Source organism: Nonomuraea sp. NPDC005650, assembly GCF_040605375.1.
Lineage (GTDB): Bacteria > Actinomycetota > Actinomycetes > Streptosporangiales > Streptosporangiaceae > Nonomuraea.
Genome location: NZ_JBEXCR010000035.1, coordinates 57,672 through 114,266, shown reverse-complemented (window position 1 = coordinate 114,266; position 56,595 = coordinate 57,672). Strand labels below are relative to the sequence as shown.

Genomic DNA, 56,595 nt, shown 5'->3' with positions numbered 1-56,595 from the left:
TCACCCAGGAGTGGCCCTCGGCGGTGCGCTTGCGCAGGCTGAAGCCGTCGGCGGAGCCCTGGTCGAGCGTGTAGTCGTTCCAGGTGGGGATGAGGTGCAACCGATTGGCGACCTCGGGGGCGATCTCGCCTACCGGCCGGCCCTCGACCTGCGCCCGCCGTACGGACTCGCCGGGGTCGCGGCGCAGCCCGGTCAGCCCGCGCACCGCCTCGGTGAGGAAGCCGCCGCCGCTCCCGGCCAGCCGTACGTGGCGGTCGTGCGGCTCGTCCCGCATGACCACGTCGGCGCGCAGGCCGAGCCCGGCCAGGAAGTCGCGCTCAGGGTCGCCGTCCCAGACGAACGTGTGCATGATCCGCGCCTGCTCGGCGCCCGCGTGGAAGTACAGGCGCACGGTGAACGGCAGCCAGTCGCCGTGCCTGCCCTCCAGCCGGACGACCGCGCGCACGGGCCCGTCCTGCTCGACCGTGACCTTCTCCACCTGCCCGACGGTCTCCGAACGGGCCACCGGGCCGCCCTCGTCGGGCGTGGGCTCGCTCTGGCGGAGGCTGACCAGGCGCACGTCCCTGGCGATCTCGCGGCTCCCGCGCGAGATCGAGCGGGCCAGCGTGCCGCCGGACTCCTCGATCGTCCAGGTGACCACGCCGGTGCTCACGGTCAGCACGCCGCCCTCGCGGGCGACGGTGACGGGGGCGGCCGCCGCGGCGGGCTCGCGCCCGGGCTCGATCCGGTACGACAGCTCCGCCGGCCGCGCGCCGATCGCGTGGGCCGACCACTTGACCGAGCCGTCGGGCCAGGTGGCGGTCACCCAGCTCTGCACGGGCACCTCCCGGCCCTCCGGGTCGGCCAGCGCGAACGGCGCGCCCCGCTCGACCGCGCCACGCGGCCACGGAACCCCCCAGGTCACCCCCTGCTCCCCCGGTCGATCCAGCCAGCGCAGTGCCGCACTCATCGAATCTCCTTCAGTCGTTCGGCGACGACCGCGGCCACCTCGTCGGCGCCGCGGAAGCTGAAGTGGGTGTCGTCCGCCACCCCGTCGGGGTAGAGCGGGTGCTCCCCCGGCTCGAAGTGCGTGAACAGGGCCTTGGAGCCGTCGGGGCCGAGCCGCTCGTACAGCGCGGTGGTGGCGACGGTCAGGTCGATCAGCGGCACGCCCTCGGCGGCGGCCAGCGCCCGCACCCGGTCGGGGTAGTCCCCATGCGTCGGCACCAGCCGCTCCTCCTCGAACCTGCGCCGCTGCACCGGCGTGCACAGCACCGCCGTCGCGCCCGCCCCGCGCGCCTCCTCGACGAAGGCGCGCAGGTTGTCCTGGTACGGGATCGCGGGATCCTTCTGATCGTTGTGCCCGAACTGGATCACCACCAGGTCACCGGGCACGACCTCCCGCAACAGCGCCGCCCACAGCCCCTCGGCCCGGTGACTGGCCGTGGTGGCGCCGCCCTTGGCGAGGTTGCGCACGGGCTCGCCCGCGTACGCGCCGAGCTGCGCCCCCCACCCGGACATGGGCGCCTCCCAGGCCGGGCACGAGGCGACCGTCGAGTCACCGGCCAGCAGGATGGCACGGGTCACTCCTTGACGCCCCCGATCAGGACGCCCTTGGTGAAGTGCTTCTGCAGGAACGGGTAGAAGAACAGGATCGGCAGCGTCGCGATCACCACGACCGCGAACTTCAGCCCCTGCTCCGGCGGCACCCAGGTCCGGTCCATCTGCGACAGGGCGTTGGCCGCGTCGGTGCTGACGAGCTGGCGCACCAGGATCTGCAGCGTCCACTTGCTCGGGTCGGTGATGTAGAGCAGCGGCGACATGTAGTCGTTCCAGATGCCGACCGCGTAGAAGAGCGAGAACGTCGCGATGATCGGCTTGGACAGCGGCAGGACGATCTTAAAGAAGACGCCCATCTCGTTGCAGCCGTCAATGCGCGCCGCCTCCTCCAGGGCCTGCGGCAGCTCCTGGAAGAAGCTCTTGACGATGATCAGGTAGAACGGGTTGATCGCCAACGGCAGGATCAGCGCCCAGTAGCTGTCCAGCAGCCCCAGGTCGCGCACCACCAGATAGGTGGGGATCATGCCGCCGGAGAAGACCAGCGTGAAGATGATCAGGTTCAGCACCAGCGCGCGGCCCGGCAGGTACCGCTTGGCCAGGGGGTAGGCCATGGTGAAGGTCAGCAGCACCTGCACCACCGTGCCCACCGCCGTCACGATCACGGTCGTCAGCAGGGCGCGGATGAACGCGTCGGTGGCGAAGATGTACTCGTACGACTCCGTGACGAACTTCTCCGGCCACAGGAAGAACGGGCGCGAGGAGATCTCCGCCTCGCCAGCGAACGACCCGGCCAGGACGTACAGCAGCGGCAGAACCGTGATCAGCGCCAGGCCGACGAGGATGGCGACGTTGATCGCGTCGAACACCTTGCTGCCGACAGTGCTGTATTCGGTGTTCAGCTTCTTGTGCTTCATTCCCGGCCCCCTTAGAACAATCCCCGCTGGCCGAGGCGCTTGGCCAGCCAGTTGGAGCCGAAGATCAGGATGACGCCGGCCACGCCCTTGAACAGGCCGACGGCGGTGGAGTAGCTGATCGCGCCCTGGGTGATGCCGGAGTAGTAGACGTAGGTGTCGAACACGTCGGCCACCGAGCGGTTCAGCGAGGTGGTCATCAGCCAGATCTGCTCGAAGCCCGAGTCGAGCAGGTTGCCGGAGGCCAGGATGGCCATGACGACGATCGTGGGGCGGATGGCGGGCAGCGTGACGTGCCAGAGCTGCTTGAAGCGTCCCGCGCCGTCCATGCGCGCGGCCTCGTACAGCTGCGGGTCCACGCCGGCCAGCGCGGCCAGGTAGATGATCGTGCCCCAGCCGGTCAGCTTCCACAGCTGCTGCAGGATGATCAGCGGCCGGAACCACTCCTCCTGCGCCATGTAGTCGATCTTCGCGGTGTCGCCGAGGAAGTCGCGCAGCCATCCGGACAGCACGCCGAAGTCCGCCGCGAACAGCACGTACGTCAGCGCCGCGACGATCGTCCAGGACAGGAAGTGCGGGATGTAGACCAGCGACTGGACCGAGCGCTTGAGGATGTTGATCCGCAGCTCGTTCAGCAGCAGCGCGACGACGATCGGCGCCGGGAAGACGATGAGCATGTGCAGCAGCGCCAGGAACAGCGTGTTGAACATCAGCCGGCCGAAGTCGGGGCCGGAGAACAGCTCCTCGAAGTGCTTCAACCCGACCCAGGGGCTGCCCGAATAGCCGAGGAACGGCAGGAAGTCCTGGAAGGCGATCGTGACGCCGTACATCGGCAGGTACTTGAAGAGCGCGAAGTAGATGACGCCCGGAAGGAGCATCAGGTAGAGCCAGCGGTAGCGCCCGAACACGGCGCGCAGCCCCGCCCCTTGGCGTCGGTGCCCGGATTTGCTGGCCGCCTTCGTGGGAGGCGGCGCCAGGTCGGTGGCCACAGCGGCCTCCTTTCATGTGAGGGACCCGGGGGCGCGTCCCGGGTCCCTCAGGGCGAGGTCAGTTCGTCTTGCCGAGCTTGGCGACCAGGTCGTTGACCTCGGTGGCAACCTGCGTGCCGCCACTGTCGTACCAACGCTTGATCTCGCCCTTGAGCTGCTCCTCGTCGATCTCGCCGGACAGGAACTTGATCCTGGCGTCCGGGATGATCGTGTCGATCTGCGCGCCCCTGGCGACCTTGGTGGGCGAGACCACCGGCAGCGCCGGGTTGAAGACGGCCGTCTTGAGGTCCTCGTCCATCAGCTGCTTCTGGAGCTTGAGCATCTCCTTGTACGGCTCCCCGGACGGCGTACGCACATAGGCGAGACCTCCGAAGTCGTTCGTGCCCTTGGTGCTGAGCTGGATGAACGCGTTGTCCACGTCCTTCTGGACGATCTCGACCTTGGGGTCCGTCTCGTTGATCAGCGACGCGGTCTCACCCTCGGGCTTGAAGTTGCGGCCCTCGATGCCGTTCTGCAGCAGGACCTGGCCCTCCTTGGTGGCCAGCTTGTCCAGGGTCTTCAGCACGTTGTCGAGGTCCTGCTCGGTCCGCACGCTCTGCTTGGAGATGGCCAGGACGTCGGCGTAGCCGGTGAACGGGTAGGAGAACTTCTGGCCGTCGGGGCGCTTGAGGTTGCCGACCATGGCGACCTTGGAGCCGTAGAACGCGGGATCGTCCTTCTCGTCCCTGAACTTGTCGAGCAGCGCCCTCGACCGGATGTTCACGTCGATGATGATGCCGCCCTTGCCGAGGTAGAACGGGTCGTTCCACTTGGCCGAGTCGAGCGTCGCGAAGTCCGGGTTGACCAGGCCCTCGCTGACCATCTTCTTGAGGAACTTGTTGGCCTCGAGGAACTCGGGGGTGTCGAAGCCGGGGACGAGCTTGCCGTTGCGCTCACCCCACTCGTTCGGGGCGCCGAACCAGGTCTCCAGCACGTCGTACGGGCTGGCGCTGGCGTAGTTGCCTGGCCACTTCGGGATGATCAGGCCGTAGGTGTCCTTCTTGCCGTTGCCGTCGGGGTCCTTCTCGGTGAACGCCTTGGCGATGTCGTAGAGGTCGTCGACGGACTCGGGCAGCTTCAGGCCGAGCTTGTCCAGCCAGTCCTTGCGGATCACGACCGCCGAGCGCAGGGACGGCCGCATGCGGTAGAGGCCGTAGATCTTGCCGTTGATGGAGGAGTTCAGCGCGCTGCGCGGGTCCGCCGGCTTGAGGTTCGGGTACTTGTCCAGCTTGTCGGTCAGATCCCAGAAAGCACCGGCCTCCGCCGCCTTGACGAAGCCCGGCAGGTGCGGGTCCACGACCATGACCTGCGGGAGGTTGGACGAGGCGAACGTGACGTTGAGTTTGTCGGTGTACTCGGCGTTGGGAACCCAGTTGACCTTGAGCTTCTTGCCGAGGAACTTCTCGACCGCCTGTTGCATCTCGCCGTTCGGGTCGGGTGCGGTGCCGAACAGCTTGGCCATCACGGTGATCGTGTTGGGGTCGGTCTGAGCCGCGTCACCGCCGCCCGAGCATGCCGAGGCGGTGAGTGCAGCCGTGAGCGTTAACACACCGGCAAGAAGCCGACGACGACGGGATGCGCTCATGAGTTCCCTTTCGAATGCAGGCGCGCCTCGTTCTCCTCGAAGAAGCGCTGGCAGAGCCACGTGTTGAGATAGATCCACGCGCCGAAGCTGATCACCGGCGCGAGGATGGGCGCCGCCGAGGTCGCGTAGGCGATGGCTGAGAGCGCTAGCAGCAACAGCACGGACGAGGCCGGACGCAGGAGCGCTAGCTGCGCCGCCTTGGGCCAGTAGGCCCGTAGCGGCAGGTCATAGTGCGTGTACAACGGCCCCACGTACGCCCCCACACCCGCAAGTGCGATGAGCGCCACGAAGGTCGCGATCCGCAACGCTCCCATGCTGGGCCCGAGAGCGGAGAGGTAGAGATAGTTGCCGACCAGGACGGTGGCCAGCGCCGCCACCGGCAGGACCAGCAGCGAGGCCCGGACGAACTCCCGTCGGTAGACGGTCCAGAATTCGGCCCAGGCATGAAACGATTCATTGCGAACCCGCCGCCGAGCCAGCGTGTACGCGGCGACGGTGGCGGGCCCCAGCCCGCCGATCACGCCTCCAGCGAGCGTGAAGACGATCCACATCAGGTTCAGCTGGACCGCCCAGACCAGCTCTGAGCAGGCAGCTTGAATCCTGATAGACATGGCGGGATGGTTCATCCGGCACCACCTCTCGTGGCATGTGCACGGATACGGGGGTGGGGTTGTTGCACCGCGATTCCTGCCCCGTTACAAGCCAGTGAACGGCGGTTGGTGCGAAATTAGTGTTGAATCGACTCAAAGTCAATGACGAGACACCCGGAGATTTGCGTACTCTCCGATCAGCGGCGCCATCTGCCGAAACCCGATCTTGCCTCCGGCCAGGGCGGGACCGCCGATCGAGCCGTCGTCCGCCCAGCGGAACGAGACCAAATCGTTGACCGAGAACGTGATCGTCCCGGCCTCGATCTCGAGGCGCATCGCGTACGGGCCCTCGGCGTCCAGCACCGCGGGGAGCGGGTCGGGGCCCTGGGCGACCAGGTGGAAGCCGTGGCTCTTGCGCAGGTTGCAGGTGTGCAGGGCGCGCTCCGAGGCCCACATGCGGCGGAAATAGGAGACGTGGTAGGCGTCGATGTCGCCGTGGTGATACTGGTCATAGGGGCCGGTGCGCGTGGCCAGGCCCGGGTCGAACAGGTCCTCGCCGTTCTTGCCGCGGGCATGGAAGAACATGATGGCCAGGCCGGGCTCCCGTACGGGCCAGAAGTCCCATTCGATCCGCACGTCGGCGGGGAACTCCTCGGGACACCACAGGACCACGTTGGCCGCCTGGCCGTCCGAGGGCGGTCTGAGGCTCTCCAGGCGCAGGCGTCCCTGGGGGAACGAGGTGGCGCCGTCCCCCTCCAGACGGAAGCCTGCCAGGTCATCGGGGGTGGCCAGGGGGTTTCTGTAGAGCTCGGTCAAGGGGGCTCCTTCCGGTTGTCACAGCCCGCCGCAGGGCACGCCGGGCACGCGGAGTGTGACGCCCATGCGGCGCGCAGCCCCGATGAATCGGTTCACGGGGCTCCGGCGCGGGGGAATGAAGGTCAGGCGCTGCGGTCCAGCGCGCTCGACTCCCGGACGACCAGGTCCGGCTGGAAGATGACCTGCCGGTGACGATGCTGCTCCGGCTCGGCGACCTCCTCGAGCAGCAGGTCGATCGCCGTACGTCCGAGCAGCTCACGCGGCTGCCGGATCGACGACAGCGGCACCGCGGCCGCCGCGGCGAAGTCGATGTCGTCGTACCCGATGATGGCCAGGTCCTCGGGCACGCGTAGTCCGTGCGTGGCCATCGCCTGTAAGAAGCCCAGCGCCATCATGTCGTTCGCGCAGAACGCCGCCGTCGGCCGCTCGTCGGCGGGCAGCGCCGCGATGCGCTCCCCGACGGCCCGGCCCTCGGCGACGGTCAGCGTGGGAGAGATGGAGGTGAGCAGCTCGGCCGCGCCGTCGGCCGCGGCGACGGCGCTGCTGATGCCCGCGTGCCGGTCGGCCACCTGTCTTATGGACGTCGGTCCCCCGACGAACAGGATCCGCCGATGCCCCCGCTCGATCAGGTGGGCGCCGGCGATCTGCCCGCCGAGCCGGTCGTCGACCGCCACCGAGCACTGCAGGCCGGTCGCGGGGCTGTCGACCAGCACCACGGGCGTGCCCCGGGCGGCAAGGTCCTCCAGCCAGGGGCTCTCCATCTCCACGGGGGTGATCAGTATGCCCATGACCCGCTGCTGTTCGAGCTGGTCGAGGTGGCGGCGCTCGCGGCCGGGGTCGCCGGCGCTGTTGCAGAGCACCACCATCGAATCATGGCCGTCGGCCACCGACTCGGCGCCCTGGGCCACGTCCACGAAGAACGGGTTGGACACGTCGAGCACGACGAGGCCGACCGTACGGCTACGGCCCACCCGCAGGTGGCGGGCCACCTCATTACGGACGAAGCCCAGTTTCTTGATCGCTTCGAAGACGCGTTCGCGTGTGGCGGGGGACACGATCTCCGGGCGGTTGAGCACATTGCTCACCGTGCCCACCGAGACGCGCGCCAGCTGCGCGACCTCCTTGATGTTCCTGGTCGCCATCGATCCTCACGAGGCCATGCTGCTTGAACTGCATAATCCGCTACTTGGCAGTGGTCCGCCGGACGCGGCCCACCGAAGGTGCACAAACCGCAGCCTGCGGCGGCCCGCCGTGACGCGGCCCACCGTAGCTGCGCACTACCGCTGCCTGCGGCGATCCGCTGGACGCGGTACGCCGTGGGCGCGGAGACAGATGAACCGCCGATGGCGGTCACCGTGAACTTCTCGCATCATAGCGGCATTCAAGATTCTTTTGAATCGTCTCAAACTCTCAAACCGGTCACGGGGCCACGTGAGCGGACGGCGTGGCCGCGCCGGTCTTCATCCCGTCGAGCATCAGGTGCAGGTATCGGACCGGCCTGGACGCCACCGGCTCGGGCAGCCGGCCGGGGTGGCAGGCGAAGACGTTCAACAGGTGGATCAGGTCGTCCACGCCGACGTCCGTGCGCATCGAGCCCTCGGCCTGCGCCCGGCGTACGAGGGCGTCGAACCGCTCCACCCACCTCGCCCGCGCCCGCGCGAACTCCTCCCGGCCCATGATCACCTCATCGGGCAGCACGGCCAGCGCGGTGGCCAGCGCGGCACGGCCCGGCTCGGCCGCCCAGGTGACGAAGTCCCAGATCGCGCTCCAGGCGTCGGGGGCGCTCGACGCGGCGCGGTCGAGCGCGTCCGCCATGGCGTGCACGTAGTGGTCGCCGACGGCCGCGATCAGCGCGTTGCGGTCGGGGAAGCGCCGGTAGAGCGTGCCGACCCCGACACCGGCGCGCCTGGCGACGGCCTCCATGGGCGCGCCCACGCCGCGCTCGGCCATGATCTCGGCCGCCGCCTCGACGATCTTGTCCAGGTTCCGCCTGGCGTCTGCGCGCACGTACGACCCCCAAGTGGACGATCCGATTCCGCTTAGTGTAGCGTCCGGGCAACCGGAATCTCATCGTCCGCTTAGGGAGGCCAAACGATGATCGTGGTAACCGGGGCCACCGGCTCCATCGGCCGGGCGCTCGTCGAGCGCCTGCGCGGTCACGACGTCCTCGCCGTCGTCCGCAGGCCCGTCGACGACCTGGGCTGCGCCCACGCCCTCGCCGACTTCGACGAACCCGGGACGATCGGCGCACTGCTGTCGCCCGGCGACCGGCTGTTCCTGAACAGCTCGCTCTGGCCCGGCTTCGCCGACGCCCACCGCGCCGTGATCGACCTGGCCGCCCGCGCGGGCGTGGCCCAGGTGGTGACGGTGTCCGTACGGGGCGCCGCGCCGGGCGCGAAGCTGGGCGGCGGGATGCACGGCGAGGTCGACGCCCACCTCAGGAGGTCGGGCCTGCCCTGGTCGATCCTGCAACCGACCGGCTTCATGCAGAACCTGCCGCGCGAGGTGTGCGACGGGCGCTTCTACGGCTCGTACGGGCCCGAGCCGGTCAACTACATCGACACGAGGGACATCGCGGAAGTGGCCGCCGCCCTCCTCACCCGCCCGGTCGGGCCGGACGCCGACCACGTGCTCACGGGCCCGGAGTCGCTGTCGCACGACCAGATCGCCGAGGAGATCAGCGCGGTCCTCGGCCGCCCGGTCCGCTACGTGGACCTGCCCGTTCCCGAGATGGCCGCCCACCTCGAACGCCGGGGCGTCCCTCAGCCGCTGGCCGGCGACCTGGCCGAGCTGATGGCCTCGACCGGGGACGGCCGCTGGTCCTCGACCACGACGACGGTCGAGGACCTGACGGGCCACCGGCCCCGCCCCCTGTCCACCTTCCTCACCGACCACAAACCCGCCTTCACCCCCTGACCACGCCCACGCCACCATCTCCCGTGATCGCAGCGCCAGCCCGATGGCGCACAGCGGGGCTGAGGGCACCGGGCGGCGGGCTCGGGCGCGATACAGGGCGTGGGTCAGGGGCACGGGTCAGAGTGGGTCGATGATCCTGATGCGGGTCGCGCGGAACGACGCCGGCGTGTCCCGCAGCACCGCCAGCCGAGGGTCCGGCACCACCACGAACGGCTCAGTCTCCAGCGCCAGCAGCGGCGCCAGCCGGCGATCACCCCGCAGAGCGTCCACGGCCCGGCGATCCCCGCCCAGCACCACCCCGTCCAACTCCCCCAGGTACGGCGTCAGCACCCGCACCGCCGTCTCCACCGCGTCGTCGAACGCCTGGGCCGCCTGGTTGCTCCGCCGCCTGGCGAAGCGCTGCTGCGACCACCCGCCCGCCGCCGTACGCCCCTGCACCAGCCGCGACCCCACCTTGGACGCCACCAGCGAAGACCCGGAGAAGACCCCCGCCGCATAGCCCCCGAGCCGCACCAGGAACACCCCCACCTGCCGCGCCGCCTGGGCGTGGGCGACGAGCCGGGTGACGTGCGGCGGCCCCGGCGGCGTCATGGGCGGAAACGGCACGTGCATTTCGGCCAGGGCCCCGTCGTCGGCGAGCAGCCGCACCACCCGCTCGTCACCGGACGCCGTGAAGGGCCCGTGACGCCCCGCGAACCCGTCGATCCACGGATGCAGCCGCTCCGGCGGCACCGACACCCACCGGCCGCCACCCCTCGCCGGACGCGCACTCATGCCGGAAGGCTAGCCGAATGAGATTCCCCGCAGCCAAGCCGCCGCTCCCCGGATAGAAAACGAAATGTCGGTAAATTTTGCTGCCTGGGCCTTCAGCCACGCCCGTGACTCCACCACCATCTGAACGTGTCCTCCCTGCTCACCAGCCCCATAGTGGATCTCGACACCGGGGCAGTAATCGCCCACCCGGCCGTCGTCGACTCCGCGGGCACGCTCAAAGCGGCCCCCTGCCGATGGTGCTGGAGCTGCCTGTCAGGGTCGTCCTGGCGGGCGCGGGCGCCCTGGCGCCCCTGCACGAGGCGCTCCGAAGGTCGGGCAGGCATCCCCGTGAGGCGATCGTGCTGCTCACTGGACCGTGCCAGGAACAGGACCGGCCGGTGCTCAAGGTCGGGCTCGACAGCCTGCGCACGATCGGCTACCTCCTCGGCTTCTCCGACGTCGGGACCAGTGGCGCGGCCCTGGGGCTGATCGCGGACGCGAGCCCGTACCTGCTGGCCCTCGACCCCGAGACGGTCTCCCGCGTCCCGGGCGACCATCGCGCGACCGCGGTGGTGCGGTCGGTGGTGACGCTGGCCCGCGGCATCGGCGCCCACGTGCTGGCCCCGGGCGTCGAGCGCGAGCCGCAGGTCGCGGTGGCCCGCGGCCTCGGCGTGCGGCTGGCCCACGGCCCGCTGCTCGCGCCCGGCCCCGACGGCAAGGTACGGGTGCCGCTCCCCGTCACCGACGAGCCGGTCTCCGTCATGCTCGGCCCGCGCGTCCAGGAGCTGCTGATCCCGGCGGTGACGCTGCCCGCGGAGGCCAAGGCGGAGGACGCGGTGGCGGCGTTCGGGCAGGAGCCGACGATCACCAGCGTGATCCTGGTGGACGAATTCCAGCGGCCCAAGGGCAGTCTCGACCGCAGCCGGTTCCTGCTGTCGTTCGCGGCCCGCTACGGGCACGCGCTGCACGGTTCGAAGCCGGCGCAGCGGCTGGCCGACCCGCCCCGTACGGTGCCGCGGACCACCCCGGCGATCGCGGCCATGCAGGCGGCGGGCCGGGACTCGGCCCGCGTCTACGACGATCTGGTGGTCACAGACGAGATGAACCGCTGCCTCGGCATCGTCCGCGTCTCCGACCTCATCAGGCAGGTCGCCGCGATCAGGTGAGGGAGCGCCGCCACGGAGTGGACAAAGACTCGCGTGGGTTCCTGGGCGCGGGCGCGTGGCCGGGATAGGAAGTAGCCATGCGGATGGACAGGAGAACCCTGCTAGGGGCGGGGATGCTGGCGGGGCTGGCGAGCGCGTGCACGACCGGTACGCCCGCGGTGAAGCCGAAGTTCGACCCCGGTGACTGGGCGTCCGTGCGGGCCCAGTTCGCGCTGGACGCGGCCTTCGGGCAGTTCGCGGCGTTCGTGCTGGCGCCCGCCCCGGCCCAGGTCCGGGCGGAGATCGCGAAGCACCGCGACGCCCTGGACGCCGACCCCGAGTACACGCCGCCCGGCGCCCAGTCGCCCGACCAGACGGTACGCGAGGCGGCGGCCCGCTACCTGGGCGCCAGGGCGGAGGAGATCGCGCTGACCGACAGCACCACCATGGGCCTCGCGCTGCTCTACTCGGGCCTCCGGCTGCGCCCCGGCCAGGACGTGCTGACCACCGAGCACGACTTCCTCGCCACCCATGAGGGGCTGCGGCTGCTGGCCGAGCGCACGGGCGCGAAGGTGCGCAAGGTCAGGCTGTACGACGACCCGGCCCGCGCCGACGCCGGCCGGATGGTGGCGGCGGTCAAGGCCGGCCTCGGCCCGCGTACCAGGGTGGTCGCGATCACCTGGGTGCATTCGAGCACCGGCGTGCGCGTGCCCGTCCGCGCCATCGCCGACATGCTCGCCGAGGCGAACAAGGGCCGCGCCGAGCACGACCGGGCGCTGCTGTGCGTGGACGGCGTGCACGGGTTCGGCGCGATGGCCGACGGCCCCGGCGACCTGGGCTGCGACTTCCTGGCCAGCGGCACGCACAAGTGGCTGTTCGGGCCGCGCGGCACCGGCGTCGTGTGGGGCAGGGCCTGGGACGCGCTCTCCCCGATCATCGCCAGCTTCAGCGGGGCGTCGTTCCAGGCGTGGCAGGGCGGCGGCTCGCCGGGGGCGAGCACGGCGGAGCTGGTCACGCCGGGCGGCTTCAAGGCGTTCGAGCACCGGTGGGCGATGCCGCAGGCGTTCGCCTTCATGACGGCGATCGGCAAGGACCGGGTCCAGCGGCGCACGCAGGAGCTGGCCACCCGCCTCAAGGACGGGCTGGCCGCGGTCCCGCGCGTCACGCTGGCCACGCCGCGGGCGTCCGAGCTGTCGGCGGGCCTCGTGTGCTGCTCGATCGAGGGGATGACGCCGATGGAGGCCGTCGAGCGGCTGCACGCGAGCAAGGTGGTCGCGAGCGTGACGCCGTACGATCCGCCGCTGCTGCGGTTCGGCACCAGCATCGTGACCACCCCCGAGCAGGTGGACCAGGCGGTCAAGGCGGTGGCCGGGCTCGCCTGACTAGAGCCAGCCCTGGGTCTTGGCGCGCTGCACCGCCTCGATGCGGTTGCGGGCGTGCGTCTTCTGGATGGCCGAGGACAGGTAGTTGCGCACGGTCCCCTCCGACAGGTGCAGCTTGCCGGCGATGTCGCCGATCGTGGAGCCGTCCACCGCCGCCTCCAGCACGTCCCGCTCCCGCGCCGAGAGCGGGTTCGGCCCGGCGCTGAGGGCCGCCGCCGCGAGCCCGGGGTCGATCACCCGCTCCCCCGCGTGCACTCGCCGGATGGCCGCCGCCAGCTCCCTGGCCGGGCTGTCCTTGACCAGGAACGCCGAGGCCCCCGCCTCCATCGCGGTGCGCAGGTAACCGGGCCGCCCGAACGTGGTCAGGATCATCACCCGGCACCCGGGCACCTGCCGGGTGATCCTCGCGCAGGCCGCGAGCCCGTCCATGCCGGGCATCTCGATGTCCAGCAGCGCGATGTCGGGCCGGACCTCGACGGCGACCGCGAGCGCCTCCTCCCCGTCGGCGGCCTCGCCTACCACCTCGATGTCGGGCTCCAGGCCCAGCAGGGACGCCAGCGCGCCGCGAACCATGCCCTGGTCCTCCGCCAGCATCACGCGGATCACGCGCACGCCTCCGTCCCGGCCGGCACCAGCACCCGCAGCCGGTGCCCGCCGCCCGCCGCGGGGCCCGCCTCGACCGTGCCGCCCGCGCCGGCCGCCCGCTCGTTGAGCCCGCGCAGCCCGCTGCCCATCTCGTACGGCCCCTCGCCGCCCGTTCCGTTGTCCATGATCTCCAGGGTGGCGTGTCCGCCGTCGAACGTCACCTTGATCTCGCACCGGGTGGCCCGCGCGTGGCGCACGACGTTGGTGGTGCCCTCGCGTACGGACCAGCCGAACAGCCCGTCGAGCATCCCGGGCAGCGGCGTGCCCGAGATCCGCACCTCGGCCGCCACGCCCGCCGCCCGTAACACGGCCCTGGCGTTGTCGAGCTCCTCGGGCAGGCTGCGCTGGCGGTAGCCGGTGACGGCCTCGCGCACCTCCAGCAGGGCCTTCCTGGCGACGGTCTCGATGTCGGCGATCTCCTTGTGCACGTGCGGCGAGTCCTCGGACAGCCGCCCGGCCAGCTCGCTCTTGAGCACGATCAGGGACAGGCTGTGCCCGAGCAGGTCGTGCAGGTCGCGGGCGATGCGCAGCCGCTCCTCCGTGGCCGCCAGCCGGGCCACCTCGTCCTGGGCCAGGCGCAGCTTGACGGTCAGCGCCCTGGTGTTGCGCACGCTGATGAACAGCACGCCGAGCGTCACCACCTGCAGGCCCAGCACGATGATCGTGTCGGCGTCGTCGTGGTTGACCAGGCCGGCGCCGATGACCACGACCAGCTGGGTGAGCACGGCCGCGACGGCCCACGCGGGCGGCAGCGTGAACCCGTACAGCACGACGGTGTAGACCGGTAGGCTCAGCCAGGCGCCGCCGAAGACGGTGGCGCCCACCACGCCGAGCACGCTGGTCACCGCGAGCAGCGGATAGGTCAGGCGGCTGTGGTCGAACATGCCCTTGTTGATCAGCACCGTCGCGAGGAAGGACGCGACGAACGTGAGGAGCAGCACCGCCGCCCACACCGCCCGGAGCCCCGTCAGGGTGCCGCCCACGATGTCGGTGACGGGGAAGACCAGGTAGACCAGGCCCACGGAGATGCCGAGGAGCCGCCGCCTGCGCGACGGCTTGCCATCCGCGTCCCCGAAGGTGATCTTCTCGGCGAAGCTCATGAGAATTCCCTGAAGGTGGAAACGCCGCGCGCCACCCAGCGTTCCGCTACAGTACGTGACGCGGCGATAACCAAGCCGTCACCCATCCGATTCTCGATCCCCTCGCCGCCGGGCTGGCGGAGAGGTGAAACGCCTGTGGAGCTGGTGTAAGACCTCAAGGGGGGGGTCCTTCTCTCCGGCGGGCAGCCGGCTGTGAAGCAGGAAGATCCGACCCGCGAGGGCCGGGATCCCCCGGCTTCGGCTGTGGGAGGATGTCAAGCCCGTACGGTAGCCCGATGGTAAAGGTAGGCGGCCGCGCTCCCCAGCGCGACCGCCCATCCGGCCACCACCAGGACGTCCGTCAGGGGCAGGCCGTGGCCGGCGACGAGGCTCTGGCCCAGCCTGGCGTAGTGGAAGGACGGGGTGATGTCCGCGACCGTGCGCAGGGTGTCGCCGAGCACCTCGGGCGGGAACCACAGCCCGCCGGCGATCGCCAGCGCGAACATGCAGATCATCGCGGCCGGCTGGGCGGCGTCGGCCGAGAGCACGGACCCGATGGCCAGGCCCAGCGCGACGAACGGCAGCACGCCGAGCCAGAGCGCGAGCAGCAGCTCCGCCCACATGCCGAGCGACAGCGACACGTGCTGCTGCACCACCGCAGCCAGGCTCACCAACACCAGCGAGGGGAGCACGAGGAGCATCGTGGCGGCCAGCTTGGTCACGATGATCGCCCAGTTCGGCAGCGGGGTGATCTGGAGCTGGCGCAGCCAGCCGGACTGCCGCTCGGTGGCCCACGGGACGGCCGAGCTCATCATGGACGAGGCCAGCGCCCCGTAGGCGGCCATCGACACCATCAGGATGACGCTGTACTTCACGCCGCCCGCGTCGGTCTGGTTGCCGTAGATGTTGGCGTTGATGAGGTACAGCAAGACGGGGAAGGCGACCACGAAGATCAGGTAGCGCCGGTTGCGCAGCATCCTCATGGCCTCGGTCTTGGCGTAGTAGAGCATCAGGACTCCCGGGTGAGGGCGAGGAAGGCGGCTTCGAGGTCGGCGCTGGAGAGCTTCAGCTCGCGCACGTCGAGGGTGGTGTCCCGGTAGAGCGCGGCGAGGGTGGCGTCGGTGTCGGAGGTGTGCAGGGTGACGACGCCGCGGGCGACCTCGACGGCGGTCACCCCGGGCAGCCGGTCGAGCCCGGCCGCGGGCTGCTCGCGCAGGGCGAAGCTGACGGTGTGGCCGCCGGCCCCGGCCTTGATCTCGGCGGCGGTGCCGTCGGCGGCCAGCCGGCCCCTGGCGATGACGATCACCCGGTCGGAGTGCTCGTCGGCCTCCTCCAGGTAGTGGGTGGCGAACAGCACGGTCCTGCCGCCGGAGGCGTAGTCGTGCATGCTGTCCCAGAACCGCAGCCTCGATTCCACGTCCATGGCCGCGGTCGGCTCGTCGAGCAGCAGGATCTTGGGCGCCCCCGCGACGGCCAGGGCGAACCTGACGCGCTGCGACTGGCCGCCGGACAGCTTGTTCGCCCGCCGGCCCGCGAGCTCGGACAGGTCGGCCAGCTTGAGGATCTCGTCCAGGGCGAGCGGGTTCGGGTAGAGGCGGCGTACGAGGTCGATGAGCTCCTTGACCGACAGTTCGGGGATGAGCGCGCCGTTCTGGAGCATGGCGCCCATCTCGCCGGCCCTGACGGCCTCGTCGGGGGTGCGGCCGTGCACGGTCACGGTGCCCGCGCTGGGCTTGAGCAGGCCGAGCAGCAGGTTGATGGAGGTGGATTTGCCGGCGCCGTTGGGGCCGAGCAGGGCCACGGTCTTGCCGGGCTCGATGTCGAGAGAGAGATCGTCGACGGCAAGCACGTCCCCGTAGCGCTTGCTGACCTGGTCGAACACGATGGCGTTCATGGGAAGAACGCTATGGCCGGGCGCTTCTGGCGGTTAGTGCGTTCCCTCCGGCGTTGGCCGTGACATTTGTCAGGCCAACGCCGGGCCGGACGTCACACGCGGCAGGCGTAGATGTCGGTGACCAGGATCGCCCGCGCGCCGATGTCCCACAGCTGGTCCATCACCAGCTGGTGGCCCTGGCGGCGGACCATGACGCGTACGGCCACCCAGCCCTCGCGGTGCAGCGGCGAGACCGTGGGGCCCTCCATGCCGGGCGTGAGCGCGATGGCCTCCTCGATGCGCTCGGCCCGGATGTCGTAGTCCATCATGACGAAGTCGCGGGCGTGCACGACGCCCTGGACGCGGCGGACGAGCTGCCCGACGGCGGGCGTGTCGGGCGCGCTCTGCTGCTTGATCAGCACCGCCTCCGAGCGCATGATCGGCTCGCCGAACACCTCCAGGCCGACGTTGCGCAGCGTGGTGCCGGTCTCCACGACGTCGGCCACCGCGTCGGCCACGCCGAGCCGGATGGCGGTCTCGACGGCGCCGTCGAGCTTGATCACGCGGGCGTCGACGCCCTGGTCGGAGAGGTATTTGTCGAGCAGGCCGGCGTAGGAGGTGGCGATGCGGCGGCCGTTGAGATCTTCGGCCGAGGTCATCGTGCCGGCCATGGCGGCCAGGCGGAAGGTGGAGGCGCCGAAGCCGAGCGGCATGACCTCCTCGACCGGCGCGCCGGAGTCGACCAGCATGTCGCGGCCGGTGATGCCGACGTCGAGCGTGCCTTCGCCGACGTAGACGGCGATGTCGCGGGGACGCAGGAAGAACAGCTCGCAGCCGTTGGCCTCGTCGACGACGACGAGCTCCTTGCTGTCCCTGCGGGACCGGTAGCCGGCCTCCTTGAGCATGTTCTGGGCCGCCTCGCTGAGCGAGCCCTTGTTGGGTACTGCCAGACGCAGCATGTTCGGATCCTCGATCTGTCTCGCTGTTGCTTCTCCAGGGGCTGGGTGGCGGGCGCCGGGCGCCCTAGAGATGCTTGTAGACCTGGTCGAGGCCGATGCCCTTGGCGATCATGAGCACCTGCACGTGGTAGAGAAGCTGGGAGATCTCTTCGGCGGCCCTGTCGTCTGACTCGTGCTCGGCGGCCATCCAGCTCTCGGCGGCCTCCTCGACGACCTTCTTGCCGATGGCATGGACGCCGGCGTCGAGGGCGGCCACGGTGCCCGAGCCCTCGGGCCGGGTCCTGGCCTTCTCGGACAGCTCGGCGAACAGCTCTTCGAAGGTCTTCATGGTCTCTCTCGTGGGTTGGCTGGCGTGCCTGTCAAGCCTAGTCTGCGCGAGAGGGTGACGCCGCCCCGCGTCCGCCACGCGAGACGGCCGCGCCAAAACGCCGTCCGGGGGCGGCGCCGCGTTCTCAGCCGAGCGCCTTCCCCGCCCTCGCGATCCGCTCCATGGCGTGCGCGGACTCGCCTCCCTCGTGCCCGTTGTACGGGTAGATCTTGATGTCCTTCTCGCCCGCGTAGTGGTTGTAGGCGGCGAACACCGTGGACGGCGGCGTGATCCCGTCCTGCAGCCCGACCGAGAACAGCGCGGGCGTGGCGGCGCGGGCGGCGAAGTTGACGCCGTCGAAGTAGGCCAGGGTCTCGAAGACGGGCTCCACCCTCTCCTTGAACGCCCGGCAGTAGGCGGCGATCTCGGCGTACGGGTGCTCGGCGGTGATCTGCGTGGCGTGCCGGATGTGGCACATGAACGGCACGTCCAGGAAGGCAAAGGCGAGGCCGGGCGCCAGCGCCGAGGCGGCCAGCGCGATGGCCCCGCCCTGGCTGGCGCCGCCGACCGCGACCGCGCCCACCATGGGGTGCGCCCTGGCGGCCTCGACCGCGCGCACCGCGTCGGTGTAGAGGCGCCGGTAGTAGTAGGCGTCCGGGTCGTGGATGCCGCTGGTCATGACGCCGGGCGTGGTGGGGCCGGAGCCGGGATAGGGGTCGGCGGTGTCGCCGCGCCGCCACCCGCCGGCGCCCTGGCCCCGGCTGTCCATGACGAAGACCGCGTAGCCGACGCCGGGCCAGAGCAGCCAGTCGATCGGCAGCCCGCGCCAAGAGCCGCCAATGAGAAGCCTGCCTCGTCAGGCCGCCGCCCTACTGCTGTGCCCGGTCAAGGCCATAGCGGCAGCCTGCTTGCAGGTTTCTCATTGTCCCTGGTACTCGACCACGCACGGCACCGGCCCGGCGGCCTGGCGCGGGAGAAGGAGCCAGCCCTTGATCGGATGGCCGCCGAATCCGGCGAAGGTGACGTCGAAGACGTCGGCGATGGTCAGCGGGGAGGCCACGGGGGTGAACTCGGGGGCGAGGTCGTGGGTGCGGGCCTCGGCGAGCGTGCGGTCCCAGAAGGCGTCGAAGTCGGCGGGCTCGGCGCGTTCGGGGAGGTATTCGCGTAGCTGGGCGAGTGGCATGTCAACGAACATCGGCACTCCTGGAGGACATGTCGGGTGCCCTCACCGTAACGGCGATCGTGTCGGCGCGATCATCCGGTCACGGACGGCGGGCGCATGATGCCAGGAACGCCGTAGTTATCGCTGATACGGTTCAGTGAAAGTTTCAGGGAGAGGAGCACGGGGTGAAGAGGCCAACGATCGCCGACATCGCCAGACGGGCCGGCGTGTCCAAGGGGGCCGTCTCGTATGCGCTGAACGGCCAGCCCGGTGTCTCCGCCGAGACCAGGGCGCGCATCCAGGCGATCGCCCAGGAGATCGGCTGGCGGCCCAACGTGGCCGCGCGCTCGCTCAGCGGCGCCAGGGCCGACGCCATCGGCCTGGTCCTGTGCCGCCCGGCCCGCTTCCTCGGCGTGGAGCCGTTCTTCATGGAGCTGATCAGCGGCATCGAGGGCGAGCTGGCGGCCAGCTCGTGCGCGCTGATGCTGCAGGTGGTGCCCGACCACGAGACCGAGATCGCGGTCTACCGGCGCTGGTGGGGCGAGGGGCGGGTGGACGGCGCGATCCTGGTCGACCTGCACGCCGACGACCCCCGGGTGCCGGTGGTCGAGCGGCTGGGCATGCCGGCGGTGGTGACCGGGCACCCCTCGGGCGCCGGCTCGCTGCCCGCGGTGTGGTCGGACGAGGTGGTCGTGCTGCGCGAGGTGATCGAGTATCTCGTGGCCCTCGGGCACCGGCACATCGCCCGGGTGGCCGGGCTGCCGGCGCTGCTGCACACCAGGATCAGGGACGAGGCGTTCGCGGAGATCTGCGCCGGGTCGGAGGTGACCGAGCACCCGGTCGTCCACACCGACTACACCGGCGAGCAGGGCGCCCGCGCGACCCGGCGGCTGCTCAGCTCCCGGTCCAGGCCCACCGCGATCGTCTACGACAACGACATCATGGCGGTGGCGGGCCTGTCGGTCGCCCAGGAGATGCGCCTGGACGTCCCCACCGAGCTGTCGATCGTGGGCTGGGACGACTCGCCGCTCTCCCAGGTGGTGCGGCCGGCGCTGACGGCGGTGACGCGCGACATCCCCGCCTGCGGCGCGCACGCCGCCCAGACCCTGCTGCGCCTGATCGGAAGCGGGGAGACGGGGAGCCTGGAGGGGCCGCCGGCGCGCCTGCTGCCCCGGGGGAGCACCGCCCCCGCGGGCCGTGACCGAACCGTTTCACGGGCCATGTAGCCACAGGCCAGCGCCGCTATAAGGGGAAACATTTCAGCAACCTCCGAGGCTGGCTATTGTAACTTACCCGTTTAAGTGGTGAGATCCCTACACCATTGATTTTGGGCGCCAGTCGTGGGGATGCCCTCGCACATCCGCACGCCCTGTCGCGGGGAGTCCCGGTGCCCATCCGACCGATAGATCGGACAGCCCCATGCGACGAACGATGGCAGCGTGCAGCGTGGTCCTGTTGACGGTCCTCAGCGCGGCCTGCGCCACGAGTGGCCAGACGGAGACCAAGCAGGCAGACCAGAACGCCCCCGTGACCCTGTCCTTCTGGTCCACGGGCGGAGACGACGAGACCGCGACCTTCCAGAAGGCGGCCGACCTCTACCACCAGAAGCACCCGAACGTGACGGTCAAGGTGCAGACCCTGTCGTGGAGCGACGCGTACGCCAAGTTGCTGGCCGCGGCCACCAGCCGCAACGGCCCCGACGTCATCTCCGGCGGCATGACCTGGACCATCCAGTTCGGCACCAGGGGCGCCATGGTGGACCTGCGCAAGTACGGCGCCGACTCGCTCAAGGCGCAGGCGCTGCCCGCCCAGTGGGAGTCGGCCATCTCCCCCGACGGCTCGGTGTACGGCGTACCGCTGGACATGTCGACCCTCGCCCTGTACTACCGCACCGACCTGCTGGAGAAGGCCAAGGTCGAGCCGCCCAAGACCTGGGAGGAGCTCACCGCCGCCATCGACAAGCTCAAGGCCGCCGGCGTGAAGAAGCCCTACAGCCAGGACTGGGGCAACCTGGACTGGATCGGCTACTTCAACTACCTCTACCAGGCGGGCGGCTCGTTCTACACCGCCGACTGCAAACCCTCGCTCAACACCCCGCAGGCCGAGCAGGCGCTGACGTACTGGGCCGACCTGTACAAGAAGCACGGCGCGCCCACCGCCACCGTCGAGGGCTCCGACGCGCTCGACACCGGCACCGCGATGGTGGTCGCGGGCAACTGGATCGCCAAGGGCATCGACATCAACAAGCCGAAGCTGAAGGGCAAGTGGGCGATGACCACGATCCCGGCGGGGCCCGCCGGGCCGACCGCGTTCATCGGCGGCCGGGCGATCGGCGTGACCTCCTTCAGCAAGTACGTGGAGACGGGCGCGGACTTCGTCAAGTTCATGTACAGCGACGAAGCCATCGCGGCGATCTCGGACGAGGCCAGGAAGCGGAACATCTCCTACATCTCGCCCCGCGCCGACAAGATCGTGAACGGCTCGGTGTTCGCTCCCGAGCAGGCTCAGGTGTTCGAGGCGTCGATCAAGACGGGCAAGGCCGCGCCGGGCTGCCCGGGCTGGGACGAGAGCGCGCCGGACGTGACCAAGCAGCTCCAGTCGGTCATCCTGGGCAAGTCGGACGCCAAGACCGCGCTGGCGGAGGCCGCCAAGGTCATGGAGCGCAACGCCGGCTAGCCGCCCGCCGGGACCGGCGCGGGCTGGTCCCGGCCCCGATCCAGGAGTCCGATCCAGAAGTCTGACCCAGGAGTCTGACATGGCCTCCCCCATCCCCCTGCGCAGCAGGCTGCGCCGCTACGGCACCTCGTACGCGATGCTGCTGCCCTTTCTCGCGCTGTTCGCGGGCTTTCTGATCTGGCCGCTGGCCAACTCGCTCTACCTGAGCTTCACCAAGTTCGACGGGATCAATCCGGCCGCGTTCACCGGCCTGGAGAACTTCCGGCAGCTGGCCTCGGACACCAGGTTCCGCCACGCGCTGGGCAACACGGCCCTGTACGTGGTGGCCTCGGTCGTGTTCGGCACGCTGCTGTCGCTCGGCCTCGCCCTGGCCTTCAACGGGACGAGCTGGCTGCACCGGATCATGCGCACGGTGTTCTTCCTGCCCTCGGTGACCTCCTCCATCGCGCTCATGCTGATGTGGAAGTGGGTCCTGTACCCCAGCGACGTGGGCCTGGCCAACACGATCGTGGGCTGGTTCGGCGGCAAGGCGGTCGCCTGGCTGGCCACGCCGGGGCTGACGATCCCCATCCTGGTCGTGATGTCGGTGTGGGGCGGTATGGGCTACGGCATGGTGCTGTACGTGGCCGGCCTCGGCTCGATCCCCGAGGAGTACTACGAGGCGGCCAAGATCGACGGCGCCTCGACCTGGCACCGGTTCCGCCACATCACGCTGCCGCTGCTGCGCCCCGTCACCACGTACGTGGTCGTGACCGGCCTGATCGGCGCCTTCCAGGTGTTCGAGGCCGTCTACATCGTCTTCTCGTCGGGCGCCAACACCATCGGCGGCGTGCTCGACTCGGGCCTGATGATCGTCCCCTACCTCTACGACCAGGGCTTCACCCACTTCAGGCTGGGCTACGCCTCGGCGATCGCCTGGGTGCTCTTCCTGGTCATCTTCGTGCTGAGCCTCATCAACCTGCGCGTGGGCCGCGCCATGAAGGAGCTGTGATGGCCGTCGCCCCGATGGACACGATCGCCCCCGCGCCGCAGCCGTCCCGGCACGCGGCCCCGGCAGGCGGCAGCCGGCGCGCGAAGATCAACGGGCATCTGCTGCGCCTGCCGTTCTACCTGCTGGCGCTGACGATGATCGCGCCGTTCTACTGGCTGCTCATCACGGTGTTCAAGCCGCCGAGGGAGCTGGCCAGGACACCGCCGTCGTTCGTGCCGCAGTCCCCCACGGTCGCCAACTTCTACGACACGGAGTGGACCCCGAAGGGGATCAACCCCGGCCACCTGGCGGGCATCTTCCAGCGCTACCAGGTGGACATGGGGTTCTGGCGGTTCATGCTCAACAGCCTCGTCATCACCACCGCCATCACCGTCGGGTCGCTGCTGATCTGCTCGCTGGCCGCGTACGTGATCTCCAAGCACGACATCAAGGGCCGCCGGACGATCTTCCTGCTGATCATCGCCTCGATGATGGTGCCCTGGCAGACGACGCTGATCCCGAACTACGTGATCATGCGGAACCTGGGCTGGCTGGACAGCTACGCCGCCTACATCGTCCCGGCGCTGGCCAAGGCGTTCGTGCTGTTCTTCCTGGTGCAGTTCCTGCAGTCGCTGCCGAACGAGCTGATCCAGGCGGCCAGGGTGGACGGCGCCGGGGAATGGCGGATCTGGTGGAAGATCGTGCTGCCGCTGCTGCGGCCGGCGCTCGCCGCGATGTCGATCTTCATCGTGCTCGCGGAGTGGAACAACTTCCTCTGGCCGCTCATCATCGTCCAGAGCGACGAGATGGCGAACATACCCGTCGCGCTGGCCCGGCTCAACTCCTACTACGTGGGGCCCGATCACCAGGGCGCGATCATGGCGGGCGGGCTCATCGCGTCGGTCCCGACGATCGTCTTCTTCGTGATCTTCCAGAAGTACTTCACCCGCGGCATCGCCCTCAGCGGCCTCAAGGGCTGACCGTTCCTAGGCAAAATCGCCGGCGTCAGCCGGATCGCCATGCCCCGGACCTGATCTAGGTCCAGGTGCACCCCGAACGGTCTTGGGTGCGGGGAGCTGCGCGAGTTGGCCGCCTGGGCCCCGGCAGGTCTTGCCGCCCTCGTGGGACGTGCCTACGGTCCTGGGCGGGCGCGCGGCCCCTTGCCCTTTCGGAAGCGATACGGCCTGGCCGGTAGCTCTCCGCACCGCCATCCTCTGGTGGCGGACGGTCACACCTGGCCGACGCCGTATCGCATGCCCGAAAGCGCGTCGTGCGATCGCCACCGCAGCAGCATGATGCCGGGTGGCAGTGCTTCTGCTTGGCCTGCTGTTGCAGGGGGCGGTGCCAGTTCTGGCCGCCCCACTTGGAGGTGTAGGCCGGATCGACGGCGATCACGACCAGGCCACGGTGGCACGCCATGCCGCGCAGCCGCTCGCGAAAGCGGGCGGTGGGCATGCCAGCAACGGTGCGGCGGAAGGCCTTGCCCCGGCGGCCGCGCCCCATGCTCTCCCGGCCGATGTTGCGGGCGTCGTCGAAACCCAGGTTCTCGATCGCGATCCCGGCACAACCGTGCTGGCGGGCAATCCGGATCAGGTCACTGATCGCCTGCCGCAGGCGGCCGTCGCGCTGGGCGGCGGGGCCGGTCAGCGCGGTGGGGATCGTGATGGGCTCGCCGATCGGATTGCCGCAGGCGTCGATGACGCAGACTGCGAGGTGGTCGGCGTTGAGGTCTACTCCCAGCAACCGGGCGCCGGAGGCGGCCAACTGCTCCGTGGATGGCAGGGCGGGGGTGTCGGCGGACCAGGAAGCGTCCAGATACCACCGATCCCGCACCGGGTCTTGGACGATGTCATAACGCACCGCCCGGTGGGCCTGGACACGGTCCAGCCACTGCTCGCGGCGGTGGTGGAAGCGCGCGCTCCCGGCCAGCCGGTAGCGGCCCCGGGGGGCGTTGGCCAGGTGCCGCAGCGGTTCCGGCAGCACGATCGTCACCGAGCCGTCGCCCGGGTCGACGGTGATGGTGTAGTTGCCGAACGGCGCTCCGGTCTCTCCATCGGCGGTCAGAAACAGCCGCCGCGCCTCCCACCGCCGACGCCACTGCTGCTCAGTGAGCTCGGCGTCGGCCAGGTGATGCCGAGCCTTGACCAGCCGTCGGCCGCCGACCACGATCGCCGGGCGGCCTTGCTCGATGCGGTACTCTACGCGTGCCAGCCGGGCGGTGAGCACCTGCAGCCGGCGCTGCTTGTGCCACCGCTCCTCCTGATCGGCGTACCCACGTACCCGCCCCCGACGCTGCCCGCACCCCACAGCCAGCCGTCTGCGGATCGCGGCGATGGCATGGCGCAGGACTGCTCGCTGGTCGCGCAGGGAGCGCAGCGAGAGCCGGTACTGATCCTCCGATGTGCGGGTCATCGCCCCGGCCCACCGCGACGACGCCACTGCGGTGAGCCTCTTCTTCCGCTCCGCGCGCCGGTTTTGCGCGGCTGTGACGTCGCCGATGCGGATGCGCTCGGCCAGATCAGCACGAGCATGGCCGCCAAGATGACCGCCTACGGCGGTAAGCACCTCGATATCGCCGACAGACAGCCGCAGACGGTCCCGAATCCGCGCCCCCACAGGGGCGGCCACGGTGAATGGCGCCGCGATCGGCCGCAGCCCCTTCCCTGCCCTCCCACTCCCGCCCACCCCACCACCCTTCGCGGAGTTGCCCGCCCCACTAGGAGCACACAAGATCAGCAGCGAGCCGGTACGTACAGGCTTGCCCCTCACCAGGTCATCGCTCTGAGTGATTAATAGGCTACCGAAATTCGCCGCTGTTGGGTAGAACATGTGAGCGATACCCGGAGTGCCAGCCACTCACGACCCCGCCTCGGCGAGGCCGCCCTTGCCTGCGGCAAGCGTGGCCGCCGAGCAGGATGATCAGCAGCCGATATGTTCGGATGCGAGCGCGGCGGCCACCGGCTCAGCGCCGTTGCCGCAGCCACGGCGCCAGGCGCAATCCTGCTGTCGAGATCAGGAGGGCGGCGCCTGGAGAGACCGGATTTCGATGACCGCCTCAGGGGCTTCCAACCCGATAACGTCTCATCGGACCACCACCTCGTTGACGCAGCGCAGCACCGGCGCGCGGACCAGGGCCCGTTCGTCCAGGCCCGCCGTAGCGATCAGGAACTCGGCCCGCTCGCCCGGCAGCAGCGTGACGAGCTGGTCGTCGGCCTGCGCGTCCGGGTCCAGCCGGTCGGGGAAGACGGCCAGGTCGCGCAGGAGCGTGCGCGCGGTGACCGTCAGCCGGAGCCCGCCGGGGACGGCCTCGGCCGCCGTGTCGTAACGCGGCTCGGGCAGGCGCAGGTCCCGGTCGGGCGCGAAGAACCACCACGCCCGGCCCACGGCCGCCTCGCCCGGCCCGCTGACCGCAGCGGCGACCGGCTCGCCCGCCGGCTCGCCCGCCGGCTCGCCCGCTGGCTCGCCCGGCTCGGTGATTCCGGCGACGATCAGCTCGCCGGCCGCCTCGCCCGGCTCGGCGACCGGTGCGGCCAGCGGCAGGGTGACGACCGCCCGCGGCGGCACGTCCAGCTCAAGGTCCTGCGCCGCGAGCGCGGCGCCGTCGAAGCCGTGCCGTACGGCCCGCGCCGGCGCCCGCCACGGCAGCGCGGTGTCGTTGACGGCGACCAGCGCCAGGCCGCCGTCGCGCGGCTGCACGGTCAGCAGCCGCTCGGCGTACGCCCTGCGCAGCGCGTGGAACAGCGGCTTGCGCCGGCCGTCCCCGTCCACGGCCGACCACGAGGTGACCGGCCAGCAGTCGTTGAGCTGCCACACCACGCTGCCCGCGCAGTGCGGCCACAGGGCCCTGAAGTGCTCCACCCCGAGCTGGATCGCGCGGGCCTGGTTGACCTGGGTGAGGTAGTGCCAGTCGTCGAAGCTCTCGGGGACCGGGAAGTGCGGCTTGAGCCCGGCGGCCAGCTTGAGGTTGCCGTCGACGGCCTTCTGGTGGTGCAGCAGGCCCCGGGAGTCGGGCAGCAGCGGCTCGTCGCTGATCGCCCGGCGGATCGTGGCGTACGCGGCGGGCCCCTGGAAGCCGAACTCGGCGGCCATGCGGGGCCGATAGTCGCGGTAGACGGTGTAGTCGCGTTCGTTCCACACGTCCCAGATGTGCATGGTGCCGCGGGCCGGGTCGTTGGGCGGCAGGTCCATGGCGCCCGAGTAGGGGCTGCCCGGCCAGTACGGGCGGGTCGGGTCCAGCTCGGCCACGACGCGCGGCAGCGTCTCCAGGTAGAAGCCGCCGCCCCAGCTGCGCCCCTGCAGCCGCTCCTGCCAGCCCCAGTCGGCATAGCCCTCGATGTTCTCGTTGTTGCCGCACCACAGGACCAGGCTCGGGTGCGGGCTCAGCCTGGCGACCTGCTCGCGCGCCTCGGCCTCCACCTCGGCCCCGATCGGGTCCTCCTCGGGGTAGGCGGCGCAGGCGAACGGGAAGTCCTGCCAGACCATCAGCCCGAGCCGGTCGCACAGGTCGTAGAAGTCCTCGCTCTCGTACAGGCCGCCGCCCCACACGCGGATGAGGTTGACGTTCGTCTCGCAGGCCTGGGCGAGCCGGGCGGCGTAGCGGTCGCGGCCGACCCGGGTGGGGAAGCAGTCGTCGGGGATCCAGTTCACCCCTCTGACGAACACCTCGACCCCGTTGACGGCCAGGGTGAAGGCGCCGTCGTCGGTACGCAGCCGCACCTCGCGCAGCCCGATCTCGCGGCGCCACACGTCCTCTCCGGCGGTCACCTCCAGCTCGTACAGCGGCTGTTCGCCGTACCCTCTCGGCCACCACAGCTCCGGGTCGGGCACCTCCAGCGTGAGCACGGCCTCGTCGCCGTCCCCGGGGATCACGGCGCGGGCCGTCACCCCCTTGATCGCCGCCGTGACCTCGGCGGCGCCCGTCTTCTCGACCCGGACGTGGACGTCCACCCTGGCCGTCCCGTCCTCGACGGTGACCAGCGGCCGGACCTCGGCGATCCTGGCCCCGCTCCACTCGTGCAGCCCGATCGGCCGCCAGATGCCCGCCGTGACCAGCGTCGGGCCCCAGTCCCAGCCGAAGTTGCAGGCCATCTTCCTGATGAAGTTGTAGGGCTGGGTGTAGGCGCCCGGCCGGTCGCCGAGCTCCTCCCGCAGCCGCTCGGCGTATTCGAGCGCCGACCCGAACGTGACCGTCAGCCGGTTGCTCCCGCTCCGCAGCGCGTGGCGGACGTCGAAGCGGTACGAGCGGTGCATGTTCGCGGACTCGCCCACCCGCACGCCGTTGAGCTCGACGGCGGCCACCGTGTCGAGCCCCTGGCAGACGAGGTCGACGTGCTCGTGCCCGGTGCCGTCCCACGAGAACTCCGTCTCGTAACGCCACTCGGTGCGCCCGATCCAGGCCAGGCGCGTCTCGTTGTCGTCGAGGTAGGGATCGGGAATCAGCCCCGCGGCGAGCAGGTCGGTGTGCACGCACCCGGGGACTGTGGCCGGCACTGTGGCCGTCACTGCGGCCGTCACTGCGGCCGTCACTGCGGCCGGCACCGGGGCCGGCACGTCGCCGCTCGCGGAGCGGACGGTCCAGGCTTCATGAAGGGGGCGGAACGGGCTCATCAACCCTCCGGGCTCGAGCAGCGGGGAATTGTCATCGCATCACTAAACCCGTTTAGTTTCAATCTTTCCCTGCGGTGACTGAACGGGTTCATGAAGCGTGCTCACGTACTGGGGCGGTGCTGCCTCTGCTGACCATGCGCGGGTTGGCCTGTCGCGTGTCAGCCACCTCGCGGCCCTGGACCAGATCGAGCAGGGCCCGGGCGGCGTGGGCGCCGTAGGCGGCGATGTCCCTGCTGACCGCCGTCAGGTGCGGCCTGGCCAGCAGGCACAGGGCGGAGTCGTCCCAGGCCACGACGGACAGCTCGCCGGGCACCGAGATCCCGGCCTCGCGGGCGGCGGCGGTGCCCGCGACCGCCATCACGTCGTTGTCGTAGACGATGGCGGTCGGCCTGCCGGGCCCGCGCAGGAGGTCGAGCGTGGCGCGCTCGCCGCCCTCGCCGCTGTAGTCGGCGTACACGGTGACGCTCTCGACGCCCAGCTCTGCGGCGGTCGCCCGCATGGCGGCGGTCCTGACGCGGGTGTGCATGAGCTCCTCGGGGCCCGCGACCCTGGCGATCCTGCGGTGCCCCAGCCCGGCCAGGTGCTCGATCACGGTGGAGAGCGCGCCGCCGTCGTCGATCCAGACGGCGGGCAGCCGCCCGGTCCCGCCGGGGCCGCCGATGACCACGGCGGGCAGCCGCAGCTCCTCCAGCACGGCGATCCGGGCGTCCTCGGCCCGCAGGTCCACGACGAACACCCCGGCGACGCGGTGCTGGGCCCACCATTTCCGGTAGATCGAGATCTCGGCCTCGTGGTCCTCGGTCATCTGCAGCAGCAGCCCGACGGAGGCCGCCGACAGCGTGGCCTCGATGCCGGAGATCAGCTGCATGAAGAACGGCTCCAGCCCCAGCGTGCGCGCCGGGCGGTCCACGACCAGGCCCAGCACGTCGGGCCTACCGTCGAACAGGGCCCGTGCCAGGCTGTTGGGCTGCCAGCCCAGCTCGGCGGCGATGGCCTGGATGCGGCGGCGCGTCTCGCTGGAGACGCCGGGACGGCCGTTCAGCGCGAACGACACGGCCCCTTTCGAGACGCCGGCCCTGCGCGCGATGTCGTCGATCGTGGGTCGCTTCATCGGCCGCCCCTTGGGATTTACCGGTTCATATATCTCGCAAGCGCGACTCTACGCAAATGACACCGCCCGCCGCATCCCTTGCGGGACGCGACGGGCGGGTCGGCGATGAAGCGGCGAAGGAGCCTTGGGTCAGCGCTCGAAGCGGCGGCCCGAGTTGCGGCGGTAGCCACCGCCACCGCCGCCGTTGCCGCTGCGCTCGTCCGAGCGGCCACCGCCGGAGCGGTAACCGTCGCGCGGGGCGCGCTCGTCGGAGCGGTAGCCGCCGCGGTCACGGTCGGCCGAGAACGGACGGCTGCGGTCGGAGGCGTAACGCCCGCCGCGGTCCTCCGAGCGGTAGCCGCCGCCGCCACCGCGCTGGCCGCCGCGGTCGTCCTGGCGGACCGGGCGGTCGTCGGAGCGGTAGCCGCCGCGCGGCCCGCCGTCACGGCGCCGGTCGTCCCCGAAGGTACGCGGCTCCTGCGAGCGCCCGAACGGCCGCTCACCATCGGAGTGCCGCCGCGGACGGCGGTCCTCGCCCGAGTTGCCCGAGTTGAACGGCCGCTCGCCGTCCTCGTGGCGGCGCGGACGACGGTCGTCACCCGAGCCGAAGGAACGCTCGCCGTCCTCGTGCCGCCGGGGGCGGCGGTCGCCGTCGAAGTCGCGGCGCTGGCGGCGGCCGTTGCGCCGCTCGCCACCCTGGCCGCCACCCTCGCGGCGGGGCCGCAGGGGCTTGCGGACGTCCGGCTCCCAGACCGGGATGGGCTCGCCGCTCGGCGTGCGGGCGCCGGTCACCTCGGCCACCCGCGGGTGACCGGGCGTGGCCTTCAGGCGGAACGGGTGGATGCCGGCCCGCCGGGTGAGCGCGTCGGTGGAGCGGCGCTCGCTGGGCAGCACCAGCGTGACCACGGTGCCCTTCTCGCCGGCGCGGGCGGTGCGCCCGCCCCGGTGCAGGTAGCTCTTGTGATCCTGCGGCGGGTCCACGTGCAGCACCAGGCTGATGTTGTCGACGTGGATGCCGCGCGCCGCGACGTCGGTGCAGACGAGCACGTTGACGGCGCCCTCGCGGAACTCGGCGAGGATGCGGGTGCGCTGGTTCTGGCGCTTGCCGCCGTGCAGGCCGCCCGACTTGACGCCGACCCTGGCCAGCTGCTTGCAGAGCCGGTCGACGCCGTGCTGGGTGCGGACGAAGACGATCGTACGGCCCTCGCGGTTGGCGATCTCGGCGATGACGTCGAACTTCTCGTCGCGCGTGACCTGCATCACGTGGTGCTCCATGGTGTCGACCGGCGAGGTCGCGGGCGCCACGGAGTGGGTGATCGGGTTCTTGAGGAAGCGCTGCACCAGCTTGTCGACGTCGCCGTCGAGCGTGGCGGAGAACAGCAGCCGCTGCCCGTCGGTCGGGGTCTGCGCGAGCAGGTCGGTGACGACGGGGAAGAAGCCGAGGTCGCACATGTGGTCGGCCTCGTCCAGGACGCTGACCTCGACGTCGCCGAGCGAGCACTCGCCCTGCCGGATGAGGTCGCCGAGCCGGCCGGGCGTGGCGATGACGACGTCAACGCCGCGCCGCAGCGCCTCGATCTGCTTGCCCATGGACATGCCGCCGACGACGACCTTCATCCGCAGCCCGAGGCCGCGGCCCAGCGGCTCCAAGGCGTCGTGCACCTGGAGGGCGAGCTCACGGGTGGGCACGAGGATCATCGCGCGCGGGTGGCCGGGGGCCGGCTTCACACCGGCGATGCGGGCCATGGTGGGCAGGCCGAACGCGAGCGTCTTGCCGGAGCCGGTCTGGCCGCGGCCGAGCACGTCGTTGCCGGCGAGCACGTCGGGAATGGTCGCGCTCTGAATGGGGAACGGGCTGTCGATGCCCTGCTTGGCCAGCCCGGTGATGAGCGGCTTGGGCAGGCCCAGCAGCTCGAACTCGGACGGCCGAACCTCGGCGTCTCTCTCCGGGGCGGAGTCCGCCGGACCGGCGTTCTCGTCGAATGCGGGCATGACAGCGTCAAGCATGGTCACGAAAGTCGTGCCTTTCCGTCGAAGTGGCACGTCACTTCTGCGAAAGGACGAGCCGGGACGTGCGGCGCACGCCGCACAGGGGTTCTGGTCACCCGCCGTACGGGCGGGTCAAATCATTTAAGGGGGTAACACACCGGGCACCGGCCGCAGGCGATGCGAGACGCGCGATGAGACGTCAGGTGCGTTTGTTACCAACGCCGGGATGTTATCTGAAATTCCCCGGACAGGCCCGGTATTTCCGTAACCCTCTATGGCACGCTGAAACGGCTGACGAGTGAACGTCAGCCGTAACAGCAAAAAGATCAGACATTAAATCCTAGCATACGGAGCTGCTCGCGCCCCTCGTCGGTGATCTTGTCCGGGCCCCACGGCGGCAGCCAGACCCAGTTGATCTTCACGTCGGACACCATGCCGTCGAGCGCCGAGTGGGCCTGGTCCTCGATGACGTCGGTCAGCGGGCAGGCCGCGCTGGTCAGAGTCATGTCGATGGTGGCCACGGGCCGCGCGCCGTCGGCCGGGTCGAGGTTGAGCCCGTAGATGAGGCCCAGGTCGACCACATTGATGCCGAGCTCGGGGTCCACGACGTCCTTGAGCGCCTCCATGACCTCTTCGGCGGTGGTCTCACCGTCGAAGTCGGTCGGAGTCTCCACCGGCTTGCTCATCGGGCACTCCTCACTACCGCATCCTTGTAGGCCATCCACGAGAGCAGCGCGCACTTGACGCGCGCCGGGAACTTGGCCACGCCCGCGAACGCGACCGCGTCGCCGAGCACTTCCTCGTCGGCCTCGACCTGTCCCCTGCCCTGCATGAGCCTGGTGAACTCGTCGACCACGGAGAGCGTCTCCTCGACCGTCGAGCCAGTGGCGAGCTCGTGCAGCACCGAGGCGGCGGCCTGGCTGATCGAACAGCCCTGCCCGTCGTAGGAGACGTCCAGGACCTTGCCCCCGTCGCCCACCTTCACCCTGAGCGTGATCTCGTCGCCGCACGTGGGGTTCACGTGGTGAACCTCGGCGTCGTACGGCTCGCGCAGCCCCCGCCCCTGCGGGTGCTTGTAGTGCTCCAGGATCAGCTCCTGGTACATCGACTCGCCGATCATGGCTATGCGAACACCTTCTGAACGTGATGGAGGCCGCGGACCAGGGCATCGATCTCGCCCGTGGTGTTGTACAGGTAGAACGACGCCCGCGTGGTCGCCGGTATTCCGAAGCGCAGGTGCAGGGGGCGCGCGCAATGGTGACCGACGCGTACGGCGACGCCGAACTGGTCGTCGAGGATCTGCCCGACGTCGTGCGGGTGGATGCCCGCCAGCGTGAACGACACCGTGCCGCCCCGCTGCTCCAGCGAGTCGGGCCCGATGAGCCGCAGGGTGGGCACCTCGCGCAGGGCGTCGAGCGCGTAGGCCGTCAGCGTGCGCTCGTGCGCCTCGATGGCCTCCATGCCGACCTCGGTGAGGTAGTCGACGGCCGCGCCCAGCCCGATGGCCTCGACGATCGGCGGCGTGCCGGCCTCGAACTTGTGCGGCACCGGCGCGTACGTCGAGTGGTCCATCCAGACCGCCTCGATCATCTCGCCGCCGCCCAGGAACGGGGGCATGGCGTCGAGCAGCTCGGCCTTCCCCCACAGCACGCCGATGCCCGAAGGGCCGACCATCTTGTGGCCGGTGAAGGCCACGAAGTCGGCCTCCAGCCCGGCGACGTTCACCGGGTGGTGCGGCACGGACTGCGACGCGTCCAGCATGATCAGCGCACCGACCTCGTGCGCCCGCCTGGCCACCTCGACGACCGGGTTGACGGTGCCGAGCACGTTGGACTGGTGGGCGATCGAGACGATCTTCGTGCGCTCGATGATCACGGACGGGTCGTAGTCGAGCCGTCCTTCGTCGGTGACGCCGAACCACTTCAGCGTCGCGCCGGTGCGCTGCGCGAGCAGCTGCCACGGCACGATGTTGGAGTGGTGCTCCATCTCGGAGATGACGATCTCGTCGCCGGCCCCGAGCGTGAAGCGCGGATCGGTGTTGATGGGGTTGCCGAAGGCGTACGCGACGAGGTTGAGCGCCTCGGAGGCGTTCTTGGTGAAGATCACCTCGTCGCGCGACGGCGCCCCGACGAACGCGGCGACTCTGTCGCGGGCGCTCTCGTAGGCGTCGGTCGATTCGGCGCCGAGCACGTGCATGGCCCGTCCGACGTTGCTGTAGTGCAGCGCGAAGTGGTCACGCATGGTCTCGATGACCTGATTGGGCTTCTGGGAGGAGTTGCCCGAGTCGAGATAGACGAGCGGACGCCCGTCGGGCAGCTCGCGGGAGAAGATCGGGAAATCCTTCCTGATCTTCTCCACGTCAAAGCTGATCCTAGTCATGACATCGACTCCGTCGATGCCATGACTAGAGTGCTGTGCCTATTGATGCCCTCACTGCGTTCGGTCATAGAGCTGCCTTCGTGTACTGCTCGTAGCCCTCGGCCTCGAGCTTCTCGGCGAGCTCGGGGCCGCCCTCCTCGACGATCCGGCCGGCCGCGAAGACGTGGACGAAGTCCGGCTTCACGTACCGCAGGATGCGGGTGTAGTGCGTGATCAGCAGCACGCCGGTGTCGCCGGAGGCGCGGAAGCGGTTGATGCCCTCCGACACCACGCGCAGCGCGTCGACGTCGAGGCCGGAGTCGGTCTCGTCGAGCACCGCGATCTTCGGCTTGAGCAGCTCGAGCTGGAGGATCTCGTGGCGCTTCTTCTCGCCGCCGGAGAAGCCCTCGTTGAGGTTGCGCTGGGCGAACGCGGCGTCGATGGACAGCGCGTCCATGCCGCTCTTGAGGTCCTTGGCGAACTCGCGCAGCTTGGGCGCCTCGCCGCGGACCGCGGTGACGGCCGAGCGCAGGAAGTTCGAGACCGACACGCCGGGGACCTCGACCGGGTACTGCATGGCCAGGAACAGGCCCGCGCGGGCCCGCTCGTCGACCGACAGCTCCAGCAGGTCCACGCCGTCGAGCAGCACCTGGCCGCCGGTGATCGTGTATTTGGGGTGACCGGCGATCGCGTAGGCGAGCGTCGACTTGCCCGAGCCGTTGGGGCCCATGATGGCGTGGGTCTCGCCGGAGTTGACGGCCAGGTTGACGCCGCGCAGGATTTCCTTGTCCTCGACGGCGACGTGGAGGTCGCGGATCTCAAGGGTGGACATGGTTGTTATGACTCCTTCGAGAGCGAGACGAGAACGTCATCGCCGTCGATCTTGACTGTGTAGACGTTCACGGGCTGGGTGGCGGGCGGGCCGGTGGGCTTGCCGGAGCGTACGTCGAAGCACGAGCCGTGCAGCCAGCACTCCAGGGTGCCGTCGTAGACCTCGCCCTCGCTGAGCTTCACCTCGGCGTGGGAGCAGACGTCGTGCAGGGCGAACACCTCGCCGCCCTTGCGCACGAGCGCCACCGGCGTCTCGTCGACCTCCACCCCGATGACTCCCCCGTCGGGGATGTCGTCGAGTTTGCACACCTTCTCGAACAAACTCATCGCGCGAGCTCCGCCTCCAGCGCGCTCAGCACGCGCTCGCGGATCTCCTCGACCTCGATCTTCTCGACGAGCTGGCCGAGGAAGCCCCTGATGACCAGGCGGCGGGCCTCGTCGTAGGGGATGCCACGGGCCTGGAGGTAGAAGATGTGCTCGTCGTCGAGCCTGCCGGAGGCGGAGGCGTGCCCCGCCCCGGCGACCTCGCCGGTGAGGATCTCCAGGTTGGGCACCGAGTCGGCGCGGGCGCCGTCGGTCAGGATGAGGTTGCGGTTGAGCTCGTAGGTGTCGGTGCCCTCGGCCTCGACGCGGATGATCACGTCGCCGATCCAGACGGCGTGCGCGTCCTGGCCCTGCAGGGCGCCGCGGTAGTCGACGTTGCTCTTGCAGTTGGGCTGCGAGTGGTCGACCAGCAGGCGGTGCTCCAGGTGCTGCCCGGCGTCCGCGAAGTAGACGCCCGACATGTCGGCGTCGCCGCCGGGGGCGGTGTAGGACACGTTGGGCGACAGGCGTACGAGGTCGCCGCCGAACGTCACCGCGAAGCTGCGGAACGTCGCGTCCTTGGCCAGCTGGGCGTGGTGGTGGGAGACGTGGACCGCGTCGTCGTCCCAGTCCTGCAGGCTGACGACCCTGAGCGAGGCCCCGTCGCCGACGACGAACTCGATGTTGTCGGCGTAGACCGCGCTGCCCTTGTGGTCGAGCACGACCACGGCCTCGGCCAGGGGCTCCACCTTGACCACGATGTGACCGTAGGCGGCGCCGTCACCGGAGCCGGTCAGGGTGAGCACGGTCGGCTTGGAGGTGACGGCCTCGCGCGGCACCGTGATGACGGTGGCCTTCTCGAAGCTGTTCCACGCCTGGGCGCTGACCCGGTCGGTGGGCATGAAGGCCTTGCCGACCCGGGCGTCGTCGCGGCCGACCGTCTCGACCGTGACCTCGGGCGCCGCGTCGACGTCCACCCGGACGTGACCGACGGCCTCGGCCTTGCCGCTGTGCAGGCCCTTCAGCCGCGAGAGCGGCGTGAAGCGCCAGGCCTCCTCGCGCCCGGTCGGGACCTCGAAGTCGCCCAGCTCGTAGGACGCCTTCTCGTGCAGGGTCGACAGGGGCTTCTCGTTCAGGCCCATCAGCCGACGGCTCCTTCCATCTGCAGCTCGATCAGCCGGTTGAGCTCGAGCGCGTATTCCATGGGCAGCTCGCGCGCGATCGGCTCCACGAAGCCGCGCACGATCATCGCCATCGCCTCGTCCTCGTCGAGCCCGCGGCTCATGAGGTAGAAGAGCTGGTCCTCGCTGACCTTGGAGACCGTGGCCTCGTGGCCCATCTTGACGTCGTCCTCGCGGACGTCGACGTAGGGGTAGGTGTCGGAGCGGCTGATCTGGTCGACCAGCAGGGCGTCGCACTTGACGGTGCTGGCGCTGCCGTGGGCGCCCTCCTCGATCTGCACGAGACCGCGGTAGGAGGTGCGGCCGCCGCCGCGCGCCACCGACTTGGAGATGACGCTGGAGCTGGTGTTGGGCGCCAGGTGCACCATCTTGGAGCCGGCGTCCTGGTGCTGGCCCTCGCCCGCGAACGCGACGCTCAGCGTCTCGCCCTTGGCGTGCTCGCCCATCAGGTAGACGGCCGGGTACTTCATCGTGACCTTGGAGCCGATGTTGCCGTCGATCCACTCCATGGTCGCGCCCTCGTACGCCACGGCGCGCTTGGTGACCAGGTTGTAGACGTTGTTCGACCAGTTCTGGATGGTCGTGTAACGGCAGCGGGCGTTCTTCTTCACGATGATCTCGACGACCGCGCTGTGCAGCGAGTCGGAGGAGTAGATCGGCGCGGTGCAGCCCTCGACGTAGTGGACGTAGCTGTTCTCGTCCACGATGATCAGGGTCCGCTCGAACTGGCCCATGTTCTCGGTGTTGATCCGGAAGTAGGCCTGCAGCGGGATCTCGACCTCGATGTTCGGCGGCACGTAGATGAACGAGCCACCGGACCACACGGCGGAGTTGAGGGCGGCGAACTTGTTGTCGCCCACCGGGATGACCGACCCGAAGTATTCCTGGAAGATCTCCGGGTGCTCCTTCAGGCCCGTGTCGGTGTCGAGGAAGATGACGCCCTTCTCCTCGAGGTCCTCACGGATCTTGTGGTAGACGACCTCGGACTCGTACTGGGCGGCGACACCGGCGATGAGGCGCTGCTTCTCCGCCTCGGGGATGCCGAGCTTGTCGTAGGTGTTCTTGATGTCGGCGGGCAGCTCGTCCCAGGAAGCGGCCTGCTTCTCGGTGGAGCGCACGAAGTACTTGATGTTGTCGAAGTCGATGCCGGTGAGGTCGGAGCCCCAGGTGGGCAGCGGCTTGCGGTCGAACAGGCGGAGGCCCTTCAGGCGAAGGTCGAGCATCCACTCCGGCTCGTTCTTGAGAGCGGAGATGTTGCGGACGACCTCCTCGGACAGGCCGCGCTTGGCCGCCGCCCCGGCGGCATCCGGGTCGGCCCAGCCGAACTTGTAATTCCCGAGGCCTTCCAGCTCCGGGCGGTCGGTGACAGTCACCTTCCGGTCTCCTTGCTCTTGTCTCTATGTGCGGATTCACCCAGCGACTGTGGGCTCACATGTGTCGTGCAGACCCCGTCGCCGTGGGCGATCGTGGCCAGGCGCTGCACCGGGGTGCCGAGCAGTTGCGCGAACGCCTCCGTCTCGGCCTCGCAGAGCTGCGGGAACTCCGCAGCCGCGTGGGCCACCGGGCAGTGGTGCTGGCAGAGCTGGTCGCCGCCCGACTTGGCCTTGCTGGCCGAGGCGGCGTACCCCTCCGCCGACAGCGCCTGCGCCAGCACTTGCACGCGCTGGTCCGCCGGCACCGTCCGCATGACCGGCTCCAACCGCTTGAGCAGGCTCGAGACCTGCAGGCGGGCGAAGTCGGCCACCGCTTCCTCTCCCATGCGCTCGGCCAGGAAGCGCAGCGCGCTCCCGGCGAGGTCGTCATAGGCGTGCTCGAAAGCACTGCGCCCCGCGTCGGTGATCGCGAACAGCTTGGCGGGGCGTCCGCGCCCGCGCTGCCCTCGCGGCCCGACCGTGCGAGGCTCTATCATCCCGTCAGCCAGCAGCGCGTCCAGGTGGCGGCGGACGGCGGCGGGGGTGAGCCCCAACCGCTCGCCCAGCGCGGCGGCCGCGACGGGACCATGCTCAAGAATCAGCCTGGCGACGCGCGCACGCGTGCTGCGCTCGCTCCCTGGCTCGATCCCCGGCATGTTTTTCACAACATCAGTGTGCCGTAATTCCTTCCCGGTTCACAAACGGATCTGAGCAGCCCGGGAATGGAATTTCTCACGCAGGGTAGCCTTACCTAACTCTCCTCAGGAAGGCGAAGGTCAAGCTTGAGCAAAAGATGAGGCCCAGCATCACGCAGGCCATCGGCACGGCGCTGCCCGCGCCCGCCAGTCCGACCAGCGGGGCCGCGAGGGCGCCCAGCGCGAACTGCAGCACGCCGAGCAGGGCAGAGGCGCTGCCCGCGACCTGGGCGGGCTGGCTGGCCAGGGCCAGCGCGCCGGTGGCCGGCATGACCAGGCCCTGGCCGAGCATGATGACGAACAGCCCGCCCACGATGCCCCACAGGCCGAGCCCGGCGAGCGCGGCGGCCAGCAACAGCGAGGCGCCGGTCAGCCCGATCGCGAGCCCGGTGACCACCAGGGTCGCCGGCGGCACCCGTCCCGACAGCCGGCCGCCGAGCTGGGCCATGGCGGTCAGGCCGAAGGCGTTGATGCCGAAGATGAGCGAGTACTGCTGGGGCGTGGCGCCGTACACCTCCTGGAGCACGAACGGCGAGCCGGAGATGTAGCCGAACATGGCGGCGAACGCCAGCCCCGCGGTGAGCGCGGTGCCCATGAACGCCCGATCGCGCAGGAGCCGGCCGAACGTGCCGACGGTGTGCCTGAGCCCGCCGCTCTCGCGCTCGGCCGCGGGCAGCGTCTCGCGCACGCCGCCCAGGACGGCCAGCAGCAGCACCAGCCCGGCGACGCTGAGCGCCACGAACACGCCGCGCCACGAGGTGAACGCCAGCAGCTGCGCGCCGGCGATGGGCGCCAGGATCGGCGCCAGGCCGCTGACCAGCATGAGGGTGGCGAAGATGCGGGCGATGGCGGCGCCGTCGTACAGGTCGCGGACGACCGCCCGCACGATCACCAGGGCCGCGCCGCCGAGCACGCCCTGCAGCAGGCGGAAGGCGATGAGCATGGGCACCGACGGCGCGAAGGCGCACAGCAGCGAGGCCGTCATGAACCCGGCCACGCCCACGATCAGCGGCATCCTCCTGCCGCGCACGTCGCTGACCGGCCCGGCGATCACCTGGCCGATGGACACGCCGATGAGGCAGGCGGTGAGGGTGAGCTGGACCTGGGCGGGCGCGCTGAGCATCTCGGAGGTGATGGCGGGCAGCGCGGGGAGATACATGTCGATGGACAGGGGTCCGATCGCGGACAGGGCGCCCAGGATCACCAGCAGCAGTCCGCGGCTGCCCCTCCTCTGCCCCACGGCAATGGTGGACGTGGACGTGGCTTCGGCCGCCACGGACATGCGTGATCCCCTCTCCCTCGTAGGCCGGTGGCCCCGAGGGCCGAGAGATCAAACCACGATCCGGTCCTCCGAATTCCCGGTTATCAGATATTTCATGTGATTTCGTGAAGCTGGATGATCGAGAACGCCGCACCCTGGGGGTCGGTGAGCATCGAGAACCGGCCGGGCGGCGCCTCCATCGCCCGCACCAGCACGGTCGCGCCCGCGCCCTCGGCCGCGGCCGTGGTGGCTTCGAGGTCGGCGACCGCGAAGTACGTCATCCAGAACGACGGCGTCGCCGCGGGGTAGTCGGAGAACATCTCGACCATCCCCGCGATGGCCCGCTCGCCCCGGTGCCACTCGGTGTACTTGATCCCCTCCATCTCCTGGGGGTTCGGCGTCCAGCCGAAGACGGCCGCGTAGAAGCCCTCGGCGGCCTGCGGGTCGCGCGTGACCAGCTCGTTCCAGCAGAACGAGACGGGCTCGTTGACCAGCTCGGCGCCGTGGTGGTTGCCCGCCTGCCAGGCGGCCGCGTACGAGCCGTCCGGGGCCTCGAAGACCGTCATGACGCCTTCGTCGAAGACCGCCATCGGCTCCATGGTCACGGTGCCGCCGGCCTTCCCGACCCGTTCGGCGAGCGCGGCGGCGTCGTCGGTGGCGACGAACATGTTCCAGAACGAGGGCGACTCCCCGCCCATGACCGGCCCCAGCCCGGCGACGCGCCTGCCCTGGTGGAGGAACATGCCGTAGCCGCCGGCCTCGGGGTCGTCGATCATGTCGGCCTGCCAGCCGAAGACCTGGCCGTAGAACCGGGCGGAAGCCTCGACGTCGGTGCTGGACAGGTCCACCCAGCACGGGACTCCTGGGTCGTATCCGCTGCGTTGCGCCATTGCACCCTCCTCTGACATGGAGCTCGTCGTCAGACTTTCACCTCAAATCGCGCCTTAATGGGAAATGGCCGGGTCAAGACATGTCCAAATCCGGCCAACCCCACCTGCGGCCCGAACCGCCTGCGCCAGTCCCTAAACTCGTGGCCATGGAGTCCCCAGCCGTCGAGATCATCGGCCTGGTCAAACGCTACGGCGGCACCACTGCCGTCGACGGCCTCACGCTGCGCGCCGAGCGCGGCGCGGTGACCGCCGTGCTCGGGCCGAACGGCGCGGGCAAGACGTCCACGGTCGAGATCTGCGAGGGGTTCCGCAGGGCCGACGCGGGCACCGTCCGCGTGCTCGGCCGGCCGCCCACGCTGCCCGAGCTGCGGCCGCGGGTGGGGGTCATGCTGCAGTCGGGCGGCGTCCCGCCCGCGATGCGCTGCGGCGAGTGGCTGCGCCTGGTCTCGCGCTTCTACGCCCGTCCCCTCGACGCCGGGGTCCTGCTGACGCGACTGGGGCTGGCCGATCACGTACGCACCCCCTACCGGCGGATGTCGGGCGGGCAGCAGCAGCGGCTGTCGCTGGCCGCGGCCGTCATCGGGCGGCCCGAGCTGGTCTTCCTCGACGAGCCGACGGCCGGGCTCGACCCGCAGGCCCGGCACGCCTGCTGGGAGCTGGTGGGCGAGCTGCGCGGGGCGGGCGTGTCGGTGGTGCTGACCACGCACCACATGGACGAGGCCGAGCGGCTGGCCGACCACGTGGTGATCATCGACAAGGGGCGGGTGGTGGCCGAGGGCAGCCCGGCCTCGCTGACGGGGGCCGAGCGGCAGCTGCGTTTCCGCGCCCGGCCGGGGCTGGCGCTGGAGGAGCTGCTCAACGCGCTCCCGGCGGGCAGCGCGGCCAAGGAGTCGCCCGCCGGGCACTACATCATCGAGGGTCTGGTGGGTCCCGAGCTGCTGGCCACGGTGACGGCGTGGTGCGCGGCCGAGGGCGTCACCGCCGACGACCTCCGCATCGAGCGCCGCACGCTGGAGGACGTCTTCCTCGAGCTGACGGGCAGGGAGCTGCGATGACCGCGTCCGACCGCGCGCCCGCCGGGCAGATCGCGCTGGACTTCACGCCGGCGCCCGGGGCGGCACCGCTCCCGCGCATGGTCCTCGCCCAGACGGGCGCGGAGATCCGGGCGATGCTGCGCAACGGCGAGCAGCTGCTGCTCACCCTGATCATCCCGGTGCTGCTGCTGACCGGGTTCTCGCTGGCGCCGCTGATCGACGTCGGGAGCGGCCGGCGCATCGACTTCCTGGCGCCCGGCGTGCTGGCGCTGGCCGTCATGTCCACGGCCTTCACCGGCCAGGCCATCGCGACCGGCTTCGAGCGCCGCTACGGCGTGCTGAAGCGGCTGGGCGCGACCCCGCTGTCCCGGGCCGGGCTCATGCTCGCCAAGACGTCCGCCGTGGTGGCCGTGGAGGTCATCCAGGCCGCGGTGATCGTGTGCGTCGGCCTGGCGCTGGGGTGGCGGCCGCACGGGTCGTTCCTGAGCGCGGCGCTGCTCATCGTGCTGGGCACGGCGGCGTTCAGCGGGCTGGGGCTGCTCATGGCCGGCACGCTGCGCGCCGAGGCCACCCTGGCCGCCGCCAACCTCGTCTACCTGGTGCTGCTGGGGGCCGGCGGGGTGATCTTCCCGCTGTCGAAGTTCCCCGAGGGCATGCGCCAGGTCCTGGAGCTGCTGCCCATCTCGGCCCTGACCGGCGGCCTGCGCACGGTCCTCGCCCAAGGGGCCGCGCTGCCCCTGGGCCCGCTGGCCGTCCTGGCCGTGTGGGCGGTGCTGTCGCTGGGCCTGGTCTCGCGCACATTCCGCTGGGAGTAGCGGGTCATGCGCCGTGCAGGTTCCCGTAGCGGCGCCTGGTGAGGGCGGCCGTGGCCGTCAGCGGGATCGCGGCGGCGGCCGCCAGGCCGAACAGCAGGGCGTAGCGGCCGTGGTCGGCCAGCGGGCCCGCCGCCCACGACGCGACCGCGCTGCCCACGAAGAGCGCGGAGGCGAAGAAGGCGATCGTCGTCCCCCTCGCCTCGGGCACCACCGAGGTGGCCCACGTCTGCAGCGAGGAGTGCAGGAAGGACCACCCGCCGCCCAGCAGCAGCGCCGTGACCGCCACGGTGGCCAGGTCGACGTGCACGGAGACGATCGCGAACCCGGCGCAGAGCTGCGCCCCGCCCACCGTCATCAGCGCGGGAGGGGGCCAGCTCCCCGACAGCCGCTTGACGAGCTTCGAGAACGCCCACAGGCCCAGCCCGTACGCGGTGATGGCCAGCCCGGCCACGGCGGCGGCGTACCCGGCGTGCTCCAGCGCGGTGGCCAGGAACGGCATCGCGCCGAGCATGATCGCGCCCTCGACGAACGCGAGCCCGAACACCAGCAGCGCCCAGCCGTGCCCGAGCACCGCGCCCAGGTAGCGGCCGACACCGGCCTCCGGGCCGTGCGGGAGGTCGCGGGGCGGCTCCGGCAGCGAGCGCAGCGCGAGCGCGCAGATGAGGGCGCAGGCGGCGGGCACGGTGAACGCCACCCGCCAGTCCACCAGGCCCGCCAGCACCCCGCTCAGCCCGGTGGCCAGGGCGGTGCCGAGGGCGGCGGCGCCCATCAGGTCGGTCAGCGCCCGCTGGCGGATCGACGGCCGCACGGTGTCGCCCACGTACGTCAGCCCGGTCGGGATCACCGCGCCGAAGCAGGCCCCCGCCACGACCCTGGCCGCCACCAGCGCCCCGAGGACCGGCATCAGCGCCGAGACCAGCCCCGCCAGCGCCGCGCCGAACAGCGCCCCGCGCATGACCCGCACCCGGCCGAACCGGTCCGACAGCAGCCCCCACAGCGGCTGCGTCAGCCCGTAGGCGAGGTAGTAGGCGCTGGCCGCCGCGACGGCGGCGGACAGCGGGACCTCCAGGTCCACCGCGATCAGCACGAGCATGGGGCTCACGGCGAAGCGGTCGAAGCTGCTGACGAACGAGGCCGCGGACAGGGCCAGCGGTGGTCGGGCGAGACTCGTGGGGGACTTCATACGATCAATGATCTAAGAGACGCCCAGAACACCCTATGTCGGGGCATGTCACAGGCCACAGGTACGCTCTGACCGTCAACCCCCCGCATCCGGTGAGGAGTCCTGTGACCGCGTTCGCCCTCGACGATCCCTTCGATCGCGGGTCCGGCCTGCCCAGGCCGGGAAACCTCCTGCGCACGGCCGCCGACTCCATCCCGCCGAGTGGGCTCGTGCTGCTGGCCATCCTCTCGGTGCAGCTGGGCGCCGGGTTCGCGAAGGAGCTGTTCGCGACGCTGCCGCCGAGCGCGGTGGTGTTCCTGCGCATCATGGCCGGGGCGCTGATCATGGGAGCGCTCGTCCGGCCCCGGCTGAAGGGCCTGTCCTGGCGCGACTGGGCGGTGGGGATCGGGTTCGGGGTGACGCTCGCGCTCATGAACCTGACCTTCTACGAGGCCCTGTCGCGGCTGCCGATGGGGATCGCGGTGGCCATCGAGTTCCTGGGGCCGCTGGGGGTGGCCGTGGCGGCCTCGCGGCGCCGGATCGACCTGCTGTGGATCGGCCTGGCGGGAGCGGGCGTGGTGCTGCTCGCACCCTGGGGGCAGTCGTCGTCGGTGAGCTGGCTCGGCATCGGGTTCGCGATGCTGGCGGCGGTCGGCTGGGCCGGGTACATCCTGCTGTCGGCGGCGGCCGGGCGGCGCTTCCCCGGCACGAGCGGGCTGTCGTTCGCGATGATCGTGTCGGCCCTGGTGGTCGCCCCCGTCGGCGTCGCGACGGGCGGGGCGGAGCTGCTGCAACCGGAGCTGCTGCTGATCGGGCTCGGCGTGGGCCTGCTGTCGTCGGTGATCCCGTACTCGCTCGAACTCCAGGCGCTGCGGCGGATGCCCAAGCAGGTGTTCGGGATCCTCATGAGCCTGGAGCCGGCCGTGGCGGCGCTGATCGGGGTCCTGCTGCTGAGCGAGGTCCTGCACGCGCAGCAGTGGGCGGCGATCGTCTGCATCGTGGCCGCCAGCCTGGGCTCGACCCGGCGGCGCAAGGCCTGACCCGGGAGTGACGCGGGGCGGTGGCGCGGCGGTGGCGGGCCGCCGCGCGCCCGTGGGATGGGGTCTCGGACGCGCGGCGGGGGGCTCGGCTCTCGGTGGGCGGGGTATGCCGAGCCCATGGAAGGTCAGCGGAGTGCGGGTGTCCGCTTGACCAGGCATGCGCCATCCACCGGAATCGGTGGTGGCCGGTCCGCTGGGGACCTGGACGACGGGGCCGCCGGCGGACGCTCTGTGCGTCGCTCTTTCGACCCGAGAACGAGCGTACCGCGATCGGGGTGCCCACGATCCCCGAATGTCAGAACTTAGTGTGTTAAAAACGGACAAGCCGACCGCGGCCTGCTCAGTGCTCGGCCCAGATCCCCCGGACGTGGCCGATGTGCTCCCTCATGAGGTGTTCGACGGCCTGGCGGTCGCCGCTCTTGAGCGCGTCCAGCAGCGCGAGGTGCTCCCTGGCCGACTCGCCCAGCACGTCGCGCTCCGCGAGCTGGGACAGGCCGTAGAGCCTGGCCCTGTTACGCAGGTCGCGCACCACCTCGACCAGGTGGGCGTTGCCCGCCAGGGTCAGCAGCTCGACGTGGAAGCGCAGGTCGGCGTCCACGTACGCGAGCAGGTCGCCACGCTCGGCCGCCGAGACGATCTCCTCGCCGATGGGCCTGAGCCGCTCGAACTCCTCCGCCAGAGCGCTGCCGGCCAGCCTGGCCACGGTGGGCACCTCGATGAGGTGGCGGATCTCGGTGAGCTCGTCGAGGTCGCGGTCGGACAGCTCGGTCACCCGGAAGCCCTTGTTGCGCACCGCCTCGACCAGGCCCTCCTTGGCGAGGTCGAGCATGGCCTCGCGCACGGGCGTGGCCGAGACGCCGAACTGGGCGGCCAGCACCGGCGCGGAGTAGACCACGCCCGGCCGCATCTCGCCGGTGATCAGCGCGGCACGCAGCGCGTGCGCGACCTGCTCGCGCAGGCTCTGCCGCTCCCCCACCATCGGCAGGTCAAGCCGGTCCTCGGCAGCCATCCGCCCATCCCTTCCTAGCACCACGCCTCGTAAGCGGCGGCCGCGACCACGAGGTCCTCCCAGGCCATGCCCGTGCTCTTGAACACGCGCGGCCCCGTGCCGGCGACCACGCGCCCCGCGACGAGGTCGGCGAGGTTGCCCGCGAGATGACCAGCGGAGATCGTACCCTCGCGGATCGGGATGAGCACATCCCCCGCCTCCTCCAGGGCGGCCACCCTGGCCTCGACGACCACGGTGGCGCGGGCGACGAGGTCGCCGTCGAGCTCGCGGGCGCCGGGCTCGTGCGACCCGACCGCGACGACGGTGACGCCGTCGCGGGCGAGCTTACCGGGGAACAGCGGTTCTCTCGCTGTCGTACAGCAGGCGACGATGTCGGCCCCGGCCAGCGCCTGCGCCGAATCGGACGGCCGGAGGGCGCGGGCGCTCAGGCCGAGCATCCGGCAGCGGGCGGCCAGCGCCTCCGCGCGGTCCTGGTCGCGCCCGATCACCGTCACGTCCTCAAGGGGCCGCACCTCCCGCAGCGCGAGCACGTGGCCCCACGCCTGCGGCCCGCTCCCGAAGACCACCAGCCGCCGGGCGTCCCCCGCGGCCAGGTGGCCGACGGCGAGCGCCGAGACGGCGGGGGTGCGCAGGTTGGTGAGCGCGATCCCGTCCAGGGCCGCGAGCGGGGTCAGGGTGTCGCCGTCGAACAGCAGGTACGTCCCCTGGATCCGGGGCAGGTCGCGATCGGGGTTGCCGGGCGCGATGGTAACGGCCTTCACCCCCGCGTACCGCCCGGCCGCGGCGGGCATGAGCAGGAGCTGCCCGGCCGGCAGGTCCACGCCCGGCCGCTGCGGCGTGGCCTCGGGGTCGAGCCCGGCGCGGAGGGCGTCCTCCAGGATCCGTACGGCGCGCCCCACCGGCACCAGCCGCTCCATCGTGGCGGCGTCGAGATATGGCAGTCCGGTCATCGCAGCGTGAACCCCACACCCATCGAATCGTCGGGATCGAGCTCGAAGACGTGCCGCCCGGTGCGGTACGCCATGCCCTCGATCTCCGGCACGACCCCCTCGTCGACTACCGCGGCCACCCGCGCCAGGAACGTGCTCCCGACGACGCCGTCGTGGATCAGCGGCCCGCGCAGCCCCGAGTCGTGCAGCAGCGCCATCCGCGCCGCCGTGCCCGACCCGCAGGGCGAGCGGTCCACCTCCCCGTCGGCGAACACCGTCACGTTCCGCTGGTGCGCCGCTCCATCCTCGTCCGGCAGCTCGTCGTAGAAGATCACGCCGTAGACGCCGGACAGCCGGTCGTCGGCCGGGTGCCTGGAGGCCGGGTGGTCCGCCAGCTCGGCCTTGATGCGGCGGGCGTGGCCGATGAGCGCCGTCAGGCTGCCCGGCTCGACGGACAGGCCCACCGCCCCGGCGGGCAGCGACGCATAGATCGCGCCACCGTACGAAATATCGACCTTTGTCCTGGCGACGGCCACGTCCCGCGCCAGCACGAACGACGGCACGCTGACGAACGTCACCCCGCTCACCTTGCCGCCCGAGCAGCGCACCCGGGCCGTGACCCGCCCGGACGGCACGTCGATGACCACGTCCGTCTCCCCGTCGGGGTCGGCGGCCACCAGCCCCTCGTTCACGGCGTAGGCGCCGAGCGCGATGGTGCCGTGGCCGCAGGCGGTGGAGAAGCCGTCCTTGTGCCAGAACAGCGCCCCGAACGCGGCCCCGGGGTCGTCCGGCGGGACGAGGAAGCACCCGTACATGTCGGCGTGCCCGCGCGGCTCCTGGCACAGCAGCCGCCGCACGTCGTCGAAGCGGGGCTCGGCGGCGGCCGTGGACCGGCGCGACAGCACGTCCGCGCCGGGGATCTCCGGCACGCCGCCGGTCACGATCCTGAACGGCTCGCCGCCCGTGTGGTAGTCGACCGTGGTGATCGCGGTCCCGGCCAGGGCGGGGCCGCTCACAGCTCGAACCCGGCGGGGAACGGGTCGCGCGGGTCGAGGAAGTACTGGGCGGTGCCGGTGACCCAGGCCCGGCCGGTGATCGAGGGGACGACGGCCGGGCCGCCGCCCACCGTGGTCTCCTCCAGCAGCCGGCCGATGAACCGGGTCCCGATGAAGGACTCGTTCACGAAGTCCTGGCCGAGCGGCAGCTCGCCCCTGGCGTGCAGCTGCGCCATCCGGGCGCTGGTGCCGGTGCCGCAGGGCGAGCGGTCGAACCAGCCCGGGTGGATGGCCATGGCGTGCCGCGAGTGGCGCGCGTCCGAGCCGGGCGCGGCGAAGTAGACGTGGTGGCAGCCGCGGATGCGGTCGTCCTCCCGGTGCACGGGCTCGTCGGCCGCGTTGATCGCCTCCATGGTGGCCAGGCCGGCGGCGATGATCTCGTTCTTGGCCTTTCGGTCGAAGGGCAGGCCGTAGGAGCCGAGGTCGACGACGGCGTAGAAGTTGCCGCCGTACGCGAGGTCGTACGGGATCTCCCCGAACCCCGGCACCTTCACGACGGCGTCGAGCCGGTCGCTGTAGGAGGGCACGTTGCGCAGCGTCACCGACATGGCCTGGCCGTCCTCGACGGCCACGTCCACCTCGACGAGCCCCGCGGGCACCTCGAGGCGCACGGTGGTGACCGGCTCGACGACCTCGACCATGCCGGTCTCGACGAGCACCGTGGCCACGCCGATGGTGCCGTGGCCGCACATCGGCAGCAGCCCCGACACCTCGATGAACAGCACGCCGTAGTCCGCGTCCGGCCTGGTGGGCGGCTGCAGGATGGCGCCGCTCATGGCGGAGTGGCCGCGCGGCTCGGTCATCAGCAGGGTGCGGATGTGGTCGAGGTTGTCACGGAAGTAGACGCGCCGCTCGGCCATGCTCGCGCCCGGGATCACGCCGATCCCACCCGTGATGACGCGGGTGGGCATGCCCTCGGTGTGGGAGTCGACGGCGTGGAAAACGCGTTTTGTCCTCATCGCAGCCCTTCTGCCAGTGCCTTCTCGGTCGCCGCTCGCACGATAGCGGCCTGCTCGTCCGTCAGCGGCTGCCTGGGCTGCCTGCACGGCCCGCCGCGGCGGCCCGCGATGTCCATGGACAGCTTGATGGCCTGGACGAACTCCGTCTTGGAGTCCCAGCGCAGCAGGGGGTGCAGCGTCCGGTAGAGAGGCAGCGCGGTCTCCAGGTCGCCGGCGACGGCGGCGCGGTAGAGCGCGGCGTTGGAGGCGGGCAGCGCGTTGGGGTAGCCGGCGATCCAGCCCACCGCCCCGGCCACGGCGAGTTCGAGCAGCACGTCGTCGGAGCCGATCAGCAGGTCCAGCTCGGGTGCCAGCTCGGCCAGCTCGTACGCGCGCCGCACGTCCCCGCTGAACTCCTTGACCGCCACGATCAGCCCCTCCTCGTGCAACCTGGCCAGCAGCGCGGGGGTCAGGTCCACCTTGGTGTCGTAGGGGTTGTTGTAGGCCACGACCGGCAGGCCCGCCTTGGCGACCTCGCGGTAGTGCTCGACGACGGCCCGCTCGTCGGCGCGGTAGGAGTTCGGGGGCAGCAGCAGCACCGAGCCGCAGCCCGCCTCGCCCGCCTGCTCGGCCCAGCGGCGCGACTCCGCGGCGCCGTACGCGCCCACTCCGGCCATCACGTTGCGCCCGCCCACGGCCTGGACGGCGGTCTCGATCACCTTGGTCCGCTCCTCCGCGGTGAGCGTCTGGTACTCGCCCAGCGAACCGTTGGCCGCGATGCCGTCGCAGTCGTTCTCGACCAGCCAGCGGCAGTGCTCGGCGTAGCCGTCGAAGTCGACGGAGAGATCGTCGCGCAGGGGCAGCGCGGTGGCCACCATGATGCCGTGCCAGGCTTTGGTGCGGTTGTCCATCGGAAATTCCTCCATGTCAGGTCAATGGGCGGGGGGAACGTCGGAAATTTCAGAAATGTCGGGAAGGTCGGCCAGGGTGCCGAGGGTGACGGGCTGGGCGATGGGGCGGCGGGGCGGCCGCTGCGGCTCCCCGGCCAGGCAGGAGACGGCGTAGCCGCAGATGCGGCCCTGGCACCAGCCCATGCCGGGCCTGGCCAGCAGCTTGATCGAGCGCGCGTCGGTGGCGCCGAGGTCGCGCGCCTCGCGTACGCGGGCCAGCGGCACCTCCTCGCAGCGGCACACCAGCGTGTCGTCGCGCAGCCAGCCCTGCCAGCCGGGCATGACGGGGTACGCGCGCTGCAGCGCCTCCCCGAAGGCCCGCCCGCGCTCCCGGCGCCGCAGCAGCGCCTCCGGCACGGGCTGCGGCCTGCGCGCCTCGGCCACGACGGCGCGGCCCGCGATGCGGCCCTCCGTCTCGGACAGGAGCCAGCCGCCCACGCCCGTGGGCTCCCCGGCGGCCCAGACCCCGGGGACGGAGGTGCGCTGGGCGGCGTCGACGTCGAGCACGGGGCTGCCGTCCACGTCGTCGCGGGTGGCGCAGCCGAGCTGCGTGCCCAGCTCGATCTGCGGCACGAACCCGTATCCGACGGCCACCGTGTCGCACTCGACGACGCGGGTGGCGAGAACGTTCCATGCCTGGTCGAGGCGGGCCACGGTCACGGCCTCCACCTCGCGCTCCCCGTGCGCCGCGACCACCGCCTGGCGCGTCCGGTACGGCACGCGGTGCCTGGCCAGGCTCGCGGCGTACCCGGCGGCCTCCCCGGCCTTGCCCAGGGCCAGCAGCGGACGCCGGGCCAGCCCGAGCCCGCCATTGGCCTCGAACACCCCGAGCACCCGCGCCCCCGCCCCGGCCAGCCCGGTGGCCACGGGCAGCAGGAACGGGCCGGTGCCGGAGACGACGATCCGCCTGCCCGCCATGACGCCGTTGCCCTTGAGCAGCGCCTGCGCGCCGCCGGCGGTCAGGACGCCGGGCAGGTCCCACCCGGGGAACGGCAGCGGCCGGTCGTGCGCGCCGGTGGCGATCAGCAGCCGCCGGGTCCGCAGGACGTGCCGGTCCTCGGAGCCCGCGCCACGCGTGACCGAGTACACGACGAGGTCGCCGTCGGGCTCGCGGGTGACGCTCCACACCTGGTGGCCCAGGAGCACGTCGGCGCGGGCGTCCAGGGCCCGCGCCTGCCGCAGGAACCGGTCCAGCCCGGGAGCGGGCTCGGGCTCGGCGGAGTGGCGGAAGTACTGGCCGCCCAGCCGTACGGAGGAGTCCAGGAGCGCCACCCGCAGTCCGGCCAGCGCCGCCGTGAGCGCGCCGGCCACCCCCGCGGGCCCGCCGCCGATCACTGCCAGGTCGTACGTCACGACGTCGTCACCTCGTCACCGGGCGCGGCCTCCAGCAGGCAGGCCCGCTCGGGAGCCCGCCCGTTGACCGAGATCAGGCAGTCGAAGCAGACCCCGATCCCGCAGAACAGCCCGCGCGGCCGCCCGCCGAAACGGGTGCTGCGCCACGAGCGCACCCCGGCCGCGTGCAGCGCCGCCCCGATCGTCTGCCCGGGCACCACGGGCACCGGGCGCCCGTCGATCGTGATGTGGAACGTCAAGAGGACTCCTCCGCGAAGCGATCCGGCCGGAAGGGCCGCAGGTCCAGGTCGGTCGGGGAGCCGGTGAGCACCTGCGCGAGCAGGTGACCGGTGGCCGGGGCGAGCCCGATGCCCGCCCCCTCGTGCCCGCAGGCGTGATACAGCCCGGGAGCACGCGGGTCGGCGCCGATGACGGGCAGGTGGTCGGGGCAGTACGGCCGGAACCCGCAGTACGACCTGATGGCCCGCACCTCGCGCAGCGCGGGGAACAGCGCGACGGCCTGCTCGGCCAGGCGGGTGAGCACCGGCACCGACATCGTCCGGTCGAACCCGACCCGCTCCCTGCTGGCCCCGATGAGCACGGTGCCCGCGGGCGTGCCCTCCACGACGGCCGACGTCTCCAGGCCCTCGGAGTCGCTGGCCACGTTCGTGACGTAGGCGGCGGTGTAGACCTTGTGCCTGATCAGGGGCTCCGGCAGCGGCTCCGTCACGAGGATGAACCCGCGCCTGGGCAGGATCGGCAGGTCGACACCCGCCAGCGCGGCCACCTGGCCGCCCCAGGTGCCCGCCGCGTTGATCACCGCGTCGCCGAGCACGTCGCCCTGGGAGGTCCGTACGCCCGCGATCCGCTCCCCGCGCCGGACGAACCCGGTCACCTCCGCGCCGAGGCGCAGGCGCAGCGTCCCGTGGCCGAAGCTCTCCGCGCCGTGCCTGAGCAGGCGCGCGGCGGCCAGCATGGGCTGCACCTGGGCGTCCCCGGGGTAGTAGACCCCGCCGGCCAGGCCGTCGGCCAGGTGCGGCTCGTAGTCGCGCAGCGACTCGCCGGGCACCAGGGTGTGCTCCACGTCCTGCTTGGCGGCCAGCTCGGTCAGCTGCCGCTGGACCTCCCCGGTCTCGGCGACCACCAGGCCGCCCTTGGGCTCGAACTCGAACCCGCCCAGCTCGGCCAGCGAGCGCCACAGCCGGTTGGACAGCAGGGCCAGCTCCAGCTCGGGGCCCGGCTCCTTGTCGGACACCAGCACGTTGCCCTCACCCGAACCGGTCGTCCCACCCGCCACGGGGCCACGGTCGACCACGGTCACGTCGAGACCGGCGCGCGCGGCGTAGTACGCGCATGCCGCGCCCACGACTCCGGCGCCGACCACGATGACGTCGGACATCCATCACCTCCAGGGCTGTAATATGTCACATACCCCCTTCACTTGAGAAGGGGCTTTCCACGGACGACAGCGCGACGCCCCCTGACAACGGCGCTACCCGCTGACGGCATATCACCACCTCACCGCGGCCAAGGTCCCTTCGCCCGCGAGCCGCCGAAGCACCACCACCGCCCACGCCGCGACCTGGCAACACCGCCGCGCCGCACTTCGCCGAGCGCCTTTTGGGACGGCATGGGCGAAGCGCGGCGCGTCCCGTAGCGTCGCGGGGTTGAGCTTCGGCTGGGGCCGTCGAGGGGGGACGGACGGGCGGCGTTGTGCGTGGCCGGGGGCAGGGTGAGCCGGGCCGGGGGTGGGGTGACCGGTGGTGGGACCGAGGGGTCAGGCCCGTACCATCGATGGCGTGAAGCTACCCACGGACCACCCCAACCCCAACGTGCGCCGCCTGTTCTCGTTCTGGGCGCCCACGAAGGAGTCGATGCGGGGCTGGGCGATGGCGTCCGTGGTGGTCAACGCGGGCATCGCGGTGACGGGCGCGGGCGTGCGCGTCACCGGTTCCGGGCTGGGCTGCCCGACCTGGCCCAAGTGCACGCCGGACAGCTTCATCCCGGCCGCGCACCCCGAGGTGTCGATGCTCAACATGCTGGTGGAGTTCGGCAACCGGCTGTTGACGTTCCTGGTGCTGGCGGTAGCGGTGGCGTGCGTGCTGTCGGCCTTCAGAATGGCGCCGCGCCGGCGTTCGCTGGTGGTGCTGGCGCTGCTGCAGCCGGCGGGCGTCCTGGCCCAGGCGCTGTGGGGCGGCCTGGTGGTCAACACGATGCTCAACCCGTTCACGGTGGGCATGCACTTCCTCATCTCCACCGGCCTGATCGCCGCCTGCTGGATGCTGTACGCCCGCGCGGGCGAGGGCGACGGCCCCGCGCGGCGGGTGACCCACCGCGACATCCGCAGGCTCGGCCACGCGCTGCTGGCGGCCGTGTTCGCGCTGCTGGTGGCCGGGGTCGTGGTGAGCGGCACGGGCCCGCACTCCGGCGACGAGATGGCCTCGCGCTTCGACCTCGACATCGAGGCGGTGGCCCGGCTGCACGCCGACGTCGCGTACCTCGTCGTGGGCCTGACGTTCGCGCTGCTGTTCGCGCTGCACGTGAGCAACTCGCAGCGGCCCGCCAGGCGGGCGGCGCTGATGTTGCTCGTCGTGGAGCTGGGTCAGGGCGTGATCGGCTACACGCAGTACTTCCTGGCGGTGCCCGCCGCGCTGGTCCTGCTGCACGTGCTCGGCTCCACGCTGGTCTGGATCGCCGCGCTCAGGGTGGTCACCTCGCTGCGCACCCGCTCCCCGCAGAGCGAGCCCGCCGAGCCCGCCGACGCCGACCACTCCCCCACCGAAGCCGCCGGAGCACCCGCCGCCGTCTGAGGAGATATGCCAGGGTATGAGGGGATGCGTCCGCCACTCCCCCACTCCCTGGAGGGTGTGATTTGTCACTGAAAGTCCGCCCCACTCGGAAGGCCCTGCGACGCGCGTACCAGGCGCTGGTGCTGGTCAGCGTGCTCTCGCTGGCACCGATGACCTGGGCCTGGCTCGGCAGCTCGACCCATCGGGTGACGGCCGTGGGGAGCGACTGGCTCGGGCGCGTGCCCACGGCGCAGGCCGCGCTGGTGCTGGGCGCGGGCCTGTACGGCACGCAGCCCACGCCGATGCTGGCCCACCGGCTCGACATCGCCGCCGAGCTCTACCGGTCGGGCAAGGTACGGGCGCTGCTGCTGTCGGGCGACAACAGCCGCAAGGAGTACGACGAGCCGACGGCCATGCGCGACTACCTGCTCCGCAGGGGCGTGCCGGACCGGGTGATCGTGCTGGACTACGCGGGGTTCGACACGTGGGACTCGTGCGTGCGGGCGCGCAAGGTGTTCGGGGCGCGGCAGGTGACGGTCGTGACGCAGGAGTTTCACCTGCCCAGGGCCGTGACGCTGTGCCGGACGGCCGGCCTGGAGGCGTTCGGGGTGGGTGACGACTCGACCAGGGACTTCGCCCCGACCACCTACGCCTACGCCACCCGCGAGCTGCTCGCCACCGCCAAGGCGTTCGCCGACGCGATGGTGCTGCACTCCGACCCGGTCTTCCCCGGCCCGCGCGAGGTCTCCCTGACGAACATCCTGGGTCAGCCGGGCGCGCCGGGCGCGCCCGGGGCGTAGCCGGGCGGCGGGGTGCCCCGCGCGACCGACCTGGCGTGCGCCGTCGGCACCGGGAAGTCCGCCCGGGCCGTGCTCATGCACTCCAGCAGCGCCCGCTGCTCCTCGTGGAAGCTCTGGTCGTCGACCATGCGGCGGGCCGCCCGCTCGTGCAGCAGCCCCAGCTCGGTGGCGGCCAGCTGGTAGTCGCGCATGGCGCGCAGCCCGCGCTTGCCGCCGTGGGCCTTGGCCCACTGCCTGGCCTGGCGCCTCCTGGGGAACGTCGACAGCATGTAGATGTCGGCCTGGGTGACCAGCTTGGTCGGCTCGTACGGCGGCAGGTAGCGCTGGATGAGGGCCACGATGCGCCGCCGGTCCTTGAACACCACGCCGACGAGCACGATCAGCACGGCCAGCAGCGTCAGGTAGGCCACCACGAGCCCGGGGAAGCCGCCGTAGGAGGCCAGGCCGTTCCACAGGCCGTGCAGGATCATCGCGCCCGCCCAGCCCGCCAGGATGTAGAAGACCCGCTCGGGGCCGCTGCGCCGGGCGGCGTAGGCGACGGCGACGCCGATCATGGAGCTGAACAACGGGTGGGCCAGCGGCGACAGGACCCCGCGCAGCACGACGGTGACCGCCAGCCCCTTGACGCCGGAGTTGGACAGCGCGGAGAGGTAGTAGCTGACGTTCTCGCTCATGGCGAAGCCGAGGCCGACCATGCTGGCGTAGATGATGCCGTCGGTGGGCCCGTCGAGCTCGGCCCGGCGGAACCTGAGCAGCCCGAGCAGCACCAGCCCCTTCATCGTCTCCTCCACCACGGGCGCGCCGAAGGTGGCCGCGACGTTGCGGGCGCTGGCCTCCGACAGCTTGGCGGTGTCGATGATGTAGTGCAGGTTGAGGTAGTTGATCAGACCGGCGACCAGCACCGCGACGCCCGCGCCCCACGCGAAGGCGAAGACCAGGTTGCTGCGCGGCTCCGGCTCCATCCGGTCGAGCGCCAGCACCGCCGCCAGCAGCAGCGGCACCGGCGCGAGCGCCAGCACGAGCGCGATGAAGAACTGCACGGGAGCGCCGTTGATCACGTCGAAGGAGAACGAGACCAGAGCGCATACGCCGGTGAGGACCAGCCCGATGATCAACGCGAACGACGGGCGGTCCTTCAACACCCAGCGTGGATCACGGGTCGCCATACGGTGACTTTAACGGATCAGAGGGCCGGGGTCCGTGCCGGTCAAGACAGCGTCACCCTCCGGACACGGGTCCGCGCGGCACTCAGGCCAGCAGCGGGTCGATGGCCACGGCCAGGAACAGCAGCGCCAGATAGGCGTTGGACCAGTGGAAGAAGCGCATGGGGCGCAGGTCGACGCCGCTCTTGCCGGCGTTGAGCCGGGCCAGCAGGCGGTGGACCTCCCACAGGCACATGGCGCCGAGGACGGCCGCCACGATCGGGTAGAACAGCGTGGTGCCGGCCACCGGCCACAGCGCCAGCGAGCACAGCACGGTCGCCCAGGTGTAGGCGATCGACTCCAGGATCACCCGCCGCTCGGTGGCCACGACGGGCAGCATGGGCACCTTGGCCGCCGCGTAGTCCTCCTTGTAGCGCATGGCCAGCGTCCAGGTGTGCGGCGGCGTCCAGAAGAACACCACCCCGAACAGCACCAGCGGCGCCCAGTCGAGCCGCTCGGTGATGCCCGCCCAGCCGATCATCACCGGCATGCAGCCCGCGATGCCGCCCCACACGATGTTCTGGGCCGTGCGGCGCTTGAGGATCATCGAGTAGACGAGCACGTAGAACAGGATCGCCCCGGTGGACAGCATCGCGGCCAGCCAGTTGGTGGTCACCCAGAGGCCCACCAGGGACAGCACGCCGAGCACGATCCCGAAGATCAGCGCGCCGCGCGGCGACACCTGGTGCCTGGCCAGCGGCCGGCGGCGGGTGCGGCGCATCTTCTGGTCGATGTCGCGATCCACGTAGCAGTTGAGCGCGTTGGCGCTGCCCGCCGATAGGGTGCCGAACACCATGACCGAGATCGACGTCCACAGCGGCGGCAGGCCGCCGGCCGCGAGGAACATCACCGGCAGTGTCGTGATCAGCAGGAGCTCGATGATCCGCGGCTTGGTGAGCGCGATGTAGGCCTTGACGATCATGCCGATCGAGCGCGGCCCCTCCACCTGCGGAGATCGGGCCGTCGCCTGCCTGTTGGTCAGCACCGTCAAGGCGCTTCCAGCCTGTGCGGAGTCAACGCGTAACCTCTGATTAGAGCGGATCCATGGGTGGGCGCCGTGGCGCCCCTGCGAACAAACAAACTGTAGTCGCAGGGGCGGCCGGTCCGGCCAATGGGGGGCTTGCGCCGCACATGGACGCGTGCGGGTGGAATGGGAATCGATCGCCAGCTCCACTCGGTTAGGGTCCCGTGTGGGCGGGATAGCCAATCAATGACAACTAGATTCCGGAGATCGAGCACTTGAGCACCGAACTCGTGCCAGCCCTCGAATGGACCGACCTGGACAAGCAGGCGGTCGACGTCGTTCGAGCCCTGGCCATGGACGCAGTGGAGAAGGCGGGCTCGGGTCACCCCGGCACCGCCATGAGCCTGGCTCCCGCCGCATACCTGCTGTTCCAGCGTGTGATGCGCCACGACCCGACCGATCCCAAGTGGGCCGGCCGCGACCGTTTCGTGCTGTCCTGCGGCCACTCCAGCCTGACGCTCTACATCCAGCTCTATCTGTCCGGCTACGGCCTGACGCTCGACGACCTGCGCCGGCTGCGCCAGTGGGACAGCCTGACGCCCGGTCACCCCGAGTACGGGCAC

Annotated in this window: 54 protein-coding genes and 1 pseudogene (2 of these 55 running past the window's edge); 13 read left to right on the top strand and 42 right to left on the bottom strand. The window is 70.9% G+C overall.

Going from position 1 to position 56,595, the window contains the following annotated elements; translation table 11 throughout:
• From ABZS69_RS45985 to ABZS69_RS45945, 9 genes are all read right to left on the bottom strand, one after another.
• Positions 1-949 carry the beginning of a Tat pathway signal sequence domain protein gene (locus tag ABZS69_RS45985; protein WP_355384523.1) on the bottom strand. It extends 1,640 nt beyond the left edge of the window, so the window shows 949 of its 2,589 coding nt (coding positions 1-949); its start codon is at positions 947-949; the stop codon falls past the left edge of the window.
• Positions 946-1,566: a rhamnogalacturonan acetylesterase gene (locus ABZS69_RS45980; RefSeq protein WP_355384520.1), complete on the bottom strand. Its 621-nt coding sequence runs from the start codon at positions 1,564-1,566 to the stop codon at positions 946-948. The genes ABZS69_RS45985 and ABZS69_RS45980 overlap by 4 nt, the downstream gene beginning before the upstream one ends.
• A complete protein-coding gene (locus ABZS69_RS45975; protein ID WP_355384517.1) occupies positions 1,563-2,453 on the bottom strand; it encodes a carbohydrate ABC transporter permease in 891 nt (296 codons plus the stop codon). Before ABZS69_RS45975 ends, ABZS69_RS45980 begins: the two co-directional genes overlap by 4 nt.
• Positions 2,454-2,464: 11 nt before the next feature.
• Positions 2,465-3,439, bottom strand: coding sequence for an ABC transporter permease subunit (locus tag ABZS69_RS45970; RefSeq protein WP_355384514.1), 975 nt, complete (start codon positions 3,437-3,439; stop codon positions 2,465-2,467).
• 58 nt (positions 3,440-3,497) lie between these two features.
• Positions 3,498-4,940: an extracellular solute-binding protein gene (locus ABZS69_RS45965; protein ID WP_355384511.1), complete on the bottom strand. Its 1,443-nt coding sequence runs from the start codon at positions 4,938-4,940 to the stop codon at positions 3,498-3,500.
• Between the two features lie 119 nt (positions 4,941-5,059).
• On the bottom strand, positions 5,060-5,689 hold the full coding sequence (locus ABZS69_RS45960; protein ID WP_355384508.1) for a DUF624 domain-containing protein: 630 nt from the start codon (positions 5,687-5,689) through the stop codon (positions 5,060-5,062).
• Positions 5,690-5,812: 123 nt separating this feature from the next.
• On the bottom strand, positions 5,813-6,469 hold the full coding sequence (locus ABZS69_RS45955; RefSeq protein WP_355384505.1) for a DUF1961 family protein: 657 nt from the start codon (positions 6,467-6,469) through the stop codon (positions 5,813-5,815).
• Between the two features lie 122 nt (positions 6,470-6,591).
• Entirely contained in the window at positions 6,592-7,611 is a 1,020-nt protein-coding gene (locus tag ABZS69_RS45950; protein ID WP_355384502.1) for a LacI family DNA-binding transcriptional regulator, read from the bottom strand.
• Between the two features lie 277 nt (positions 7,612-7,888).
• A complete protein-coding gene (locus ABZS69_RS45945) occupies positions 7,889-8,476 on the bottom strand; it encodes a helix-turn-helix domain-containing protein (protein ID WP_355384499.1) in 588 nt (195 codons plus the stop codon).
• Between the two features lie 87 nt (positions 8,477-8,563).
• Here ABZS69_RS45945 and ABZS69_RS45940 point away from each other — a divergent pair, with 87 nt between their 5' ends.
• On the top strand, positions 8,564-9,385 hold the full coding sequence (locus ABZS69_RS45940) for an NAD(P)H-binding protein (RefSeq protein WP_355384496.1): 822 nt from the start codon (positions 8,564-8,566) through the stop codon (positions 9,383-9,385).
• A 117-nt stretch (positions 9,386-9,502) separates the two neighbouring features.
• On the opposite strand, the gene ABZS69_RS45935 is transcribed toward ABZS69_RS45940, so the two are convergent.
• Complete coding sequence (locus ABZS69_RS45935) at positions 9,503-10,159, bottom strand: acVLRF1 family peptidyl-tRNA hydrolase (RefSeq protein WP_355384493.1); 657 nt, start codon at positions 10,157-10,159, stop codon at positions 9,503-9,505.
• Positions 10,160-10,392: 233 nt separating this feature from the next.
• On the opposite strand from ABZS69_RS45935, the gene ABZS69_RS45930 reads away from it, so the two are divergent.
• Entirely contained in the window at positions 10,393-11,304 is a 912-nt protein-coding gene (locus ABZS69_RS45930; protein ID WP_355384490.1) for an EAL domain-containing protein, read from the top strand.
• An 83-nt stretch (positions 11,305-11,387) separates the two neighbouring features.
• Positions 11,388-12,665 carry an aminotransferase class V-fold PLP-dependent enzyme gene (locus ABZS69_RS45925; protein ID WP_355384487.1) on the top strand — a complete coding sequence of 426 codons (1,278 nt, stop codon included), beginning with the start codon at positions 11,388-11,390 and terminating at the stop codon, positions 12,663-12,665.
• On the opposite strand, the gene ABZS69_RS45920 is transcribed toward ABZS69_RS45925, so the two are convergent.
• From ABZS69_RS45920 to ABZS69_RS45890, 7 genes and pseudogenes are all read right to left on the bottom strand, one after another.
• Entirely contained in the window at positions 12,666-13,271 is a 606-nt protein-coding gene (locus tag ABZS69_RS45920; protein WP_355384484.1) for a response regulator transcription factor, read from the bottom strand. It lies immediately after the preceding gene.
• Complete coding sequence (locus tag ABZS69_RS45915; RefSeq protein WP_355384481.1) at positions 13,268-14,410, bottom strand: sensor histidine kinase; 1,143 nt, start codon at positions 14,408-14,410, stop codon at positions 13,268-13,270. Before ABZS69_RS45915 ends, ABZS69_RS45920 begins: the two co-directional genes overlap by 4 nt.
• Positions 14,411-14,664: 254 nt before the next feature.
• A complete protein-coding gene (locus ABZS69_RS45910; RefSeq protein WP_355384478.1) occupies positions 14,665-15,399 on the bottom strand; it encodes an ABC transporter permease in 735 nt (244 codons plus the stop codon).
• A complete protein-coding gene (locus tag ABZS69_RS45905) occupies positions 15,399-16,283 on the bottom strand; it encodes an ABC transporter ATP-binding protein (RefSeq protein ID WP_355384475.1) in 885 nt (294 codons plus the stop codon). Before ABZS69_RS45905 ends, ABZS69_RS45910 begins: the two co-directional genes overlap by 1 nt.
• 92 nt (positions 16,284-16,375) lie before the next feature.
• Positions 16,376-17,221: an ATP phosphoribosyltransferase gene (gene hisG, locus ABZS69_RS45900; RefSeq protein WP_355384472.1), complete on the bottom strand. Its 846-nt coding sequence runs from the start codon at positions 17,219-17,221 to the stop codon at positions 16,376-16,378.
• A 64-nt stretch (positions 17,222-17,285) separates the two neighbouring features.
• The gene (locus ABZS69_RS45895) at positions 17,286-17,549 is read right to left on the bottom strand and encodes a phosphoribosyl-ATP diphosphatase (protein WP_192785690.1); all 264 of its coding nucleotides are present in this window, start codon (positions 17,547-17,549) and stop codon (positions 17,286-17,288) included.
• A 124-nt stretch (positions 17,550-17,673) separates the two neighbouring features.
• A pseudogene (locus ABZS69_RS45890) lies at positions 17,674-18,711 on the bottom strand (acetylxylan esterase).
• A gap of 164 nt (positions 18,712-18,875) precedes the next feature.
• Between ABZS69_RS45890 and ABZS69_RS45885 the strand changes: the two are divergent.
• From ABZS69_RS45885 to ABZS69_RS45870, 4 genes are all read left to right on the top strand, one after another.
• Positions 18,876-19,916: a LacI family DNA-binding transcriptional regulator gene (locus tag ABZS69_RS45885; RefSeq protein ID WP_355384469.1), complete on the top strand. Its 1,041-nt coding sequence runs from the start codon at positions 18,876-18,878 to the stop codon at positions 19,914-19,916.
• Between the two features lie 229 nt (positions 19,917-20,145).
• Positions 20,146-21,366, top strand: coding sequence for an extracellular solute-binding protein (locus ABZS69_RS45880; protein WP_355384466.1), 1,221 nt, complete (start codon positions 20,146-20,148; stop codon positions 21,364-21,366).
• A 79-nt stretch (positions 21,367-21,445) separates the two neighbouring features.
• Positions 21,446-22,357 (top strand): sugar ABC transporter permease, encoded by a 912-nt coding sequence (locus tag ABZS69_RS45875; protein WP_355384463.1) that lies wholly within the window; start codon positions 21,446-21,448, stop codon positions 22,355-22,357.
• Entirely contained in the window at positions 22,357-23,316 is a 960-nt protein-coding gene (locus tag ABZS69_RS45870) for a carbohydrate ABC transporter permease (protein WP_355384460.1), read from the top strand. The genes ABZS69_RS45875 and ABZS69_RS45870 overlap by 1 nt, the downstream gene beginning before the upstream one ends.
• Before the next feature lie 55 nt (positions 23,317-23,371).
• On the opposite strand, the gene ABZS69_RS45865 is transcribed toward ABZS69_RS45870, so the two are convergent.
• The 14 genes from ABZS69_RS45865 to ABZS69_RS45800 form a co-directional block, all read right to left on the bottom strand.
• A complete protein-coding gene (locus ABZS69_RS45865) occupies positions 23,372-24,952 on the bottom strand; it encodes an IS200/IS605 family accessory protein TnpB-related protein (RefSeq protein ID WP_355384457.1) in 1,581 nt (526 codons plus the stop codon).
• A gap of 465 nt (positions 24,953-25,417) precedes the next feature.
• On the bottom strand, positions 25,418-27,943 hold the full coding sequence (locus ABZS69_RS45860; RefSeq protein ID WP_355384454.1) for a glycoside hydrolase family 2 protein: 2,526 nt from the start codon (positions 27,941-27,943) through the stop codon (positions 25,418-25,420).
• 88 nt (positions 27,944-28,031) lie between these two features.
• Positions 28,032-29,054, bottom strand: coding sequence for a LacI family DNA-binding transcriptional regulator (locus ABZS69_RS45855; RefSeq protein WP_355384451.1), 1,023 nt, complete (start codon positions 29,052-29,054; stop codon positions 28,032-28,034).
• 129 nt (positions 29,055-29,183) lie between these two features.
• The gene (locus tag ABZS69_RS45850; RefSeq protein ID WP_355384448.1) at positions 29,184-31,040 is read right to left on the bottom strand and encodes a DEAD/DEAH box helicase; all 1,857 of its coding nucleotides are present in this window, start codon (positions 31,038-31,040) and stop codon (positions 29,184-29,186) included.
• A 308-nt stretch (positions 31,041-31,348) separates the two neighbouring features.
• Positions 31,349-31,708: a metal-sulfur cluster assembly factor gene (locus ABZS69_RS45845; RefSeq protein ID WP_355384445.1), complete on the bottom strand. Its 360-nt coding sequence runs from the start codon at positions 31,706-31,708 to the stop codon at positions 31,349-31,351.
• Entirely contained in the window at positions 31,705-32,142 is a 438-nt protein-coding gene (gene sufU, locus ABZS69_RS45840; RefSeq protein ID WP_350740058.1) for a Fe-S cluster assembly sulfur transfer protein SufU, read from the bottom strand. Before sufU ends, ABZS69_RS45845 begins: the two co-directional genes overlap by 4 nt.
• Positions 32,143-32,144: 2 nt before the next feature.
• On the bottom strand, positions 32,145-33,401 hold the full coding sequence (locus tag ABZS69_RS45835) for a cysteine desulfurase (RefSeq protein WP_355384442.1): 1,257 nt from the start codon (positions 33,399-33,401) through the stop codon (positions 32,145-32,147).
• A 64-nt stretch (positions 33,402-33,465) separates the two neighbouring features.
• Positions 33,466-34,212 (bottom strand): Fe-S cluster assembly ATPase SufC, encoded by a 747-nt coding sequence (sufC, locus tag ABZS69_RS45830; protein WP_355384439.1) that lies wholly within the window; start codon positions 34,210-34,212, stop codon positions 33,466-33,468.
• Between the two features lie 5 nt (positions 34,213-34,217).
• Positions 34,218-34,538: a non-heme iron oxygenase ferredoxin subunit gene (locus ABZS69_RS45825; protein ID WP_355384436.1), complete on the bottom strand. Its 321-nt coding sequence runs from the start codon at positions 34,536-34,538 to the stop codon at positions 34,218-34,220.
• Positions 34,535-35,656: a Fe-S cluster assembly protein SufD gene (gene sufD / locus ABZS69_RS45820; protein ID WP_355384434.1), complete on the bottom strand. Its 1,122-nt coding sequence runs from the start codon at positions 35,654-35,656 to the stop codon at positions 34,535-34,537. The genes ABZS69_RS45825 and sufD overlap by 4 nt, the downstream gene beginning before the upstream one ends.
• Positions 35,656-37,068, bottom strand: coding sequence for a Fe-S cluster assembly protein SufB (gene sufB, locus ABZS69_RS45815; RefSeq protein ID WP_350740043.1), 1,413 nt, complete (start codon positions 37,066-37,068; stop codon positions 35,656-35,658). Before sufB ends, sufD begins: the two co-directional genes overlap by 1 nt.
• Complete coding sequence (locus tag ABZS69_RS45810; protein ID WP_185079281.1) at positions 37,065-37,763, bottom strand: metalloregulator ArsR/SmtB family transcription factor; 699 nt, start codon at positions 37,761-37,763, stop codon at positions 37,065-37,067. Before ABZS69_RS45810 ends, sufB begins: the two co-directional genes overlap by 4 nt.
• Positions 37,764-37,854: 91 nt before the next feature.
• Positions 37,855-39,084 (bottom strand): multidrug effflux MFS transporter, encoded by a 1,230-nt coding sequence (locus ABZS69_RS45805; RefSeq protein WP_355384431.1) that lies wholly within the window; start codon positions 39,082-39,084, stop codon positions 37,855-37,857.
• A 92-nt stretch (positions 39,085-39,176) separates the two neighbouring features.
• Positions 39,177-39,953 carry a VOC family protein gene (locus tag ABZS69_RS45800; RefSeq protein ID WP_355384429.1) on the bottom strand — a complete coding sequence of 259 codons (777 nt, stop codon included), beginning with the start codon at positions 39,951-39,953 and terminating at the stop codon, positions 39,177-39,179.
• 146 nt (positions 39,954-40,099) lie between these two features.
• Between ABZS69_RS45800 and ABZS69_RS45795 the strand changes: the two genes are divergently transcribed.
• The gene (locus tag ABZS69_RS45795; RefSeq protein WP_355384426.1) at positions 40,100-41,008 is read left to right on the top strand and encodes an ABC transporter ATP-binding protein; all 909 of its coding nucleotides are present in this window, start codon (positions 40,100-40,102) and stop codon (positions 41,006-41,008) included.
• A complete protein-coding gene (locus ABZS69_RS45790; RefSeq protein ID WP_355384423.1) occupies positions 41,005-41,802 on the top strand; it encodes an ABC transporter permease in 798 nt (265 codons plus the stop codon). Before ABZS69_RS45795 ends, ABZS69_RS45790 begins: the two co-directional genes overlap by 4 nt.
• Positions 41,803-41,806: 4 nt before the next feature.
• Here ABZS69_RS45790 and ABZS69_RS45785 read toward each other — a convergent pair whose 3' ends face one another.
• A complete protein-coding gene (locus tag ABZS69_RS45785; protein ID WP_355384420.1) occupies positions 41,807-42,985 on the bottom strand; it encodes an MFS transporter in 1,179 nt (392 codons plus the stop codon).
• 104 nt (positions 42,986-43,089) lie between these two features.
• On the opposite strand from ABZS69_RS45785, the gene ABZS69_RS45780 reads away from it, so the two are divergent.
• Positions 43,090-44,004: an EamA family transporter gene (locus ABZS69_RS45780; protein WP_355384417.1), complete on the top strand. Its 915-nt coding sequence runs from the start codon at positions 43,090-43,092 to the stop codon at positions 44,002-44,004.
• 340 nt (positions 44,005-44,344) lie between these two features.
• Here ABZS69_RS45780 and ABZS69_RS45775 read toward each other — a convergent pair whose 3' ends face one another.
• The 8 genes from ABZS69_RS45775 to ABZS69_RS45740 are packed head-to-tail and all read right to left on the bottom strand — an operon-like array spanning position 44,345 to position 51,616.
• Entirely contained in the window at positions 44,345-45,013 is a 669-nt protein-coding gene (locus ABZS69_RS45775; RefSeq protein ID WP_355384415.1) for a GntR family transcriptional regulator, read from the bottom strand.
• Between the two features lie 14 nt (positions 45,014-45,027).
• Positions 45,028-45,963, bottom strand: coding sequence for an ornithine cyclodeaminase family protein (locus ABZS69_RS45770; RefSeq protein ID WP_355384412.1), 936 nt, complete (start codon positions 45,961-45,963; stop codon positions 45,028-45,030).
• Positions 45,960-46,958 (bottom strand): proline racemase family protein, encoded by a 999-nt coding sequence (locus ABZS69_RS45765; RefSeq protein WP_355384409.1) that lies wholly within the window; start codon positions 46,956-46,958, stop codon positions 45,960-45,962. The genes ABZS69_RS45770 and ABZS69_RS45765 overlap by 4 nt, the downstream gene beginning before the upstream one ends.
• On the bottom strand, positions 46,955-47,956 hold the full coding sequence (locus ABZS69_RS45760) for a proline racemase family protein (RefSeq protein ID WP_355384406.1): 1,002 nt from the start codon (positions 47,954-47,956) through the stop codon (positions 46,955-46,957). The genes ABZS69_RS45765 and ABZS69_RS45760 overlap by 4 nt, the downstream gene beginning before the upstream one ends.
• Positions 47,953-48,846 carry a dihydrodipicolinate synthase family protein gene (locus tag ABZS69_RS45755; protein ID WP_355384403.1) on the bottom strand — a complete coding sequence of 298 codons (894 nt, stop codon included), beginning with the start codon at positions 48,844-48,846 and terminating at the stop codon, positions 47,953-47,955. The genes ABZS69_RS45760 and ABZS69_RS45755 overlap by 4 nt, the downstream gene beginning before the upstream one ends.
• Positions 48,847-48,867: 21 nt before the next feature.
• A complete protein-coding gene (locus ABZS69_RS45750) occupies positions 48,868-50,238 on the bottom strand; it encodes an FAD/NAD(P)-binding oxidoreductase (protein ID WP_355384400.1) in 1,371 nt (456 codons plus the stop codon).
• Positions 50,235-50,477 (bottom strand): (2Fe-2S)-binding protein, encoded by a 243-nt coding sequence (locus ABZS69_RS45745; RefSeq protein WP_355384397.1) that lies wholly within the window; start codon positions 50,475-50,477, stop codon positions 50,235-50,237. Before ABZS69_RS45745 ends, ABZS69_RS45750 begins: the two co-directional genes overlap by 4 nt.
• Positions 50,474-51,616 (bottom strand): FAD-dependent oxidoreductase, encoded by a 1,143-nt coding sequence (locus ABZS69_RS45740; protein ID WP_355384394.1) that lies wholly within the window; start codon positions 51,614-51,616, stop codon positions 50,474-50,476. The genes ABZS69_RS45745 and ABZS69_RS45740 overlap by 4 nt, the downstream gene beginning before the upstream one ends.
• Positions 51,617-52,016: 400 nt before the next feature.
• Here ABZS69_RS45740 and ABZS69_RS45735 point away from each other — a divergent pair, with 400 nt between their 5' ends.
• Both ABZS69_RS45735 and ABZS69_RS45730 read left to right on the top strand, forming a co-directional pair.
• On the top strand, positions 52,017-53,027 hold the full coding sequence (locus ABZS69_RS45735) for a COX15/CtaA family protein (RefSeq protein ID WP_355384391.1): 1,011 nt from the start codon (positions 52,017-52,019) through the stop codon (positions 53,025-53,027).
• Positions 53,028-53,089: 62 nt separating this feature from the next.
• Positions 53,090-53,806: an ElyC/SanA/YdcF family protein gene (locus ABZS69_RS45730; protein ID WP_355384388.1), complete on the top strand. Its 717-nt coding sequence runs from the start codon at positions 53,090-53,092 to the stop codon at positions 53,804-53,806.
• On the opposite strand, the gene ABZS69_RS45725 is transcribed toward ABZS69_RS45730, so the two are convergent.
• Positions 53,773-54,972: a PrsW family intramembrane metalloprotease gene (locus tag ABZS69_RS45725; RefSeq protein ID WP_355384385.1), complete on the bottom strand. Its 1,200-nt coding sequence runs from the start codon at positions 54,970-54,972 to the stop codon at positions 53,773-53,775. The genes ABZS69_RS45730 and ABZS69_RS45725 overlap by 34 nt on opposite strands.
• An 82-nt stretch (positions 54,973-55,054) precedes the next feature.
• Complete coding sequence (locus tag ABZS69_RS45720; protein ID WP_355384382.1) at positions 55,055-55,999, bottom strand: heme o synthase; 945 nt, start codon at positions 55,997-55,999, stop codon at positions 55,055-55,057.
• Between the two features lie 248 nt (positions 56,000-56,247).
• Between ABZS69_RS45720 and tkt the strand changes: the two genes are divergently transcribed.
• On the top strand, positions 56,248-56,595 hold the beginning of the coding sequence (tkt, locus tag ABZS69_RS45715) for a transketolase (protein ID WP_355384379.1). 1,761 nt of this gene lie beyond the right edge of the window; the window shows 348 of its 2,109 coding nt (coding positions 1-348); it begins with the start codon at positions 56,248-56,250; the stop codon falls past the right edge of the window.

Bases quoted from the DNA above. Each gene is read 5' to 3' on its own strand.
- ABZS69_RS45975 (WP_355384517.1), bottom strand. From the start codon at position 2,453: ATGAAGCACAAGAAGCTGAACACCGAATACAGCACTGTCGGCAGCAAG.
- ABZS69_RS45965 (WP_355384511.1), bottom strand. From the start codon at position 4,940: ATGGCCAAGCTGTTCGGCACCGCACCCGACCCGAACGGCGAGATGCAA.
- ABZS69_RS45960 (WP_355384508.1), bottom strand. From the start codon at position 5,689: ATGAACCATCCCGCCATGTCTATCAGGATTCAAGCTGCCTGCTCAGAG.
- ABZS69_RS45950 (WP_355384502.1), bottom strand. From the start codon at position 7,611: ATGGCGACCAGGAACATCAAGGAGGTCGCGCAGCTGGCGCGCGTCTCG.
- ABZS69_RS45940 (WP_355384496.1), top strand. From the start codon at position 8,564: ATGATCGTGGTAACCGGGGCCACCGGCTCCATCGGCCGGGCGCTCGTC.
- ABZS69_RS45935 (WP_355384493.1), bottom strand. From the start codon at position 10,159: ATGAGTGCGCGTCCGGCGAGGGGTGGCGGCCGGTGGGTGTCGGTGCCG.
- ABZS69_RS45930 (WP_355384490.1), top strand. From the start codon at position 10,393: ATGGTGCTGGAGCTGCCTGTCAGGGTCGTCCTGGCGGGCGCGGGCGCC.
- ABZS69_RS45925 (WP_355384487.1), top strand. From the start codon at position 11,388: ATGGACAGGAGAACCCTGCTAGGGGCGGGGATGCTGGCGGGGCTGGCG.
- ABZS69_RS45915 (WP_355384481.1), bottom strand. From the start codon at position 14,410: ATGAGCTTCGCCGAGAAGATCACCTTCGGGGACGCGGATGGCAAGCCG.
- ABZS69_RS45910 (WP_355384478.1), bottom strand. From the start codon at position 15,399: ATGCTCTACTACGCCAAGACCGAGGCCATGAGGATGCTGCGCAACCGG.
- ABZS69_RS45905 (WP_355384475.1), bottom strand. From the start codon at position 16,283: ATGAACGCCATCGTGTTCGACCAGGTCAGCAAGCGCTACGGGGACGTG.
- hisG (WP_355384472.1), bottom strand. From the start codon at position 17,221: ATGCTGCGTCTGGCAGTACCCAACAAGGGCTCGCTCAGCGAGGCGGCC.
- ABZS69_RS45895 (WP_192785690.1), bottom strand. From the start codon at position 17,549: ATGAAGACCTTCGAAGAGCTGTTCGCCGAGCTGTCCGAGAAGGCCAGG.
- ABZS69_RS45875 (WP_355384463.1), top strand. From the start codon at position 21,446: ATGGCCTCCCCCATCCCCCTGCGCAGCAGGCTGCGCCGCTACGGCACC.
- ABZS69_RS45870 (WP_355384460.1), top strand. From the start codon at position 22,357: ATGGCCGTCGCCCCGATGGACACGATCGCCCCCGCGCCGCAGCCGTCC.
- ABZS69_RS45860 (WP_355384454.1), bottom strand. From the start codon at position 27,943: ATGAGCCCGTTCCGCCCCCTTCATGAAGCCTGGACCGTCCGCTCCGCG.
- ABZS69_RS45855 (WP_355384451.1), bottom strand. From the start codon at position 29,054: ATGAAGCGACCCACGATCGACGACATCGCGCGCAGGGCCGGCGTCTCG.
- ABZS69_RS45850 (WP_355384448.1), bottom strand. From the start codon at position 31,040: ATGCTTGACGCTGTCATGCCCGCATTCGACGAGAACGCCGGTCCGGCG.
- ABZS69_RS45845 (WP_355384445.1), bottom strand. From the start codon at position 31,708: ATGAGCAAGCCGGTGGAGACTCCGACCGACTTCGACGGTGAGACCACC.
- sufU (WP_350740058.1), bottom strand. From the start codon at position 32,142: ATGATCGGCGAGTCGATGTACCAGGAGCTGATCCTGGAGCACTACAAG.
- ABZS69_RS45835 (WP_355384442.1), bottom strand. From the start codon at position 33,401: ATGACTAGGATCAGCTTTGACGTGGAGAAGATCAGGAAGGATTTCCCG.
- sufC (WP_355384439.1), bottom strand. From the start codon at position 34,212: ATGTCCACCCTTGAGATCCGCGACCTCCACGTCGCCGTCGAGGACAAG.
- ABZS69_RS45825 (WP_355384436.1), bottom strand. From the start codon at position 34,538: ATGAGTTTGTTCGAGAAGGTGTGCAAACTCGACGACATCCCCGACGGG.
- sufD (WP_355384434.1), bottom strand. From the start codon at position 35,656: ATGGGCCTGAACGAGAAGCCCCTGTCGACCCTGCACGAGAAGGCGTCC.
- ABZS69_RS45810 (WP_185079281.1), bottom strand. From the start codon at position 37,763: ATGCCGGGGATCGAGCCAGGGAGCGAGCGCAGCACGCGTGCGCGCGTC.
- ABZS69_RS45805 (WP_355384431.1), bottom strand. From the start codon at position 39,084: ATGTCCGTGGCGGCCGAAGCCACGTCCACGTCCACCATTGCCGTGGGG.
- ABZS69_RS45800 (WP_355384429.1), bottom strand. From the start codon at position 39,953: ATGGCGCAACGCAGCGGATACGACCCAGGAGTCCCGTGCTGGGTGGAC.
- ABZS69_RS45795 (WP_355384426.1), top strand. From the start codon at position 40,100: ATGGAGTCCCCAGCCGTCGAGATCATCGGCCTGGTCAAACGCTACGGC.
- ABZS69_RS45790 (WP_355384423.1), top strand. From the start codon at position 41,005: ATGACCGCGTCCGACCGCGCGCCCGCCGGGCAGATCGCGCTGGACTTC.
- ABZS69_RS45785 (WP_355384420.1), bottom strand. From the start codon at position 42,985: ATGAAGTCCCCCACGAGTCTCGCCCGACCACCGCTGGCCCTGTCCGCG.
- ABZS69_RS45775 (WP_355384415.1), bottom strand. From the start codon at position 45,013: ATGGCTGCCGAGGACCGGCTTGACCTGCCGATGGTGGGGGAGCGGCAG.
- ABZS69_RS45770 (WP_355384412.1), bottom strand. From the start codon at position 45,963: ATGACCGGACTGCCATATCTCGACGCCGCCACGATGGAGCGGCTGGTG.
- ABZS69_RS45760 (WP_355384406.1), bottom strand. From the start codon at position 47,956: ATGAGGACAAAACGCGTTTTCCACGCCGTCGACTCCCACACCGAGGGC.
- ABZS69_RS45755 (WP_355384403.1), bottom strand. From the start codon at position 48,846: ATGGACAACCGCACCAAAGCCTGGCACGGCATCATGGTGGCCACCGCG.
- ABZS69_RS45740 (WP_355384394.1), bottom strand. From the start codon at position 51,616: ATGTCCGACGTCATCGTGGTCGGCGCCGGAGTCGTGGGCGCGGCATGC.
- ABZS69_RS45725 (WP_355384385.1), bottom strand. From the start codon at position 54,972: ATGGCGACCCGTGATCCACGCTGGGTGTTGAAGGACCGCCCGTCGTTC.